The following is a 56,637-nucleotide window of genomic DNA, read 5'->3' on the forward strand; positions in this document are numbered from 1 at the left end:
TCCTCTCCCATATTGATCACCCTCGCGGCATCGGTTTTCGCCGGGGAGAGGATAGGAGAGGGCGCTCTGCTTGGCATTGCTCTGGTGTCGGGCGGTATTATTTCTCTGGCTTTCACAGGGCGCAGGCTTGCGGTTCCAAGCCTGCCGTTTGCCCTGGGGACCGGCTGTTTCATCGCCGCATATAGCGTGACAGACGGCATCGGCGTGCGCCTGTCCGGCGCCCCGACGGCATACACGGTATGGATGTGCGCCTTGTGGGGCGTCTTGATGCCGCCGGTATACATCGGCCTGCGCGGCGCGAGCAGTTTATTCACTGTTCGTCCCGGATTTATCACGGCCTTCATCGGCGGCCTGGTCTCTCTGCTGGCCTATGGCATCATCATCTACGCCATGTCCGGCGCACCCATGGGCGCGGTATCGGCATTGCGGGAAACCAGCGTGCTGTTTGCGGCGTTGATCGGTTATCTTTTCCTGGGCGAGACGCTGACGGTCCGAAAGATGCTGGCGTGCGCGGTGATAGCCATCGGCACGATCATCATCGGCTGACGGCCGCGTGGATCAGCGCCTTAACTCGGGCTGAGTAACCATCAAGTGATCTGCTATTGTGAAAAGCTATTGAGTGAAGAAGGCTGGCCGCAGCCCCACGGCTGTCAGGGCAGTAAATGACAATCAGGACAGGATAAAAAATGATGAAGATGTCTGAAAATCCAACCGTCGCCCTCATTGGTCCGGGGGCCATCGGCACCACCATTGCGGCGGCCCTTCATGAAGTGGGCCGCACGCCGACGATTTGCGGCCGCACGGCGCACGAGCGCCTGGTGCTGCGCGACGACAGCGGTAGCGTCGTCGTACCGGGACCGGTGCGTACTGATCCGGCCGAAATTAAGAACCCGTTCGACCTGGTTTTCCTCGCGGTCAAGTCGACACAGGTGGAGGCGGCGGCACCGTGGCTTTCCGCCTTGTGCAGCGCCGAGACGGTTGTCTGCGTGCTGCAAAACGGCGTTGAGCAAAAAGCGCTCGTCGCGCCGTACGTGTCCGGTGGCACGGTGCTGCCCTCGGTGGTGTGGTTTCCCGCTCAACGGGAACCGGACTCGGTATGGCTGCGCGCCAAAGCGCGTCTCACCTTGCCGGACACGCCGGCCACCGGCGTGGTGCTCGCGGCGTTACGCGACACCCGATGCTCGGTGGACGTCGCGGAGGATTTCACGTCCGTTGCGTGGCGCAAGCTGCTGCAGAACGCGGTGGCGGGTCTAATGGTGCTGACCGGTCGCCGTTCCGGCATGTTCACCCGAACCGACATCACCGAGCTGTCTCTGGCCTACCTGCGGGAATGTCTTGCGGTTGCCCGTGCGGAGGGCGCGACGCTGGGGGACGAAGTAGCCCAAGAGATCGTCGATAAATTTCATCAATCCCCGGCCGACCTGGGCACCTCCATCCTCGCCGACCGACAAGCCGGCCAGCCCCTGGAATGGGACTGCCGGAACGGGGTTGTGCAGCGATACGGCCGCGTTCATGGCATCCCTACGCCGTTAAGCGATCTGATCGTGCCGCTTTTGGCGGCCGCCAGCGACGGGCCTGGCTGAGATTTCTGCCGCGGAGTATGAACAGGGTTCAGGTTGCCGGCCTTTCGCGCCGCGGGGATCATTTAACGGGTCTATCAGAAGAGCGTTTTGACGGCACTCTTTAGCGGATTCTCAATCAACAGAATGGTCAGTCAGACGGGCAACCAGTTGGGTCAGGCGCAGAAACTCCTCAACCGCCAGCGATGGCAGGTCCTGGCACAGCGCCTCCTGAATAACATCGAGTTTTTGATTAATCTCCTGATATTGCTGCTGCCCGAAAGGCGTCAGGGACAGCAGGGAACGACGGGCATCCAGCGGATCGCGGGGATCACGCATCAAGCGGGTGCGTACAAGCCGCATCACGGTTCTGACCGCGTTGCTTTCTTCGATAGAGCCTTTCAACGCGCTGCTGCGAATATCGATTCCCGGCTGGCGGGCCACGATATCCATCAGCACAAACTGCGCGGCGCTCAGGCTGTCACCGCAGAAATCGCGCCAGATTTGTCGATACTGGCGGCAGGCCAGGCGCAGGAAAAACCAGGGATAGTGGGCGAGCGGGGGGATCGACGGGCTAAGGCTGTTTTCACGCACGCGGTGATAAGCAGGTTTAAGCGCCAGGCCCTGGCCGAGAGTTGCCCAGCTCAGCACCACCGCCGCCTGTTCGGAACGACTAAGCGGAGACATTAATTCCAGGCTGATTTGCTGCACCATCGGCACCATATCCTCGAGTATTTTCAGCGCGTCGGGATGTAAACTCAGGATGGCGCGCCGCGAGTCATTGCTGTCTTTGGTGCGCTCAACCAGACCCTGTTCCATCAGTCGTTTGAGGATCGGCCCGATGGTTGCCCGGTCAATACCGATGCGGTCGGCCAGATCGTAATGGCCCACGCCGGGACTGTGATAAAGCCCGGTTAACGTCAGAAATTGCGGTTGGGTAAAACTGTTGCCGATGGTACTACGCCACAGCGCAGAACTTTTTTGATCGGCGGCACCGAGTGCAAAGCCAGGTGTATCGAGCACATGCCCATTCATCTCAGGGCCTCAATAAAAAAATAATAAATGGCCATCACAGTGGCCACTATTCTTGGTTAAGAGTCATGGTTAATAGCGAAATTATTTCGTGCGCGCAGTAAAATTTCGCACCAAATTGGACAACAGTCGCGCCACATTATTATCGCCGTTATTGACCGGCAGCGCGCCGGCAAAAATGATTGAGCCGACCGAGAAGACCGCTCCTCCGCCGGGATGCTCGATTAATACCATATCCGAACGCACATTGCGATTATACAGCCCATTCAAACGGTTAGATACCGTGGTCACATCTTCCGGCACCGGCACATACCATTCGCTGTGCTGCTCCGAGGAGGCCAGGACCAGGGTATTGGCCGGCGTGCCCCAGCGTTTATCGGTGCGGTCGATTTCATCTCCGCTGGTACCGTTCATGATAAGGCCGAAGCCGCCGATCACGTCCTCGTCGATTCCGTCAAAAACCCACGCTAAATCAGCGTTATAGGATTGCGGACTCCGTCGATAGCCGGGCGCGTTGTTATCCCAGCCGTGCGCGCCCATGCCGACGCCAAACAGCTTGTTGGCGCTGCGACCGCGTGTACGCCAAATCCCGCCCAGCTCGCCGGTACCCGCGTGATAACGTTCACCGGGGCAAGCGTCCCAATGGCGTAATCCTTCTGATTTTCTGACCTCCACCACGTGCGGCATATCGGCAAACTGAGTGGTGACCCAGTAGAAACCGTCGCCGCCGAGATACATCAGCGCGCCACCCTCCCCGACGTGGTTTTCATAAGCATCCAGCATCTCACCGCTGTAATACTCGGGATGGGTGCCGGTTAACACCGTCTGATAGGGCTTTAACACGTCCCGCCATTCCTGATTAAGATCGTGCTCGGTCAAAATATCGAACGCCAGCCCCTGCTGATGCAGGAACCAGACGATATACAGGTCGGCCGAGAAACGACGCGGCGCGCCGAATCCCCAAAACCGGTAGGTAGGGCGAAAGTTCGGGATCGGCCGCAGAAAGCTGGAATAGGCCACGCCGGAGCCGTCGTTATGCAGGTCGTAATGACTTTTCCCCCATTCCTGATGGATAGCCACCAAATCTTCCCAACTGCCGGTTTGCACCGGAATTTCACTGCCTTGCTCGAAATCGCCTTCGGTAAGGTGCTCATTGGCGTAGGCCAGATAGGTATAGGTTGCCAGAATCAGCGCGATTTTTGCGGGTTCGGCATTAATGGCGGGCCTTAGCGCCAGCGGAATATAGTCGTCAGCCAGACCCCCGGCGCGCAGTCTAATGGCATAGACACCGCTGTTCAAGGTGGCGGGAAGGGTCACGTTCGCCGCCACCGGCCAGCAGGCATCGCTTAAGTCATCATCGTGAAAGTGGATGCTGTTGTATTGCTCCGGCGCCTGTTGCCAGGAGTGATACTGATTAGTCCAGCCGGGTCCGGTCATGGCACGGGTCGGCGCATTAATCAGCGCCAGCGGGATTCCACTGCCGCTGATATCGGGAACCGTCTGTAAACTCATCTGTTGCTCAAATGCCCACTGGGCTATCAACGCACCATCGCTGTATATTTTCGGCGCGGCGATTTTGCCGTTATAGGGCTGACGGGGAAAGAGCTGATTGTCAATTTTCTCGAGCCATCCGGTTGCCAGCAGCACCTGACTTTGACCACCAAGAGGGATGCCGTCGCCTTTTATCGAAGCCAGGGGGTGTAGCGCCGTTTTACCTTCAGTGTGAAAATCGACAGTCAATTCGCTGCCCCGCGGGTTGATACGCAGAGTGATGTTGAACCACTGATGTGACGGTAGCGGCTGTTCCATCGCCAGCACCGACGTTCCATGCTGCGACAGTGTAAGGCAGCCGGCGGTAGACAATCCAACACACACACCGGCTTCCGGCAGGCTGAAGATGCCCTGGAATTCATGACGACGCGGCAGGGTGGGCCAGAGGGAAAATGTGACTTCAATAGACTGTCCCAACGATAAGGCGCGCTGGCTTATCGCGTAGGAACCTATCGGCGTATCGTACTCTTTGACCTTTAACGCCAGCGGCGCGAACTCGCTGATTTCTTCATAGACAAATCCGGGACCGACCGGATTTTCATCGCCATGCAACAGGCGAACCAGACTCAGTTGCACGTCCTCGACGCTACTGCTTGCCATCACGTCAATGCTTTCTCCGGCGCGACAGCTCAGGGAGGAGAGATAACCGATAAGATACATATTCACTCCTTAACGAGATTTATGGATGTAGAAACGCACCGCTTCCAGCGCGGCGGCCATCACCAGTACGCCCCCAGTGATAATGCCGCTCAGCTCGGTGCCGATATCCAGCAGGATCAGCCCGTTACGCAGCACGCCAATCAGCCACACTCCCACCAGCACCCGCCAGATGCTGCCTTTACCGCCGGTGAAAGGGATACCGCCGAGCAGTACGGCGGTGAGGATGATCACCTCGAAGCCGTCTCCCAGCGTGCCGGACGGCGCACTGTCCAGTCGGGCGATTTGCAGCAGTCCGGCGATGCCCACGGCTGTGCCGGTCAGGGTATAAAGCGCGGTGACAATCTTTTTGACGCGGATTCCAATCAGGAACGCGGCACGGGGATTCACGCCAATCGCGATAATTTGCCGACCGATGGGAAAACGGGTCGTGGCTATCACGCTGAAGAGGCCGATGACGGCGGCGGCGATCACCAGATTAGGCAGGCCAAAGGTTGAACCGGACCCAAAATTGGCGAAGGCGTCGGGAAAGCCATAGATGGAGCCTTGACCGAGGTACTGAGCCAAACCGCGCGCGGCGGCCAGTCCGCCAAGGGTAACCACAATCGGCGAGAAATTAAGCATGCCGATCAAGAAACCGTTCAGCGCACCGGCGGCGGTGCCGACCGCCAGCCCGACTAAGATGCCGGGGAACAGGCCCCAGGCGTTGATTGTCAATCCTGCGGTAACGCCCACCAGCGCCAGCACCGACCCAACCGAAAGGTCAACATACCCAGCCATCATCAGCATGGCGAACACGGAAGCGACGATAAAGGTCGGGGCGTTTTGGGTGGCCACGGCCAGCAGGTTGCCCAGCGTGAAAAAGACGTCGCTTTGGGTAGAAAAAAAGATCATCAGGGCTACGGTTGCCACCGGCAGAATCCATTTGGTCGCCAGCAGCGCCAGTGATTTAAAATTCATCGGACTGCCGGAAGCCACAGAGGTCGCCAGAGGGCGGCGGGGCTGATTGGTGGTGGTCGACATAACGTTGTTCCTGTCTATTCAAAAGGGGTAAAAACGATACAAACCAGGGCCGGAAATGGGCCGATTGTTACCCTGGGACACAGGGCTTAGCCATGGGCAAGGGTGATCAATGCTTCTTCGCCCACGTCGGGTGACACGATTTCGCTGACCTGTCCGTCAACCAGCACGATGACCCTGTCCGCCAGCGCCACAATCTCTTCGGCGTCACTGGAAGCAAAGAACACGGCGCGATCCTTTAAAGCGGCATACGCGCGGATCAGTTGATACAGATCCTGTCGCGCGCCGACGTCAACGCCCTGAGTGGGTTCGTCCAGCAACAGCAGATGAGTGGCATCAATACCGGTCATCCAGCGGCCCACCATCAGTTTTTGCGCGTTACCGCCGGAGAACGTTTCAGCATCGCGGGTGGGTTCCGCAGGGACTAAGCCCACCATTTTTGCGGTCTTCTCAAAGGTTTCAGCTTCAATGGCGAGTGAGCGCCACGGATGGGACATGGCCGGGAAATGCGGCAGCAGCAGGTTTTCCTGTGCGCTCATCCCGCTGAACAGCGACTGTTCCTTGCGGTCTGAGGCCACCAGCGCCACGCCGCTGCGCCTCGCGAGCAGCGGATTTTTCAGATTGATCGGTTTGCCGTGCATCAGCAACTGACCTTTGCTGCGTCGCACTCCCGCCAAACCCTCAAGCAGATCGGTGCGTCCGGACCCAAGCAGGCCGAAAATACCGACGATTTCGCCGTCGTGCAGGCTGAGATCCACCGGTCCGGTCCAGCTTGACATATAGTTTTCGAGCCGGATAAAAGGCTGTCCATGGGTACGGGTTTGGCGTGCGCCCTGCGGTTCGCTTTCGGGAGAAATGGCATGAACCAGATCGCTCAAGGTGAGCTGATCGATGCTGCGTGTCCACAGCACGCTACCGTCGCGCAGCACCGTGGCCGAGTCGGCCACTTCAAGCACCTCACGCAGCAGGTGAGTGACATAAATCACCGTCAAACCGTGATCCTGGGCCAAGCGGCGCACCAGTTCCAGCAGGGCGGTGACTTCGTTTTCGCTCAGCGCCGCGGTGGGTTCATCGAGAATCAGCACCGAGGGCTCTTTAAGCAGGGCGCGGGCAATCTCGATAATCTGCTGCTCGCCCACGCTCAGGCTTTCCACCAGTCGCGAGGGGTCGAGATCCACTCCCAGCGATTCGAGGATTTCAATGCTGCGCTGTTTTTGCGCGCGGAACCGGATGGTTCCCAACGCGGAGCGCATTTCGTTACCCAGAAAAATGTTGTCGCTTATGGTGAGTGAACCAATCAGCTGAAAATGCTGATAAATGATGGCTGTTCCCGCCTCAAATGCCGATTTTGGCGTAAAGCTGTGCCAGACATGTTTACCGATAATCATTTCGCCGGAATCCGGCGTTATCGCTCCGCTGACACAGCCCAGCAGCGTGGATTTCCCCGCCCCGTTTGGCCCCAGCAGCGCATGGACCTCACCGGCTTTGAGATGAAGATCCACGCCTTTCAACACTTCGTGGGAAGCGAAGGATTTACGCAGATTTTTTATCTGCAAACCGCCGGCGGCGAGGTCGATGCTCATGGCTTAATCCTTATACTGGGCAATCAGCGCATCAAGCCGCTGCGGATTTTTCAACGTGCCCAGCTCAACGGAAGTTTCGTAATCTTTACGGCCTTTTCCGGTAATGGCGGCAATAGAGTTATCGATAATCGATTGCGCCAAATCGTCAAGCAGGATGGCGGCGGAAGCGCGGTATGCACCGCCTTTTTTCACCGCTTCCAGCCCTTCCACCGTGCCGTCCTGGCCGGCGATATAGACATCGGCCGGTTTGATGCCCGCATTGGTAAACGCGCGCAGCGCGCCCAGTGCCGCATCATCGTTAATACCGATAAACACGCGCAAATCCGGATGCTGACGCAGTGCATCTTCCGCAATCTGCAAACCGCAGGCCTGAGTGGCGCAATCCTGTTTGGACACCACTTTTAAACCGGCTTTATCAAATAGCGCCAAAGGTTGATCCCAGCGTCCGGCGAATCCGGTCAGGGGCGTTAAGGTGGTGACCGCCGCGGTGATCCCGCCATTCGGGTAGCGTTGCTTGACCCAGGCCAGCGCGTCTTCGCCTACCAATCTGCCGCTCTGAACGTTGTCAAAACCCACTGATCCATCGGCGTTGTCGCTGTGACCGGCATAAGTCAGCCATTTGGTACCTTGCTGTTGTGCCTGTTTACGCAGGCCGTTCAGTGCGGTGCCTTCCACCGGCAACACCACAATGGCATTTACGCGGCGGGTCACCCAACTTTCAATGGTGGCGCGCTGTGATTCGAGATTGCTTTGTTGCGTGTTATCCAACAGGACCTTAACGCAGCCATTTTTCTCGCCGGCTTTCACGACTTTCTTTTTCAGTGCGATGGCGAATTGCGACTCGCCGACCGGATGGCTAAAACCGATGGTATAGGTCTTTTCACAGGTTTTGGCCGCAGCCTCGGCGGCGGATGTCATGGCAAAAGTCGTCGTCACGACGGCGGTCGCTAACGTCAGCCCGCGATAAAAATGTGTTGATTGCATTGAAAACCTCTGATGTTGGTTCGTTATATAAGCAAGTGAACGAGGATGGGTGAAGCAGTGCAGGTGCGCTCTTTTGGCTCATTCCTTCGACGAATTTTTGTTCGACACTACCTTCTCAAATAAAAGTAACATAGAATGTGTAGCATGTAAATAGATCGAAATATGTTCAAATTAAACGCGCATCATTCAGGCTACTGACCAGTGGATCCTGTGGGATGGCGGGGAATAATGGCGCGTCAAATAGCGATAACGCCGGTATACGGAGCGTGGATGCAACGTGAAGCGTGGATTGATTTGTGTTGGCACCGCGGGAACGATGAATGTTAGACCGATAAAACATGCCATACATTCTATATTATAATTTGATAATCACGAGAAGGATGAACATTGCCTGGCGGTAAGTAAATTGATGCATGATTTATGCCATTTGACAGATCAGGCCAACATTAAAACCGCTCTCTTTAGACCCGATTGATGCGCCGCGCCGCAAAATGAGTGCCGACGAGTCATGGCCCTGCGGCAGAACATAATGTGCCGTATAGCCTGATCGGCAATGCACACTCAACGGCATCGATCCTGAGGCACTGCGACTTGAGGCGTTCTGCCAGCGCCTCGATGCGGAGGCGGGCTTGGCGCTGCCGCAAATGCATCCTTCACAATCTGGACATTTTCTTGTGCGCTTATCGAAATTTCTCCATTTCCCTTACATGTGATTGTGTCCAATCTAATCAGATACGTTGTGGACCCGCCGGTGATTCAGCCGATATCGACGTTCAAGGCGATATCCCAGGTGCCGGCGCCGTTTTTGGCCAGGCCAATCATCATCAGACCGAGCGCCTCGAGCGTCTGGGCCATATACAGGCCGCCGACATCGAACGGACGCAGCCCGAGACTCGCGATGAAGGTCGAGACGTGTGCCTTGGCTTCCGGATCGTCGGCTGCGATAAACGCGTCGAGGCGTCCACCCCGGGCAAGTACGTGGCCGAAGAGGGTATTGAACGCCTTCACGACATGCGCGCCGGCGGGGGCGCCCTTGGCGATCTCCTGCGCACCGGAACTGCCGTGGGGGGTGACGAGGCCCGAGAGGTCGGCGGCAACCGGGTTGGTGATGTCGATGATCACCTTGCCGACAAGCGCGTCCCCGTAATCCGCCACCACCGACGCCGCACTGCTGTACGGCACGGCAAGGATGACGATGTCGCCCGCCGGCGCGGCGCCGTACCTCCCTGGGGTCGCTCCGGCTGCAAGCCGGTCGGCCAACGCCCGCGCCTTGGCGGGGTCGCGGCTGACCACCTCGACGCGGTGTCCGGCCTTGACGGTACGACCCGCGATCGCCGCGGCCATGCCTCCTGAACCGATGATACTGATAGTGCTCATGTGCGGTTTCCTCGTGAGTTGGGGTATTGCCTGCGTCTGCCCATCAGCCGGCAGGGAAGTAATGGCCGTTGTCCAAATCGGCGAGCAGCCCGGGCTGAGCGGGTTCCCAGCCGAGGACCTGGCGCGTGATGGCGTTGGACGCCGGGACATCCAGCGTGACCAAATTCGCGAGGAAACCAAAGTATCCCGGCAGCATCAGTACGTCCGCGGGAATGCTCACGGCCGGCAGATTCAGGCGGTTGCCAATGGCCTCGGCGATCTCGCGGAACGAGACGCCCTCGTCGCCGACCGCGTGCCAATTTCTGCCGGCTGGGCCCTTCTCCAGCGCCAGGCGGAATAAGGAGGCGAGGTCGCGGCTGTGCACGGCGGACCATCGGTTCTCGCCGTCTCCGGGGTAGCCGACGACGCCCTTTTCCTTCGCGAGCCCGATCAGCAGCGGGATGAAGCCGGCATTATCGGTCGTGCTGTGCATGATGGTAGGGATCCGCACGATTGAAGACCGCACGCCCTGCTCGGCGAGGCCGATTACGGTGGTTTCTACGACGTTACGAACCCGCAGGGTACCCTTGTACGCATCGCCGCCGGGAAGAGGCGGGTCCTCCTCGGTGGCCGGCCGGCCCAGGTTTTCCCACCCGGGCGAGCCAATGCTCCCCGACACGACCAGCGCCTTTCCGGTTCCCGCCAGCGCCTCGCCGTACGCGAGCATGATCTGGAGCTCAGCGGCCGCCACGGCGTTAATCCCGCCGGAGGGAAGCAGGTCTTGCCTGTGCGCGACGTGGATGACGCCGTCGGACGCCGCCGCCGCCGCCTTGAGCCCGTCGAGATCCTCGAGGCTGCCGCGACGCACCTCCGCGCCGAGCGCGGACACCGCCGCCGCGGCCGTATCGGACCGGGCCAGGGCGGTGACCTCGTGGCCGGCGGCGGCGAGCTCGGAGATGATGTACGGACCGGAATGGCCTGTTCCACCAGTAACAAATACGTGCATGTGAGTGCTCCTTGTGAGCGATGTGGTGCGAAAAAGTGGTGCTACGGCTGTGCTCAACATCTAAGCCATGCTAACCAGATCACTTGCAATAAACAAGTGATATTACTTTTAATAAGCAAGTAAACAATGGAGTTTGCTTGCGTCATGCAAGCGATGTTAAGATTTAGCCATGAAAACGACGAGTAAAGAAGTTCGGTCCCACTGCGCAGTAAACTACGGCGTGGAGATCTTCGGCGACCGGTGGTCGCTCTTGATCATTCGCGACATCGTTTTTGCCGGCAAGAAGACGTATGGCGAGTTCCTGAAATCGGAAGAGGGAATCGCGACCAACATCCTGGCTTCCCGCCTTGCCTTTCTTGAGGAGCAAGGGATTCTCTCGAGGGCGCCCAGCCCCGACGACAGGCGCAGGGACTTCTACACTCTGACCGAGAAAGGCCTGGACCTCATTCCCATCGTGCTTAACATAGTCATTTGGAGCGCGAAGCACGATTCGGAGTCGTACGTGCGGCGCAGCAAGGAGTGGGTTGCTCGATTAAGCCAAAACCCCACGCAGGTGAGCGAAGAGGTGAAAGCGCTGGTCCGCAATGGCGGATGTATGTTTCCTGATAGCGAGGAATGAGCAAGACGGCAAGCATGCCCTGTCACGCGCACGAACGAACGGCGTGAAAATTACGGCCGCTACGCCGGGAATGCCGGCCACCAGACTGTCGAGCCGAAACGATAAGCTGGAAAATATTCCGCCTGTTCCCAAACAAAAAAACAAAAAGCCCGGCTCAGTTCCCTGAAGCGGGCTTTTCCAGAATTTTGGCTCCTCTAACTGGACCTGAATCCATACGCTAATAATTTGTTGAGAAAACATTATTTTATATATGACCAAATGGTATGGACATAATTTTGGACATATTCTAATGCGGAGGCAAGAGATTTTAATTTGCTTTAATAGTATTTGGGGGGCGTAGTATGACCGGATGGTGCCCGAAATCAAAGAGGGAAAAATACAAAGCCTGATGGCCTACCGTGGGCCCATTTCGTTACCCAGAAAAATGTTGTCGCTAATGGTGAGTGAGCCAATCAGCTGAAAATGCTGGTAAATGATGGCTGTTCCTGTCTCAAATGCCGATTTCGGCGTGAAGCTGTGCCAGAGATGTTTACCGATAATCATTTCGCCGGAATCCGGCGTTATCGCGCCGCTGACACAGCCCAGCAGCGTGGATTTTGCCGCCCCGTTCGGCCCCAGCAGCGCATGGACCTCACCGGCTTTGAGATGAAGATCAACACCTTTTAACACTTCCTGAGTATAGGTCTTATCACAGGTGTCGGCCGCGGCCTCTGCGGCAGGCGCCGTGGCAAAAGCGCCGGTCACGACGGCGGCTAACATCAGCCCGCGATTAAAAGATGTTGATGGCATAGAAACCCCTGATGTTGATTCGTTAAATACGCAGGTAAACGGCGATGGGTGAAGCAGTGCCAGAGTGCTCTTTTGGCGCATTCCTCTGGCGCATTTGAATAGGCTGAAATATGTCCAAATTTACCCTGTGATAGCCAGGAGTCATGCCAATGAATCCCATGGGTGACGGGCCCTTGATCACGGGCTAAAGAGCCAATATTGGGATATGAGAAGCGTTATAGCCGGGCGAAGCGCCATTTGCTCGTAGGGTTGCAATGAGACGAAGGGACGCGAGAGGGCAATGAAAACATGCTACATATTCTATAATTCATAAAGGCCCACGTTGAATGAAGGGTAAAGCGTGCCGTGGGGCAAGAGAATGTACGCAGGTTTTATGCCATTTAAAGCTCCTGCAGAAAATAGAGTCCTGCCGAGCGGAAGAAGAGGAAGCCGTGAGAGGGTCGCGGGTAGCTCTGATTCAGGTAAAAAAACCTTTGAACATTCCGTTTTGACGTCAGCTCAACAATGATGTATGCATGTGCCAGAGCGTATTTGTAAAGGCGAAGAGGAGAGCCTCCTAGCGCCAGCTTGCGTCCTGCGCGAGAATTTTTTGCAATATCATATGGAAGGCTTCATTGTTATTATCCCTTCGCCAAATAAAATACAAAATATTATCCAACGGATAACCGCAGTCCAATTCACGGTATACCACGTTGTCCAATTTGAACGTTGACGCGCTCTGTGGCACAAGGGCCACGCCGAAGTTGACATTCACCAATGAAAGAATATTCACTGTACTGCTTTCGTAAAGAACATAATTGGGTTTAACATCCGCGCGGTCAAAAGCCTGAGTTAATAAATCATAAAAAGGTTTCCAGGAAACGGAATACATGATGACAGATTGATTTTCTAGATCTTCCAGTCTTATTTTTGAATGAGACGTCAATGGATGATCTTTAGGTAGGGCTGCGATAAAGGGCTCATGAATACAAACATGGCTTTCAATAATAGAGCGCGTAGGAACAATACGTGAAATGCCCAAATCAGTCTGCTGTGAATAGACTGACTCTAACAAATCATAGGTTGAGAGCTGTAGCAGAGAGATTTTTATGTAGGGATGCTCATCTCTGAGCATAGCCAGAGTTCGGGGTAAATATTGATAAAATGCATTGGCGACAAACCCCAATGAAACCGAACCCTCCTCACCGTTGGCGATTCTTTTGGTAATTTGTTCTACTTGGTGGATGTGCTCTAATAATTTACTTGCCTCCCGATAAAAAATTTTCCCCGCCGCGGTTAATGAGACCGAGCGTGTACTGCGATCGATAAGTTTGACATTTAACTGATATTCCAGTAACTGAATCTGACGCGTTAACGGTGGTTGACTCATATTAAGAGTATGAGCTGCCCGACGGAAATTCAATTCCGTCGCTACCGTCACAAAACAGCGCAGTTGATTCATATTGAGCATACATGATCCCAATGAGTGTCTCGGTAAATGCTTTTCCAGTAAACCTATGTTAAAAAAAATTTTTTGGCAATCTCAGGTGACAATAGTGTGATACCGTTCAAAAAAAATAACGGTGTTTTATCTTTTATATCAACCGGCAATGGTGGTGATTTATCATGTAACATAATGATTATTATAAACAATATTTTTTTGACTTTTTGTCGTGGTGATCGATGTCACACTATAAATTATTTTTTATTCTAATTTTGGTATCAATTGTGACAACAAGTAGATTAGACAGAAGGGCATTGGGTAAGCATTCTAAGTGAAATAACGACATTCAATTAATGATGGGTAGATTTAATTGAATTACATTTTCGCCAAGGAGTTTTCAATGCCAATTATTAATCGAGTTGAAGTCATTGAGTTTAGCTATGATGTCAAAGATATGGGGGCGGCTTTTAAAAATGCGCATAATCACGTTGGCTACGTTAAAGGATCAACCCTGAGATTGTCTAAATACGCGCTGGTGGTGGACTGTGATGACGGCTCGCGAGGTGAATACGTGGCCCTGTGGGGCGGCACCAAACCGGCTTTGGCGCAAACATTGATGCTTGCCGGCGATTTACCTGGGCGAGACTCGGATCAACGGGAAGCATTCTATACGGAATGGAATCGCCGTCTTTGCCATATGGACCATATGGGACAAGGGCCGGTGGATATCGTGTTATGGGATCTTGCCGGTAAACAATGCGGGAAATCCATTTCACGTATGATTGGTCAGTATCGCGATAAACTTCCCGCCTACGCCAGCACATATCACGGCGACGAGGGAATGTTTGATAGCAATGCAGCGTTTACCGACTTTGCCGCGGCTTGTTATGACATGGGCTATCGCGCGTTTAAACATCATGGCTGGTTTGATGGCGATGCACAGCGCGAGGCGTCGTTGATCCGGGCGCTGGGTAATGCCGTAGGCGATAAGATGAAGTTGATGTATGACGCCGCCTCCGATTTAAAAACGTTTGCCGATGCTTTATATGTAGGGCACGCCTGCGATGACGCCAACTTTTTCTGGTATGAAGATCCTTATCGGGATAACTCATTGTCCGCATTTTCCCATAAAAAATTAAGAAGCTTAATTAAAACCCCGTTGTTGATTACCGAGCATGTGCGGGCATTGGAAGCAAAATGTGATTTTATCCTGGCCGGAGGAACGGACTTTGTCCGCGTCGATCCTGAATATGATATGGGCATCACCGGGGCGCTGAAAACCGCGCATATGGCGGAAGCCTTCGGGCTTGACGTCGAGATCCACGCGCCGGGGCCGGCTCATCGACAACTGATGGCTTCGATCCGCAATACCAACTTTTATGAACTGGCGGAAGTGGGGCCCAAATTGAAGAATATTTTACCCCCTTGCTATGCGTGCGGTTATCAAGATGAATTGGATTCAATAGACAGCCAAGGGCGAGTGACGGTACCTGATGGTCCGGGCCTGGGCGTGACATATGATTGGGAATGGCTTAATGCCCATGCCACTCAACGGCACGTGTTTGAAAAATAATATATTTAAGCCGACAGAAAATTCAACCCGTTGCAAAAGCATAATGATTGGCTGGGCTTGATGCTCAGCTTTTTAAGAGAGTATTTATGAATAACGCATATTTCGCAGGTGTTAATGCCGCAGCCCTGACAGCCTTGAACAAGGATTTATCGGTTAATTATGAAAAGTCGGTAGCCCATGCTCATTGGCTGTTGAATAATGGATGTAACGGATTGGCGGTGTTGGGCACCACCGCAGAAACACATTCCTTGAGTCTTAATGAGCGAGAAATGCTGCTGGAAAGAATGGTGGATGGCGATATCCCCGCTGAAAAAATGTTACCGGGGACCAGCACATGCGATATTCCCAGTACGGTGAGATTAACCCGGCATGCGGAGCGAATGGGGTGTAAAGGGGTTTTATTATTGCCGCCATTTTATTATAAATCACCTTCTGTTACCGGGTTGCTAAATTATTACAGTGAAGTCATTGAACGCGTGGGTGGGGATATAAAAATCTACCTCTATCATTTTCCGCAGCAATCGTCAATTCCTATTACAATAGATTTGATTGAACTTTTAATAAAAAAGTATCCGCATAAGATAAAAGGAGTGAAAGATAGCAGCGGTGATTTTGAAAATACCCGGGCTTATATTGACAATTTTTCTAAAGAGGGTTTCGAAGTCTATTCAGGCGCTGACGCAAGTTTCCAATCGGTACTAAAAATAGGAGGCGCTGGCTGTATAACAGCAACAACTAATATTGCATCGTCTTTGGCTGCTAAGATCTATGCTCATTACCAAAGCGAGCAAGGCAGCAAAGCGCAGGAGAAATTGGCGGCGGTTAGGAATATCGTGTCTTTGGGCGATACCATTCCTACAGTGAAAACGCTGCTGAGCTATATCTTAAACGATAGTACCTGGGAGACTGTTCGTCCTCCTCTTTGCCCCCTGGCAACGTCTCTAAAGACACAAATTCTTTCATCTTATAGAGAATTGATTTAATCATAATAATAAATTTGCGGGAGTGTCACGATGGACGCTTTAGTAAAGAAAACCAATATAAGATATACGATGCTGGTGTTTATTGGCGCCGCCATGCTGGTTAATTTTATCGACAGGGCAACGCTGTCGGTCGCCGCCCCGCTGATGAGCAAAGAGTTAGGGTTCGATGCGGCGGCGATGGGATGGGCATTTTCCGCCTTTGGCTGGGCCTATATGATATTCCAGATACCCGGCGGCGTCTTGCTGGACAAATACGGTTCACGATTGGTTTATGGTATCGCGGTCATCGTATGGTCGGTTTTCACCTTTTTACAAGGAGTCGTTTATATATTCCCTTCTGCTTTTCTAATGCTATTTATATTCCGCTTTTTCATGGGAATGGCCGAGGCTCCGGGAACACCGGCCAGTAGCCGTTTAACGGTTCAATGGTTTCCTAACAATGAACGCGGATTTGCAACTTCCATATATCAAACGATGCCTTATGTTGCACTGGGTGTCTTTACACCGGTGTTGACCTATTTTATCCATACGTTCAGCTGGCATTATGCATTTTATTCTTCCGGGCTCCTTGGGACAGTATTCGGCATTATATGGCTGGTATATGTCCGCGACCCGGTAAAACATAAAAAAGTGAACATGGCGGAAATCGAGTACATCAAAGAAGGGGGTGGGATACCGGCGTTAGGTTCAGAAGAGCGGGGAAGTAAGCCAAAAATAACCTGGCCTCAGGTCAAAGCAATGTGCTGCAACAGAATGATGATTGGGGTTTATATCGGTCAATTCAGCTTAACATCGATAACCTGGTTTTTCTTCACGTGGTTCCCGACTTATCTCTACGAAGCTAAAGGAATGTCAATCATTAAGGTTGGCTTGGTTGCCGCTATTCCGGCATTGGCAGGGTTTATTGGCGGAATTGTCGGGGGAGTGCTGTCCGATTATTTACTGCGTCGGGGATCCAGTCTAACGTTTGCACGAAAATTTCCTATCATATTGGGCATGTTATTGTCCTGTACCATCATCATTGCCAATTATACTCAGTCGGACGTCATTGTGGTCTTGGCGATGAGCGTGGCTTTTTTCTCCAAAGGATTCGGCAATCTGGGCTGGTGCGTTTTGAGCGACACCTCGCCAAAAGAAGCTATCGGTTTGGCGGGCGGGATATTCAATACCTTCGGAAATATCGCAGGGATTTTAACGCCCCTGGTGATTGGCTTTATATTGAAGGCAACCCATTCATTTGATCTGGCGATACTCTATGTCGGTTCTATGGGTATTATTGGTGCAGTATCCTATATCTTTATCGTAGGGCCGCTCACGCGACAGGAATTGAAGACAACAACGGCAAAATCGGTTACTACGAAACGTTTGGTTTAACGTAAATTATAAATAATAGTGATTTAAGGAAATAAAATGCCTAATGTGATAATCAGTTTTTTAGCCGGTAGAGATTTAAATCAAAAAAGAGACATGGTGGAGAAAGTTACCGAAGCATTAATGAGTTCTTTAGGATGCCAGCGTGATTCTGTGCATATTGTGATGCATGAAATCACCGAAGAGCAGACCGCCCATGGCGGCATATTGCGCTGCGATAAGAAATAAACAATCCGTTACTAAATTCGGCGGACGAAAAAATTATAAATTACACCTAAATCATCATGAAAAAGGATTCATGAAATTTTGTGGTATTCATGTACTTATCACTCTACTGCCCTGAGATACTGCTATGGAATATCAAGTGAATTTACAAAAAGAAAAAAGGACCAGAATAAGATTTGTTATTTTGATTTTCCTTTTCTCCGCCACGGTTTTTAATTATATCGATAGAGCAACATTATCTGTGGCCGCCCCTTTTATCAGTAAAGAGTTAGGATTCGACGCGGCGACCATGGGATGGGCGTTTTCTGCCTTTGGCTGGGCCTATGTCGCTTTTCAATTACCGGGTGGTTGGCTATTGGATAAATATGGTGCCAGATTAGTCTATGGTTATGGGCTGATTGTTTGGTCATTATTGACTTTTTTACAAGGTTACGTTCATTTGTTTTCCAATGCCTTTCTGATCCTGTTCGGACTGCGGTTCCTCATGGGTATGGTTGAGGCTCCGGCTTTTCCCGCTAATAGCCGGCTTAGCGTTCAATGGTTCCCTAATAACGAGCGCGCCTTTGTAACATCGGTCTATTCGGCCGCGCAATATATTGCCCTTGGCATATTTACGCCGATTATGACATTTATTCTTAAAAATTGGAGCTGGCATTCTATCTTCCACTGGGCCGGTGGCAGCGGCATGGTTTTAGGCGCATTGTGGTTATGGTATGTGCGCGATCCTCGGAAACATGAAGGCGTTAACAGTGCTGAATTAGAGTATATCAGAGACGGCGGTGGTATTCCTGATCTCAGCTCTGATGATAAAAAAACGTCGATTAGCCTAAAACAATTAAGAATGTTGGTTTGCAATCGAATGATGATAGGCGTTTATATTGGTCAGTTTTGCCTCACCGCTATCACTTGGTTTTTCCTGACCTGGTTCCCGACTTATCTCTACTTGGCAAGGAACATGTCCATCATAAAGGTAGGATTAGTGGCTTCAATCCCCGCAGTGGCTGGTTTTATCGGCGGATTGATGGGCGGGGTTTTTTCAGATTTTCTCTTGAGAAAAGGGTATAGCTTAACCGTAGCAAGAAAGATCCCGATTATGGCGGGTATGATTTTTTCATGCATCATTATTTTGGCTAATTATGTTCAGTCTGATGTGGCCGTCGTCATCGTCATGAGTATAGCCTTCTTCTCAAAGGGATTTGGCAATATCGGCTGGTGTATTCTTAGTGATACCTCACCTCAGGAGGTACTGGGTGTGGCTGGCGGCGTATTTAACTTTTTCGGAAATATCGCCAGTATTGTTACTCCTTTATGCATCGGTTTTATTCTTTCACGAACCGGATCATTTAATCTTGCCATATTGTATGTGGGGGCCATGGGCATGTTAGGCGCCATTTCTTATTTGTTTATCGTGGGTCCATTAAAGCGACTTGAATTACGCCCTGGCCATCAAAATGCATAGGGTAGAAAAAGGTCATACCCGGTTGTCCTTTTTAAAGTCCCAAATCAAAACCAGCACGCGTTTCACTCTGGTGCTCTTTGCGTTGGGGGTACGGCTGGGATTGGCGGAAGCCGTAAATGCGGGTATTACCACGGTCCATAACCGGGCACACAATATTCGCCAGCCTGCTTTTGCCGATGCAGACATTCGGCAGCTTAGTTCTTCATTGCAAATGGTGCAATCCGCCACGCCAGTGATACCGTTATCGCCGACGCAAGAATAATCAAAAAAGCGGGCAGTCTGGTGGAAATCGATATCACCGCGCTAGCGGCTGAGTCGGCGCAGAGGGTGGGGGAAGCGGCGTTGGAAGGAAGCAGGCAAGTTTAGGGCGTACTCTGGCTCGATAACGGCAAAAAGCCCACTCATGTTTCCCTCGGTGGGTTTTTCTCACTATGGCGCATCTGATTGAATTCAAGATTTGAATTATTCAAACGTTGGGCTTCAATCCTGATGCTCACTTGCGGGATGCCAGGTCCCGCAGCCGCAAGCGCCAGGGCGAGTGAGGACGAAACTGCTCTTGCATCATGCCCATAAAGGCCCGGATCCGTTCCGGTAGCCCCGCGCTTTGGTGAGTCAATGCCACCACATTCGCATCGGGCGGTTTCCAGTCCGGCAACAATTGCACCAGCATGCCCTGCGCCAACGCATCGGCGACATCCCATTCCGAACGCATAATGATGCCCAATCCTTCCGCCGCCCATTGGCGGATCACTTCGCCGTCATTGCTGATCAATACCGGCTGTGTGCGGATATTGACGGTGGTCCGCCGCTGGCGGAACTGCCACAGGGTGACATCCTCATTATTTTCATGCAGGGCGATGGTGGGCATTATCGCCAAATCACTGGGGTGTTCAGGCAAACCATGGCGCTCGACAAAACCGGGAGAGGCGCAGGCTATGCGCCGGTTAGGCGCAATGTAATGGCTAATCAAATTTGAAGAGCGCAGCTCGCCGATATGGATCACCAGATCAAAACGGTCGCTACTGGCCACCAGCGGCTGATCGGAGAGTGTCATCCTGATCTCCACCTCTGGATAACGCTGGCGAAACGCGGCAACCACCGAGGCGACATAACGCCGGCCGAAACCAAACGGGGCATTATTGGTCAGCTTGCCCACCATGCCATGACGCCGGGCGTGAAGCTCCTCCAGCAGAACGTTGAACTGGTCGATGATGCCGATACCGCGTCGGCAAAGCAGCTCGCCTTCATCGGTGAATTGCAATTGGCGCGCCGAACGATCCAATAGCTGGATTCCCAGCCGCGTTGAGTGGCTGGAAGACGCATGAAGTCCGCGGTTGGGTCCCTAAATGGGAGCAACCTCCTCATTATGAGATCAAGACCACCAGTAATTCTCGCTCGGTGCTAAAAATTCTGGAATCTCAGGAGGGATGGGTAGAACTCAGGATTGCACGGACGGGCGAGTTGTTCACGCTGCTACACCGTCCCGAGGGTATCAGGGAGTGACGGATCATCGATCAGGTGATCCGCCCCGATCTGCCCGAGCGGCTTAATGTTGGTGTTACCGCCTATTCTGACTACAGTTCACTGCGTACTTTTCCCGACTACAATATCAAGGGGGCGCCGGAACAAAAAGCGGATCTGGTGGCACAAATTGAGCGTATCGATTTTCGTCGGCCAAAAATGAGTGAGCGATTCCCCATCGCTAATCTTGATGCACCGCTCGAGGGCCCAATCGGGCCGATGGTCCAGGCTCGGCGCGACGATTTTATGTCCGATTGAAGATTTTGCCGCTAACATTGTCAGCCTGTTTATATATCTGCTCCGGGATCGCGGGAGGCGGAGCGGACGAAATTATCCTGCCGGGTTTCAATGTCACGCGGATATGGTGCCTTTTTTTGCCGCGAGGGTGACGGAACCGGCGTAATATATGTGGTCTCCATTTTACGTCCCGGCAACTGCGCCTAGAAATATTTCATAATATTTTAAATTGACAGCACTATATGGTAACGAAGTAGGGAAAAATGAATACATTTTTTTAAAATTAATTTAGCAGACAGAAAACTTTACCGTCATTTCGCTACTCAAGCATTTTTTGCCTACAGATTGGTAATTCGATGAATTATTATTTTCCAGTGCACAAAAATATTTCGAATCTAGATGGCTTGGCTTTTTCTAAAAGTCAGCGATATGTATTTCATATGTTTGATCATAAAAAAGTATTAAAACAGAGGATAGAACATGAGTATTAATCTCAAAACATTGGTTGAGCCTTTGATACTAAGGAATGGTGCCGTTATTCAAAGCAGAATAGCCATGGCTCCAATGGTAGTGGAAGGATCTACCAGAGATGGGGTTGTTTCCCAGCAAGACATAGACTATTTTCAAACGCGCTCTAATGTTGCCGGGCTGATAATTACCGGTGCGGCAGTTGTTAATGAAAATGGTCGCGGATTTAACCATCAGCTCTCAGTCTCTGATGATAAACATATAAAAGGATTAGCCAATTTAGCTAAAGCTATTAAAGGGAACGGCAGTAAAGCTATTCTACAAATTTATCATTGCGGACGAGAGGCGGCGGTTGCTTATGCGGCACTCGGGGAAGTGATTGCCCCCAGTGCCATTGATTTTCCATTTCTTTCCTATGTTCCCCGCGAAATGACGTCAGGTGAAATAGATGAAATTATAAAGGATTTCGGCCATGCGACAAAAAGGGCCATTATGGCTGGATTCGATGGCATTGAAATCCATGGTGCAAATCATTATCTGATTCAGCAGTTTTTTTCCGCATATTCTAACCATCGAATCGACAAATGGGGTGGAAGTTTAAAAAATCGGATGAACTTTCCCTTAGCTGTGGTTGAGGAAGTCAAAAGCGTCGTTGAAGAGTTTGCCAAAAAGGACTTCATCATCGGCTATCGATTTTCACCGCAAGAAATCCATGGAGAAAATATAGGCTATTCTTTTGAGGACGTTCTTCAATTAGTTGAAGAAGTCATCAAACGTAAAGTAGATTATGTCCATCTTTCTATTTTCAGCAACTATGATGCGCAGCCTTCAGGAACATCAGAATCGTTTGGCCAGCTCGTTAAAAAACAAGCAAATGGCCGGTGTGCGGTCCTTATAATCTCAAATGTGTTTTCTGCAGCAGATGCTGCAAAGGCACTGGCGCATGGTGATATTGTGGCAATTGGCCGAGAAGCCTTAATTGAGCCGGAGTTTGCACTGAAAATTAAAGAAAACCGAATAAATGAAATTGCATGTGAAATATCGAAGGAGTCTTTTCCTGGATTAGCATTGCCCGAAAAATTAACTGAATGGTATTTATCGAAAAATTGTGTGCTGCCCCCCTTACCAGGGTTGGATTCCTTAAGATAAGCCAAGGGTAGCGAGAATGTGAAGTGCTGCATGACTTCGGCCAATGCAGGCTCCTCGCGTTGTTATGCAGGTGACTGCGCTGGCTGCCGGGGGATCGGAAGTATTCGCCGGCGCCGCATTGGCCCTCAAGATTGCCTATCCTGATATCTGAAACGGCAAAGGCTGAATCCGTAGCATTCTTCCGATTGGTCATCGCCGAAGCTTCACATTTTCCGGATTTGGGTCAGGTTATGCGTCTTCACGCCCAGCAACCTTATTTCATACAGATTGCTCAATATCTTGAACAGGCTTGTGCACAAGGCCTGTTGGATATTGCGGATCGCGACCTGGCCATTAGACAGCTTTTTGCAATGATCAATGACATTGTTTTCTGGCCAAAGCTCTGGGACTGCAACATAGTACTCGATCAAGAAGAGACTGACCGCGTGGTCGTCGAAGCTGTTGAGACTTTTGTCACTCGTTACGCCAAAAGATAGCGCTTTGTTCGCAACAACACGACAGGGACACCGACAAATGCTGGCCTGGATGGCATCTTTTGGAACGGTGGTGCGTATCGGTGTCGAATGTACGGGCTCATACGGCGCAGGATTGCTGCGTTAGCTTTAAAAAGCCGGAACTGAAGTCCTGGAGGTCATGTCACCGGTTAAAATGGAACGTCGTAAGCGAGGTAAAAGCGACACGATCGATGCAGATAGTTCCGTACACGCTGCTTCCTCACGTATACGTACCGTCACACCTAAAACACGTAGCGGAATTATTGAAGCGCTGCCTGTGCTGAAGGCATGCCGTAAAACGGCTATAGCTGCACGACGTAATGCACTACAGATGATCCAGATGAATATCGTTGCATGTTTCGCCCCTTTCCGATCGCCGAAATCAGTGATCGCAATCAGCGAAATAAGCAATATCGTTTTTGCACCGGATGAGTTGCGTGATCAAATTCGACATGCCCCAGGCTCACAGCAAAGCCATAAGAGTGAGGGAGCATAATGGTAGGGTGGGTCTCAATGGTTCGTTAAGGGTTGCCCATGTTCTCAAATCCATGTTGCCGGAAATGTTGGAAGCACTGATCCGTCGATATCGAGCTGCAACGTTACCGGAAAACGCCCTGATTAACCGCTAATCTGTATGTGCGGCTATTTTATCCAGGCAACGCGAGATCGCCATCCGCTTACAGAATTTGTGACTAGCATATCAATTTTTATGCGATTTTATTGCTTATCTCTGCGTATATTGTCAATCCGGTAAGTCAATTGCGTTGGCAATAGAAACGATTAAAGGTAAAACCACAGGTAAAAAGATAACAAACATATGTGTTATCAAATGCAAAAAAAATACCTACCGTCTCCGATAGGTCAATAGAAAAACACCACTTCTGTGGATAGATACGAAAGCTTTAAGCACTATAAATCTTACTCGCTTTATAAGCAGGTGGTATGCAAAAAATGCTCAATACTTTGGGGTGGATACAATAAAATTTATAACCTCCTTTTTATGGTAAGCATAGGCACCCATTATATCACTCAAAATTAATTATTCATTAAAAATAAAGCGGCGAGAGTATTCACTCAACAATGAGGCATTTCATTTCTCCAGTAAAATATCAATCAAATGATTTTTCTTATTAATGTGATATTGTTCACAATTGGTTATTTTTATTTTAGTGATGCATTGGTAGTGCATCACTTTAAATAGGCGAAAACAACGAAATTCATAATATTCTTGCTCAAACAGGGAGTGATGATTCATCAGATATACTTATGTTTTAAACGTTGTCATGTCGAATAATAATATAGTGCACAGAATGCCAATAACACCATTGTAAAATGGTATACAACGTAAAAAGTTATCTGACAATTGATATATTATTTCCACAGGGGGAGGGGGTGGGCAAAAAAATAGGATTGGGGAAAAACGTCTATGAAGCTGCCCTCGAAAGGATTACGTGGATTTTTGATACTTTTCAGCGTGTAAGCGTATCCTTCTCTGGCGGCAAGGATTCTACCGCATTGTTGCACCTGGTGGCTGAAATTGCCCGACGAAAAAAGCGGACTTTCACTGTGCTCTTCATTGATTGGGAAGTGCAGTTTTCCTTTACAATTAACCATATCCAGAGAATGAAAGGACTCTACGCGGATTGTATCGAACACTTCTTTTGGGTAGCGTTGCCGCTGACAACGGTCAATGGCGTCTCCCAGTACCAATCCGAATGGATAGCCTGGCAACCAGGCACCGATTGGGTTCGTCAACCACCTGCTGATGCTATAACCGATCCCCTTTTTTTTCCGTTTTACCGACATGCCATGACTTTTGAGGCATTTGTTCCCGCGTTTGCGAGTTGGTTTGCACAAAAAAAAAGTGCGGCGATTTTAATCGGCATACGTACCGATGAATCACTCAATCGCTTTGCTGCGATCAGTTCTTATTCCAAACTTCGCTACGCAGATGATAAACCCTGGACAACGGCGTCACAAGAAGGTTTTGTTTATAATGCCTATCCTATTTACGACTGGAAAGTGAACGATATTTGGCATTTTTTTGCGAAATTCAAATGCATCTATAATCCGCTTTATGATCTCATGTTCCAAGCCGGCGTGCCATTTCGCGCGATGCGCATTTGCGAACCTTTCGGACCAGAACAACGCAAGGGGTTGTGGCTTTATCATGTACTTGAGCCTGACTTATGGGAAAAAGCATGCCTGCGCGTGGCTGGCGCTAATTCAGGCGCGCTCTATGCTAATCAAACCGGAAACTTTTATGGTAACCGCAAATTAACCAAACCGGCCCATCATAGCTGGAAAAGCTACGCTTTATTCTTGCTGAACAGCATGCCGCAGAAAACGTCGGAACATTACCGCAATAAGATTGCCATTTATTTGAAGTGGTACCAAAGCCGCGGTTTCCCGGTGGATATTCCCGATGAGCAGGAAAAGGATTTAAGCGCCAAAGATATCCCTTCCTGGCGCCGCATCTGTAAGACGCTTATTCGTAATGACTTTTGGTGCCATACGTTGTCATTCAGCCCTAACAAAGCGCAACACTATGACCGCTACCTGCAGCGTATGCAGGAAAAACGTAAGGAATGGGGGATTCTATGAAAATTGAGGATTTTTTCCAACCACTAGCCGACATGCTTACCACTATGACGGCGGATGAACGCATTGTGGCAATCAATACCCTGAAGCAATTTTTGCACGAGCAAAGCCCCTTCAATGAAGAGCCTGTCGACTGTATTCTTTGGGTTAAAGCTGACATGGTGGCGGCTAACGATTACAACCCTAATTCCATGGCACCGTCGGAAAAAAGATTGTTATTCACTTCTCTTGACACGGACGGTTATACTCAGCCGGTGGTGGTTTGTAAAGAAAAGGGCCAATATATTGTCGTGGACGGTTTTCACCGCAGTCTATTAGGAAAAGAAAAAAAAATTCTTCGTACCCGGTTGAAAGGTTACCTTCCCGTCACCTGTATCAGGGACAGCCAATCGGGCAAAACCGACCGCATCGCCGCCACCATTCGCCATAATCGTGCTCGAGGAAAGCACCAGATAATGGCTATGTCAGAGATTGTCAGGGATTTGTCACGATTAGGATGGAAAGATGACAAAATTTCTAAGGAATTAGGTATGGATGCTGATGAAGTGCTGAGGCTTAAGCAACTTACGGGATTAACAGAACTATTTGAAAACGGCGCGTTTTCCGAAGCGTGGACAGTTAAGTAACGCTTATTATTTCAAGAGTTTTATATATTTTTTAACAGCGAGTGAAATAGGTGATTGAAATTACAGAACCTAGAAAATAATCCATCTTCACCTGCTGTTAAACGACCAGCAAATGCAAGTCCTGGTCTGTACCATCACCAATAACCTCAGCTATAAAGCAGATAATATCCTGCTCTCAATATAAGTTTGTGGTAAATATTTATGATAGCTAGAATTTCAAAACGACGATCGCTGGTCTTAGGGATCCGCGTGGTTGCTGATAACATTACCTTCAGCAAGGAGTGCTACGATAAGGGATCCCAATAAAAATTAGCGGAACGTGCGATTTTCGTCGATAAAGTCTTTTTTGCTAAGTCACGATTTTTGTCATTGCATATGATAAAATTATGCAATGTAGCGTCAACAGCGAATGGGAATAAGATATTCACAGTGTATTAAACAAGTAGCAGAGCATTGGAATTCTGGTTGTGGATAGAAACGCTCAACATCATGGCCCTGACGGCGCGTCAATTCCAGAATTGGCATAGACGTATCATAGACCCACAAAATAAAATTTTGCAGTCCCTCGGCAAGTCCTTCATAGGTAAATTGCGCATATGTTCCCCCATTGAGCACAACTGTTTGTCCTTCCGAAATATACGCTGGCAGCAATTGGTTTGCCCATGCGGTAGTGTAATGAAGGATCATATCTTGGCGGCGCCCATTTGTTCCGCCAGGGACCAGGCAATTCAGTCCGTAAAGCCTAGGTGGCAAGGTTGTTGCTTTTTGCAGATACTGGTGCCAGAGCGGTGTCCTGATGTCTCGACGAAAAAAATCATCAATTTCCTCCAGGGAGCTGGAATAACTTTTGGTTATGCCGAACAGACGTGTTTCGGGCAAGATAACGAAATCGGGCTTAGGTAGACTGCCTGCTTTCGGTCGTAAAGGCGGACACAGCCCCGCCAAAGGCCAGTCTGCGGCGCAGCGGTAGGATCCCGGTGTTTGGGCAAATTGTCGCTTAAAAGCACGAGTGAAGATTTGCTGTGAGTCGAAATGATAATGATACCCGATATCCAGAATGGAGCGGCGTGTGAAGCGTAGTGCCAGTGCGGCCCGGGATAACCGTCGTGCCCGGGTATAGGCTCCGAGGGTATGGCCGGTGACCGACTTGAACATGCGTTGCAGATACCATTTGGAAAAGCCCGCCTTTGCGGCAACGTCATCCACAGAGAGAGGCTGATCCAAATTATCTTCTAACCAGTCCAGTAAGACGCTTATTATATTTAATTGGGCGGTGGACATGGTTTCTCTTGCCTTAAATTTTCAGCGCCAGTTGTCTGAATACAGTGCGCTTTAGCTCACGGCGGAACGCTTCATCCTGAGCTGCAGTCGGCGAAAAACGAACGATGAAAGGGCGGGTTGCTACTGTCATCGCGATCGAGCCAGTGAACACAAAGAAAAACAGCTCAGGATCGGTGTCACCGATGTCCCCGGCATCACGCGCTTTTTTGATCAATGGCAAAAGAAGATCATGGGGCGGTTTTATCAGCCGCTCGTAGACATATTCAGATCGCTCATCTTGCTGTGCGATTTCCTTCACCATAAATTTGGCCATAAGCGGGGTGTCACAAACCAGATCGATAAGTTGCTCCATCACATGACGAAAATACTCACCCTCCGATAGGGCACCATTATTTTCATGATCCATGGCAAGTATTATTGCAACAACTTGATCAGCTATTTGGTCAATGACCGCTTTCCACAAACCGAGCTTCGACCCGAAAAAATGAGAAAGTAGCGCGACATCGACATCGGCCACTGACGCAATCTGGCGTAAGCTCGAGCCTTCGAAACCATAGCTGGAAAAAATATTAAGTGCGGTCTCCAAGATCAGCGCGGATCTGGGCGTTTGCGATTTGCGCGGTCTGCCCCTTTGTCTACGAGGGTTGTCGACTGCCATCATTATCTCTATTCCTGGTGTTTTTTCAGTTCGACCGAGTCCGTTGACTTTACCACTTGTTAATCTTATTATTCAACGAGTGTTGAATAATATTTGGATTGATGCAAAATTGTCATGGTGACTATGACACCTTGCCGCGTATCAAGCCTGACCCTCGTTAATATTAGGATGACCCGGTGGGTTTGTCTTGAAATCCAGTCTCAATGGGGTCACCGCGATGGTACGTGTTTGTGCGCGACGTTCAAAGATGCGACAGCGCGGCATCGCATGATAGCTGTCGTTGAATGATCCGCTGAAGCAGATACACTGCAAAGAATATACTGAACGCCGTATCTATTGATATGCGGTGCCGATGAAAATGCAAGAGGAGTGATGCAGTGTGCTCTCATCAGCATGAAAACCACATATTATGTCCCTAGTGTGATTTGCTGGTGGCGCTACCCATGCTACGTGACGGCACTAAAGCGGTTTGCCCTCGTTGTAAAACCACACTGAGGACTCGCTGGCCCGAGCCTCATCGACGTCCCACTGCCTATGCATTCTTTGCCCTGTTGATGTGATTGCTTGCTAACCTTTTTCCTTTTGTGAATATGCGCGTAGCGGGCATTACCAGTGAAATTAGCCTGGTTGAAATTCCCCGTGTGTTGGTGGCTAAATCTCAGAGGTGGCGAACTACTCGAATACGGCTGCCATATGGTGGCCGAGGGGGGGCGGCGATGGTTCATGACCTCACCCGGCCGGGACTGGTGGTGGTGGGAGACGCGGCCGGATTGACGCTGAATACCGGCCTGACGGTGCGGGGCATGGATCTGGTTGCCGGGTCGGGCATCGCAGCCGCGAAGGCCATTGACACCGCGTTGCAGAAGAGCGATTTCTCTCAGGCCTCTTTGGACGCGTACAGCGCCGAACTCAACCGGACTTTTGTCGGCCAGGACATGCATACCTATGCCATGGCTCTAACGGTCAGCTAATACGCTGCGTCAGCGGGTTTAGGAAGTGCCGCTGGATATATATTAATCCATCAGGTGTAATTCAGGTCAGTGAAATACCAGGCCGCAGTATTAACATCAATATAAAATAAGGTATAGATATATATGAATACTACACCATTAAATATAAAAGTTTTTATCAGCAGCGATCAGCAAGCGGGCTTTGGTGTCAGCTAAACGATTATTTATGGTGCAAAAGAGGCGCTGTTGGTGGATTCACAATTTACGTTATTGAATGCTCACCGCCTGACTGGAAATTTTGGGATTGTTGCGCGGCGATTGCCGCAATATCGCGCCGATATGGATCCCTTCAATAAAAACCCTGATTGCATCGGATTTGGTCTTTTCCGATGCGCACGTCTGAGTGGCTGATGCCCGGGATATGAATATGTTCAATGATTGGTTTGAAACGCTGGACTATCTCGACACACTGGGCGCGGAGGTGGTTGTTCCCGGCCATGGACCACAGAATGATAAATTGCATCCTTCAACCATTGGTTTTACCCGGCAGTATATTCAAACCTTTCTGAGGACCTACGCCTTGACAAAAGACGCCGGTGAATTGATACGGGAAATGGACCGGATCTATCTTAATTTACCGGTCAGGATCTGCCTGGAGTACAGTGCTAAAATCCTTAAAGACAACATGGTATGGGAAGGCGATTGGCCCCTTTCATTACGCCATACCCCGGCTACTTTATGAATAATAATTTCGGTGACATCAGATTCAGGTGACGCGCCTTAGGTTTCAGTTTCGGCTGCCTGGATAAGCAATGAAAAGAACCCAGCGGGAGTGCTACGAGGTCTGAAACCCATAATCTCTACAGCCGGGCAGCCACTAAAACCAGGCGGTGAAGAGGAAACCGCACCGTTGCCGGTTGGTTTGCCAACCAGCCGCGGAATATCTTTGCTGGGCTATAGCAATTGGACTTGTCCAGCCCGGCATCTGCACGAATATTTTTTACCTGTTGACCTTCCTCACAATGGGGATCAATACTGCCGTCGGCATTATTAAGATATTCTGTTTTAGCAATCACCCAACCTCAATAAACAGTGAGGCTGTTTATTCTATTTTTACCATTTCTTTTACCTCTTTTGTGCTAATTTGCTGCTCAGTGCCGCCAGCGTTGGTATAGCTAATCATTCCGGTTTCATTATCAACCTTCGGCTTGCCATCACTGACAATAATTCGTCCGTCGTTGGTACTCATTGCATAATTACTGGAGCAGCCAACGAGGAATGCTGAAAACATTACGACGGATAAAACACAAAGAACAGTCTTCATACCAAACTCCTTTTATTAAGTTGTTTAAAGCCTAGTATAAATAAACGGGGATGTGATTATTTAAGGGTGATTATTGGCACAAAGGGCACTAATAGTATAACTATCAGTTAAAATGATTGAATCTGCGCGGACCCCGTCGAAAAATAGGTTTTGCCTGTTTCCGGGTCACTGAATAAAATAGCCGAATACAGAAAGCAGTGTGTTAAAACAGACCCCCCCTCGCTGCCATAATTGCGCGACGGCGATGTTTAAGCCAGGCGTGAAGGGGTTTTCTGGACTCAATCAGTACCGCTTCCCAGCTGCGCGTTCAAAAACGCCATGACGTCGTTACCATAAGGCGCACGCATCGGCAGATTGGAATGTCCGGCCTGGCTTTGGACGAATATCGGGCGGGCGTGGCTAAATCGTTTGAAACCTTCTATTCCGTGATAGGCGCCGGTTCCCGACGCGCCCACGCCGCCAAACGGCAGATCGTGGATCAGGACATGGGACATAACATCGTTTATCACCAACGCCCCGGAAAGCGTGTGTTCGCACAGTTGTCCGATTTCAGCCGGGTCGTGGCCAAAATAATAGGCGGCAAGCGGGTGGGGCAGCCCATTGATGGTGTCAATGCATTCGCTTAAGTCGGCGTAGCCCTGCACCGGCAGAACCGGACCAAAGATCTCCTCCTGCATCGCCCGAGCCGCCGCCGGAACGTTCACTAACAGCGTTGGGGCCATTTTATGCTGTGCTTCGCCGTCCAGGTCTTCATTTGCCGGGTTAAGCACGGATACCTCGGCGCCAAGCTGGGCCGCTTCATGGATGAGACCCTTAAGCCGGTTGAATTCATCAGGATTAATGATCGCAGTATAATCCGGATTATCTTTGAGCGCAGGGTACGATGAAGCAACAAATTCACGGGCGAGCGTGACGAACTCCGCTATTTTACGCCCCGGCAGCATGACGTAATCGGGTGAAATACAGATCTGCCCGGCGTTAAAGGTTTTCACGGTCATAATGCGTTCGACCGCCTGACGTAAATCAGCGCTTTCCGAGATAATGACCGGGGATTTGCCTCCAAGCTCCAGCGTAACCGGCGTCAGATTTTCCGCCGCGGCGCGCATGATCTGTCTGCCCGTGGCCGTACTGCCGGTAAACACCAAATGGTCAAAAGGCTGAGAGGAAAAAAATGCCCCGGCCCCACTGCCCTGAACCGTAGAGATCTCTTCGGCGGCAAAGGACTCCGCGATAAGCTGGCAAAGCAGCGCGGAGCCGCGGGAGGTCATGCTTGAGGGTTTGAGTACCGCGATATTGCCCGCGGCAATGACACCGGCCAGGGGGCCGAAGGTCAGGACTAACGGAAAATTCCACGGGCTGATGATGCCGATGACGCCCAGCGGGCGGTAGTCAATAGACGCGTGGGTATCCGGGAAAGGAGATGTGCGCACCTCACTTTTCATCCAGGCGGATAAATGGTCGTGGGCGTGTTGCAGAGCAGCCACCGACCCCAGGATATCGGAAATCAGGGTATTTACCGGACTGCGGAAACCAAAATCTTGGCTATAGGCGGCGACTAAAGCGTCCCTGTTCTCTTTGAGCAAGCGGATCGCCCGCGTCAGGCGATCCCGACGCTCCGGCGCGGCGGGTATTGAACCGCGATGACAGCGTTTGAGCGAAGCCAGTAGCCGGGTAAAGTCTTCATGCGTTGCCGGTTGATTATTAACGATCAGCTCAGCGGGTAAGGTTTTATTGGTCATGATGATCACCTCTTATTATCATTAAGTTACAAAGTGTAGGGTGGATGGTGCAATTAGCCCATGGTGATAACAATGCGGAAACGGGCTTCATTACGCATCATTTTTGCGTACCCCTCGGCGGCGCGTTCTAGCGGCATCGTCTCTGTTTTTGGACGAATATTTTGCAGCAGGCTGAAATTGAGCATGTCCTCGGATTCGCCCGGCGTCCCGGTAATGAATCCCTGTATCGAATGTTCACCGGCCAGGAGGTCGCCGACATTGATACTCATGGGTTCGCCGCCGGCACCCACGATCACCAGGCATCCCCGGCTATTAAGGCCGCGCAGCAGTTGCCCGAAGGTCGCGGGGCTTGAGGCGGTCGCGACAATCACGTCCGCCCCGCCTAATGCCATGAGCGCGGCCGCCGGATCTTCGGCCCGGCTGTCAATGTAATGATGCGCGCCAAGTTCAACGGCGAGTTGTTGCTTGTCGGCTCCGCGCGCAATGGCGACGGTGCGCAGGCCCATGCGGCGCGCATATTGAATACCCAGATGGCCCAGACCGCCGACCCCCTGGATGGCCGCAAGTTGACCGGCTTTCACCCCCGATTTACGCAGTGCATTGAAGGTGGTGATTCCGGCACACAGCAGGGGCGCCGCATTAATGGAGTCCAGGTCGTCGGGAATGGCGATAAGACCATGCTGACTGGCGGTCATGGCTTCGGCGTAGCCCCCGTCGCGGTGCACCCCGGTGACCGTTTGCTGAGTACAATTAATGAAATCACCGCGACGGCATGACTCACATTGACCACAACGCCCGCCGAGGTAGCCTACGCCGACCCTCTGGCCCACATGCCAGCGGGGATCAACGCCTTCGCCGCGTTGCGTGATGCGGCCAATAACCTCATGGCCCGGAACGCGGGGATAGGTTAGGCCCTCAAAGCCATAGTCCACCGTAAACGCATCGGTATGGCAGATCCCGCAGGCCTCTACAGCGAGTAATACGTCGCCGGCTGCGGGGGACGGAAGAGGGCGTTCGACCAATTCAAGCGCACCGTTGCCGGTGGCCTGTAGTGCACGATATCTATCAGTCATGGTGGATAATCCTTCTGTTTTAATGACGCTGTTTCTGGAAAATATCCAGGGCCAGTGTTGAACCGCGTCGCACTGCCAGTGCCGGCGAGGCTTATGTCACCGGATCGTCCACGGCGCCAGTGGCCCTGCTAAACCGGCGCCGTGAACGACGCTCACGTCATCGACGCTCGCCGAGTAACCGCTGACATAGCATCAGATCGATTGTTTCCATCGCGTCTGTGGTAGCCGCCAGCACGCCGCCCAATTCGATAAACCCATGGATCATCCCCGGAAAGTTACGGCGTACCACTTCCACATTATTTTGCTCCAGCCGGTCGGCATACATTGCGCCTTCGTCCCGCAATATCGGAATGCTCGACGACCCATATCAATGCGGCGATGGCATCGACCGCCGCCGCAGGGGCTGGATATTCAGGCGCCAGACGGTAACCCACCGATACGACCTGGCAACCGCTGTAGCCCGCGATATGGCGGCAGACTTTGTCATGGGAATCCAGGTCGCCTATCACCCAACCACCGCCATGAAAATAAAGCAGGGTAGGGGCTTGGGCGACGTCCAGGCCAATGGGTCGATAGCGGCGCAAAGGGATATCCCCCGCCGGCCCCTGGGCGGTCAGCATATCAACCGAGGCCATCTCCAGACTCGGTCCGCCAAACTGGACGCTGAGCTGGCAATAGGCGGCGCGCGCATCTTCTATCGATAAAGTATTCAGCGCCGGCGCGCCGCCGGTATGGAGTTGTTCCAGCCATTGCTGAACTTGTGGGGCAGGTTGCATGATTTACTCCCGCTAACGAAAAAAAAGGAGATAATGAAGCCCTCATTTTTGCGAATGGACCACCGCCTTTTTCGCGGTGTATTTAAGGGGGGCAGTCGATGACGCCAATTCCGCAAACTACCCTTGAGCAATGGTCGGTATTGCGCACCGTGGTTGAATCCGGCAGTTTTGCCCGGGCGGCGGAACAGCTCAATCGCAGCCAATCTTCGGTGAGTTATGCGATTAATCGTTTGCAGGAGCGGCTGGGAGTGGCGCTGCTGCAGATCGACGGGCGCAAAGCACAGTTGACCGAAGCAGGCCGGACCCTGCTGGCCGAGGCGACGCCGTTGATTGAAGACATGATCCTGCTGGAAGCTCGGGGCCGTGCATTGTCGGCTGGCCATGAAGCGCAGGTCCGTTTGCTTATCGACAGCATTTTCCCCCGCCAGCGCTTGTTCAAGGTATTGACCCTCTTTCAACAACAGTACCCGACGGTGGAGATAGAGCTCCGGGAACTGGTCCGCCAGCCGGCGCCGGATCCAGCAACGGTGCCCTATGACTTGGCCGTCAGCATCTGGGATATAACCAGCCAGCATGCCATCAGAATGTTCGATATTGAACTGGTCGCCGTCGCCCATCCCAGCCATGCGCTGCATCAGCGGGGTATAAGCCTGACTCAACCCACGCTGTCGCGTTATCCGGTCGTTTCCATTCAACGTTATGATGGCAACCCGGTGGTGCCGTATACTCAGCCTTTGACCAGTCGGCAATGGCGGGTGAGTACGGTGGAAGCGGCCATTGGGGCGGTCAGCAGCGGTCTGTGTTACGGCTGGTTGCCCCGCCATTTGATTAAAGCCGACCTGACGGCGGGACGCCTGGTGCCGTTGCCTCTGGGGAGCGAGGGCTCGCGCCAGATCCCGCTTTACCTGAGTTATGCCAGCCGGGATCGTGCGGGTATCGCCACTCGGGCCATGGCCGACTTGCTGCTGGCCGATTGAACGTGAAAAATCAACTGCGCCGGTTAACATAATCCGCCGGCAGTTTATCGGGCGCGCAATCGGCCTTCAGATACATCTCGGACTGCCGGCCAATATCATAAGTGTAGATAAAGTGTTTGCCGATAAAGTGGCTCAGCGTTTCAGGTTTAGTGGGTTCGAATAAATCTGTCATTTTAAAAACCCGGTCAATTCCAGAAATTAAGAATGATGAATATGTTATTCCTCCAATAATGGGATTAAAAACGGGAATTTTAGGTGTTAAAATATCTGAAAAATAGATTGATTTGGGAGATATCATTTCGGAGAGGAAATGGCGAAAATCAATAAAGTCTTTTCTTCATTCATTGGCTGGAAGGTGCCAATGCTTAGGATTGCTTTATAGCCTATCTGATCGTGAAAATGGCCTCTATCTGTTTTGCTAAATGTCCGTACCCGCGTTGGCGCGGGTGTAGTAGGAGGAATACCGATGTCCTATCAGGTTGAATGCGTATTGCCGGTCCGCACGGCTGGGGGAGTGCCCGCTGTGGTCGGTGCGGGAACAGGCGCTCTATTTTATCGATATCCTGGCGCCGGCGATTCATCGTTATGAACCTGGCAGTGGAATACACCGTATCATGCCGGTGGACCAACTGATAGGCTGCATCGGCCTGCGGGCCGGTGCCGGGTTGTTCTTTGGCCTGGTGATGAGGCTTAGCCTAGGCATCGCCAATGGATTATTTAAATTTGCCGAAGAGATGTTTGATTCTTCCATGCGGACTGTCCGTATCATTCCGTTTATCGCCGTCATCCCGCTGTTTGTCGTTTGGTTTGGCATCGGCAAGGAAATGAAAATTATCCTTATTGCCCTGGCCTGTTCGTTTCCGGTCTATATCAATACCTATGCGGCGGTTAATCTGGTGGATCATAAATTGATTGAGGTGGGCAAAGTTTACCGACTGAGCGGATTGCAGATGAGCGGATTGCAGATGATTCGGCGACTGATCTTGCCGGCGGTGTTGCCGGAGTACATCATTGGGCTACGCAGCGGGCTGGGGCTGGCATGGATGTTTGTGGTGGCGGCGGAGATGATGGGGGCTAGCCGCGGACTGGGTTTTTTGATGATCGACGGGCAGATGACCGGACGCGCGTCGGTGATTCTCTCCAGCGTGATTTTGTTCGCCATCCTGGGTAAACTTTCGGATTTCCTGCTGGAAATGGCCGGGCGCAGATTGCTGAGTTACAAGGCCCGGTGATGCGTTTCGGCGGGGAGAATAGCATGAGCAACGTAAGCGACGGTGCGCTTGATATCCAGAGCCTGCCCCTGGATATCCGGGGGGTAACCAAGGCGTTCGGGGCGTTCGGCTCGGACGAGAGCGGATTGCTGGCATTGGATGACATCAACCTGCACATTACGCCGGGAGAGTTCACCTGCGTGGTGGGGGGCAGCGGATGCGGCAAGACCACCTTGTTGCGCATTATTGCCGGATTGGAGCGCGGATACCGCGGTAACGTGATGCTGGGGGAGAACCCCATCAACGGACCGGGGCGGGACCGCGGACTGGTGTTCCAGGAACATCGGCTACTGCCCTGGCTGACGGTGGCGAAGAATATCGAGTTCGGCATTCGCGATTTGCCCGCCGATGAACGCAGCGCGCTGGTTTCACATTACATTGGCCTGGTGGGACTGCCGGGCTTTGAGCAAAGCTATCCCCATCAGCTCTCGGGGGGCATGGCGCAGCGGGTGGCCATCGCCCGCGCGCTGGTGAGTCGTCCGCAGCTGCTGTTGCTGGACGAGCCGTTCGGCGCGCTGGACGCGCTGACCAGGATCCGCATGCAGCAGGAGCTGTTGGGTATCTGGCAGACGCAGCGCACCGCCATGATCCTGGTGACCCATGATCTCGACGAAGCCCTCTTTCTGGCCGACCGCATTGTCATCATGTCGCCGCGGCCAGGGACCATCAAGCGGATCGTCACGGTTGACTCGCCATGGCCCAGAGACCGCGCCGGCGCATATCTCACGGCGCTGCGCCAGAGCATCTACCGCGTGTTCTTCAGCCAGGAAAGCGCGCCGGAGAATTTATAAGGGAGAAATGAGCGGCCACTATTGCCCATCTGCCTGGCGTCGATCTGGTGGCGGCATTTAGCCAGCGGAACAACCGGGGGCATTTTCTGGATATCACTACTGTGGCCGGGGAGGCGCTGGCGGCACTGATGCGAGACCGCTAAGCCGGGGCCATTTCTGAAGCCTAAAGTAATTTTAGCGCACGGGTAGTCGCCAATGCCGCTGTGCGATTCCGGACATTCAGTTTTACATAGATATTGGAAAGATGCCATTTCACGGTGGTTATAGAAACATTAATGCAATCAGCAATTTGCTGGTTTGATAAGCCTCCATCAACCAGATGCATAAGTTCTAGCTCCCGGGCGGTCAGATTGGTGGCCACTATTCCTTGGGTGCTATTGTGGCCGGAAGCGAAAATATCCGGTCCCAAGGCGACGGAGTCCGCATCGCACAGTCGTTGAAATAGAATTTTCTCTTCCCGATCGATAAATCCCCCTTTTTTGGTAGAAAGAGCAAGAATGGTATGGATCATGTCAATTCTCACCAGGAATGGATGAACAATGTGCTGCTTGGCCGCGAAGCGGATGGCACGATAAATATGGTGCAGCGCTTGGTTCTGGTCGCCCGAATGGAAGGCGATAATGGCGATCATGATTTCAAGTTCGACGATACGCCCCCGCCGTTTGTTAATGGTGGCCTTTTCCAAAAGATCCCCGGCAAGCGAGAGCGCCTGCCGGTGCATTCCCAGGCTAAAAAAATACTCAAGCCGGGTCATGGCGATAAGTTCCTGGACAAACAGAGACGGCGCTTTGATGTGGCTTGCGAGATGATCGAATTCCATACCGATCTGTTTTGCCTGGTAAAGCGCCTCCTCAATATGGCCCATGCGTAGCAAACGCCGAATCAGCAGACAGTGAAAAACCACACCCATCGGCGGCGGGTAGGATTCAACCAATCGGCCCAGGGCGGCGGGGGCCAACGCGCTTGACTGCGAACCATCCCACATATCCAGCGCCGCCGCGATGCCGCAAAAGGTGATTTCGCTTACGCCATGCAATGATATAAAGCGCAGGCCCGGCATTAAATGAACCCATGCTTCGTCATACCTGCCTGTTTTCAACAAACAGCTGGCCATCAGTAATTGCATGGTGGATATGATATTGGTCACGCTGCCAAGGGCATCAGTCGCCCGCGCCAGCCCGGTTGTCAACATCTCAATGGCATGACGGTAATCACCCTCGAAGTAATCGATTTGCGCGGATAGCACGGCTACCCAAGCGGCACCATATTCGCTATTGGACAGGGCTATGCCTGACTGAGCAGTACTCATGGCTTGTCGCGCAGTGTTAAAATCGAAATTAATGCTGGCATTGATAGCCACGCAGCAAGCCACGGTCGCCATGCTGAGCTGGTTTTGGGCGATGTCGTTATCCAGCCACTTCAACGCTTCCTTGCCGGCCAGTTCATTTTCGTCCTGAAAGAAGGAAATCAGGATACGAAGCTCTTCGAATCGTCTGCGAAAGGCACTTTCCCGCTCGGCGGGCATATCCAGAGATCGTTCTTTCGCAAACAACTGCCATAGCTGCGTCGATTGTTCAAATGCCTTTTGATGCTTACGGGAATAGAGCAAGGCCCAAAGATACCAATACTCCGATTCCAGCGACAGTACGGCCCCGGTTTGCTTGGCCCGTTCCACCCAGGTGATATAGGACAACAGACCACCGTTCTGGCCGACCCATGCGGGGGCAATATCATGTAAGAGCGAGGTTATCTGACTGACCGATCGTGCCGCCAGCGCACATTCGACGGCGTTGGCAGTGTCTTTATTTCTCCAAAACCACAGGCAGGCGCGTTCAAGGATGCTGCGTTGCACTAGGGGATCAAGATTTTTTTCCGCCTCAATGATAAATGTTTCGCGTGCTAACGGATGGAACACCAGCTGTTGACCGTTGCGATCTAAAATAATCAGGAAGCAATTTTCGGCGAGTAGCCGCTCAAGATATTTTGCCGCCCTGGCATCGCCGGTTGCGTAGCGGCACAGGTCGTAATTCAGTTGGGGAAGAGGGGCGATCTTGTATAAAAATTCCAATAGCGGGTCGTCAAGACAGGCCAGCAATTGTGTTCTCAGGAACGATGAGATACTGATATCTCTGCCCGAAAATTGTTTCAATAGTGCTCGGTCCGTTTCGGGTGTTTGCAGGATACTTGCCAATAGCGATACCGCCAGGGGCCATCCCAAGGTGCGGTCGTAAATGTGCTGCAGGTCAGCCGCGGCTTGAGGAAGTTCACACCTCAGGGCCATGAAACGGCGGATATCCTCAAGTGTGAAACACAGATCAGCCATCTGTAAATAACACAGGGTACTTTCCGTTTCATAGCGGACAATGTCAATTTCTACATGGCGGGAGCTTGCCAGCCAAAGCCGCCAGTCGTCAGGCCATGAGGAGAGCAGCCGATCGATCATCTTGCCCAGCCCGGGATCGCGGTAATATTCCAGGTTATCGACAAATACATCCAGAGGGCTGTCATATAGGGCAGCCAAGGAGTCGACGTCCCGACCTGGACGCGCGTTATGCTTCCAGGCCTTGAGCAATAGCGCGCTGAAGCCAGCCAAATCGTTATCGGTTTCGCTAAGCGATACCCAAACGGCGGCCGTGCCGCTTTGCACCCTATTGTGATAAAGCGCGCTGAGGACAAAACTTTTCCCGAAACCCGGCGGCGCCTCCAGCAAGGTGACGCGACAAGATAAACAGTCATGCTTTAATTGCTGGATAAGCGTCGTTTCCAACAATACCGCTCCCGGCGAGCGCGGAGAAAATTGACGACAATGCACAGAGCGTTCATGACTATCCGCTTGGTCTTGCGCTAAGAGGCAAAGGAGTTTCATGATGGATCCTCTTTCAGTCATGTCCCTGTCTACCTGCGTTCGAACATCGGACACCGGTTCCACGTGAGTTAACGCTGGTATTTTTTGATAATCCGATTCGCGGCATATACCCCGGACAAGGCTGTCGGCTCCAGGCCAAGGCCGTTATGATCGCCGGCGATATAAAGGCCGTCCTCAAAATCCTGCTCCATGTAGGCGTCGCCATAAACATACATGGCCTTGTCCCAGCCTACCTTGCCTAATATTTTGTAGTGCGAGCATACCTTATCTAATAATTTTTCATTTTGATCGCGGGCATAAATTAAATAACTACCGTCATCCATGATAGCGGTAAATACGATCTCCGATTCGAATGAGAATACATTCATTTGCCTGTCGGCATATTTTTCCTTAAGTACTGCCTCGACATGATAAACGTAAAGTTGACAGGTTTGGCGTAGGGGGATATCAAGGTTGAGCAATTTTTTAGTGACAAAAGCGGGAGTCGCCAACACCACATTATCCGCCGAATACTGTGCCCCAGACGCGGTTTCCAGCAGGTAGCCGTTATTGAACCGTTGGATCTTTTCCACCGACTCTTGGCGCGCCCGATATCCAAGTTTCGACTCGATGGCCTGGCGATCAAAACTAAACCGATGGATAGGGACGCCAAGCCCCATACAGCAATTCATCATGTCGAGCGCGGTGATATTGTTCATATCGACACCGGTGCAGGCATAGGAAAATTTCGATACATAGTCATGGGCCGCTTTTTCAAACCCCTTTTCACGGATAAAGTCGGCGGCGCGCTGATGAAAGAGCTTATCGATATAAGGATCAGCTGCCATAGCCTGTCGTTGCGGCATGGTCTGGCAGCGTATTTTGTAACGAGAATAATGCCTGATGAAGAAATAGAGTGCGATATAAAATTTCACCAGCTGGGGTAGCCTCATAACTGAGTGCAGGCTAATGGTATTGAACCATTCTTTATCGTTATTATGGAATGTTACGCTAAAGGGATTTATCCATGTGCGCCGGGTCACCAGTTTTTTTGCGAAATGGTAATTGCTCATGACGAAATAAGCGCCGAAATTCACTTTTTCTTCTTCTGAATAACGGATCCTGCCGCCAAGAATATCAGTCAACATCAAAAATTCTTGCCCTGATTCTTTTAAATGCAGTGCACAAGACATGCCCGCACTGCCGCCGCCGACGATGATTGTTCGAGAATGCATGTTGGTTGTTTATCCTCATTTATTATATAAAACGGTTTTGAAAGCAACGAAGCCGGAGTTAAAGATCAAGTTTCAATCCGGTAAAATAATCCTCTACTTTCTCTTTGAGCGGTTCCCGCATTACCAGGTTAATGGCGTCGGTCGGACAGACGCTGTTGCATAAACCACAACCGAAGCATTCGGTTGAAACCAGCGCGCGTTGCTTATCGTAGGTGATGGCGTGCTGAGGACATATCGGGGCGCATTTCTCGCAGAGGATGCATTCATCATTGACTTCAGCTTGCCAGCCGCTGGATTTGAACCGCCGCCGTATGTCGAGCGTGCTGTTTCTGGTGATATTGATTGCAGTACAACAGCAAGAGCAACAAAAGCAAAACTCCAGAAAATTTTCCATGGTCTCGTCTTCGAAACCCCAGACATATTGCTCGACTTCAATCCACAATGCTTGTCCGACCAGCCCTTGCTCGGCCGCACGGTCTACCAGCAGACACGCTTCCTCTGCCGTCACGATCCGCCCCAGACCGTGTTTTTCGGTGATACGGGCGGCTTTGCCCAAAAAAATGCAGGCGATCTCGTGCGAATAATTCTGGCAATGATGGGAATCCCTGCACAGGCAGCGATTGAGGGCGAGTATATAGCTCGATTTACGAATAGCATCCTTCATCAGATCGATGGGAACCGGGGTTTTTTGTGTCGCCCCGGTCAGGTCAATATTCAGTGGTAGTGTAATGCCCTGGGTGTATCTTTTATCGTAAGGGCTGAACATTAACGCCCATTTGATCATTGGTCCGATCAATGGATATTTGGTCAATTTGGCGGCGCTGGGCAATACGCGAAATAAAAAGGTGATCACTTTCCATGTTTTAGGCGTGACGCCAATTTTATCCTTAAACCAATCATGTATCCCAAGCCCCTTGGGTTTCGGTTGATAACCAATCATCTATCACCCCTATATCACGTAAAGCCGTTTTTCATGGCGGCGGTCAGTCCAATGACGGGTGGCGGAACGGGCCATCCATACCAATGAGACACTACGCCAGTATCGCTTTTTATGCGGGAGGCATGACCCTACTTTGGTAGGGTATTTTAACAAGGCCGCCAATGTCCCCTGGCCCACCGGGGACAGCCTTAAGGGTGGTTTTCTTCCGCCAGACCTTTCACCCGTTTTAGCATTTCGATATCCATGACATCCGAGGGCAAGGCAAACGCATGCTTGAAGAAAAATATCGAGAGGGCATTTCCCTTGGCGCTCGCCAGGCAACGTACGACTATGCGCGTCTTGCCATCCGGCAGCGGGAAAAGATTGAAATCCCAGTTCCATGCGACATAATCACCCTTTTCCCGCGGGAAAAGCGGTGTCAACAGCATTTCCCATTTGCCTTGGGGTAGGGGATGGTTTGGCTCCAGCCCGTTGGTGATCATCGTGATATTGCGATTGGGTATAACCTGGTGAACGCGCATCCCCATTCCGGATTTGTGAAATGTCACAAAATCCCCTGCCTTCAGGTGTTGCCACTGGGGTTGGATAGTATAGGTATTGTAAATGCCGAAGCCGAAAAATCTTTCCAGCCAGTCGAAACTATAAAACCCGCCGCGATCTTGCCCAACCTGAACAAAATAGGGGAAAATTTTCTCTGGCGTGGCGTCGATGGTTATCGCAACATTCATTTTCCAGACAGGGTTGCCAGGGATCAAGGCATCACCCGGTAGCGGCATGGCGATCTCTCCCGGCGTGGCGCCCCAAACGTCAAGCCGCGGCAGGATAACGAAATCGTACAGTGAAAAGACCAGCACGATGGCCGCGCAAAGCATCACGGCACCTTTTATAGAGAATACGGACCTAATAAAACGTTTGAAGAAAGAACCTCTGTATTTATCCGAGTTGTTTTTTTCCATGGTTGCGGTCATATTTTTTCTCTTTGAGAATATTGTAAAATTTCACTTTTTTATTTTTTCTGGTCGGTCTGCTCATCTAATGGCGAATCGGGTGATTTGCCGAAATGATATTCGAGATTATCTCAGCCTTGATGTGTACCCGGCCCCCTACTTTAGTTGGGCGATAAAGAAAATAACGCCACTTTTTGTCTTATTTTGAGTCCATTGGCACTTATATATATATTCCGAAACTTTCATGAATTAGCCGACGGAATTTTTGCAAAAAATTTTTCTAGCGACCGAATGCTCTGTAGCGAAATATAGATATACAGATGCGATCCTGATCTTGTTTCTGACATTCTCAAGCGCAACGCCCAACTTTAGTAGGGTGATAGTTATGCTTCAAAAAATTATAGATATGCCAACTTAAACCAAGCAGGTTTATGCAACTTAAAATTGAAAACTTTTTACCAGACAAGGGAAGTTAGCTATGGATCATATATCCTCATTATTTTATGTTAGGCAAGGGAACAAGACCGGGCGGTCATGCATCAGAAAAAAAAGCCTTTGGCTGACAGCGCTATTTTCTATCATTTTTCTTGCGTTCGATATTACTCCAGCTCATGCTGCCGGCGAAAAATCAAGTTCGATAGCGGAAGGCTGGTATGTGGAAGCCGGCCCCGCACGCGTGAATTTTAACACCAGTGCTAACATTGAGGTTGCCGGTAACCACATACGCCAGGCAGGCGCAGACGCCACCGGATATACCACTGCGGCCCTTGGCATTGGTTATTTTTTCACGCCGGAAATCTCGGCTATTTTGATGACGGGTGTACCGCCCAAAACCAAGCTGAACGGTACGGGTGTATTCGGTGGCACGCATATGGGTAAAGTCACCTACGGGCCGGCCGTCCTTGCCGTCGATTATCATTATCGCGGGTTTGGCGACTTCCAGCCATTTATCGGCGCTGGGTTCAGTTATATCCGCGTATTTAAATCCGAAGATAATGCAATAACCAATCTCAATGTCGATGATGCCATGGGCCCGACAATTCGTGCTGGATTTGAATATATGTTGACGGAACATATCGGTATGTTTGCTTCAGTCACTAAGATATTTTGTTCAACCGATGTACATGGTGAATTTAATGGCGTTCCGGTAAAAGCCAGAGTTCAGTTGGACCCTTTAATTACGCATATGGGCGTGACGTATCATTTTTAAGCAAATTTGATGTTGGGTCGGGCTAAGGAAATAAATAACGTGATTAAGGCAAATTCGACGCATGTCCATTCTGGGATCGATCGTCGCGCTTTTTTAAAACTCTGCGCCGCCCTGGCCGCGACCATGGGCCTGAGCGACCGTGCGGCGGGCGAAATGGCCCGCTCCCTGGCGCAACCGACGCGGCCGCCGGTTATCTGGATTGGCGCGCAAGAATGCACCGGCTGCACTGAATCGTTGCTGCGCGCGACGCATCCGACGCTGGAACATCTGCTGCTTAACGATATTTCCCTGGAATATCATGAGGTGCTTTCCGCCGCCTTCGGCGCCCAGGCCGAGGAAAATAAGCGCCGCGCCGTGGAACAATACCGCGGCAAATACGTGCTGGTGGTGGACGGGTCCATTCCGCTCAGGGATGGCGGCGTATACTGTATGGTGGCCGGCAGGCCGATTGTCGAGCATATCCGTGAGTGCGCCAAAGGCGCCGCCGCCATTATCGCCATCGGCTCCTGCGCCGCCTGGGGCGGGGTGCCGGCTTCCGGCAGCAATCCCACCGGGGCGGTCAGCCTGCAGGAGGCATTGCCGGGCAAAACCATTATCAATATCCCGGGCTGCCCGCCCAATCCGCATAATTTCCTGGCGACGGTGGCCCATATCATTACTTGGGGCCGCCCGCCGGCGCTTGACGACGCCGGGCGGCCCACCTTCGCTTATGGGCGCCTGATTCATGAAAACTGCGAACGGCGGCCGCATTTCGACGCGGGGCGTTTTGCCCGGGAGTTTGGCGACGAAGGGCATCGCCAGGGCTGGTGTCTGTACCATCTGGGCTGTAAGGGACCGGAGACCTACGGCAACTGCCCGACCCTGGAGTTTTGCGATGTGGGGGGCGGCATCTGGCCGGTGGGCATCGGCCACCCCTGCTATGGCTGCAATGAGCAGGGTATCGGTTTTACCAAGGGGATTTTCCAATTGGCGAATGTGGAAAACCCCACCCCCAGGGTGGAGAAGCCGCCGGTGCATCAGCCGGAAGGCGCCCCCGTATCGGCCACCGCCACCGGACTGATTGGCGGCGTGCTGGGCGTGGTGGCGGGCGTCAGCCTGATGACGGTGCGCGAGCTGGGCCGGGCGCAGAACAAGCCGCGGCGGGATCAGGCCGATGATCCGTCCCGGGAGGATTGAGCCGTGAACCGACGTCATTTTTTTAAACTGACCTGCGCCGGGGCGCTGTTGACGGGGGCACCCGCCGCCGCGCTGGCGCAGACACAGAATAAACCGCCCATTACGGGCGCTCTGGGCATGCTGTACGATTCCACTTTATGCGTGGGCTGCCAGGCCTGCGTGGCGAAATGCCAGCAGGTCAATCATTCGCCCAAACCCAGCGGCGGGACGACCTATGCCGGCGGCGCGGCCACCTGGTCCGACAACGACAAGCTCAGCCCCTATACCAACACGATTATTCAGGTCTGGTCCGCCGGCGGAGGCAAACACAAGGACCAGGTCCAGGACGGCTACGCCTATATCAAAAAACAGTGCATGCATTGCGTTGACCCTAACTGCGTGTCGGTCTGTCCGGTGTCGGCGTTAAAAAAACATCCCAGGACCGGCGTGGTGCACTACAACGCCGCTGTCTGCACCGGCTGTCGCTATTGCATGGTGGCTTGTCCGTTTAACGTGCCGAAGTACGATTATGACAATCCGCTGGGCCAGATCCATAAATGCGAGCTATGCAATCAGCCGGGCGTGGCCCGGCTGGATCACGGCGGATTGCCCGGCTGCGTCGAGGCGTGTCCCACCGGCGCGGTGATTTTCGGCACGCGGGAGGACCTGCTGGCCGAGGCCCGCCGGCGTCTGGCGCTGAGCCCCGGCGTGGAATATCTGTATCCCCGCCAGCGGGTGGCGGACCCGGATCGCTATGCGCGCGCCGTGTCGCACTATGAGCAGCATATCTATGGCGAGAAGGAGGGCGGCGGCACCCAAGTGCTGGTGCTGGCCGGGGTGCCCTACCCAAACCTCGATCTGCCGCCGCTGGCAGAGTTGTCCACCGGCGCGCGCTCGGAGCATATCCAGCATTCGCTGTATAAAGGCATGGTATTGCCGCTGGCGGTCTTTGCCGGACTGGCGCTGCTGGTGCGCCGCAATACCCGCGACGAGCCAGGGGGCGGCGATACGTCCGCTAAGCCCGACGCATCCGGCACACCAGGCGGTAACGATGCCAGGGGCGAGGCGGGTAACCAGGACGCCCGGCCTGACGATACCGGCCGGGATGCCCTTAGCGCAAAAGCGACGCGCGTAACGCCATCACGGGAGCACGATAATGACGATGCATAAGACCGAGCCGCTGGGCGGGCGCCTGTTCGCCCGGCCCATTACGTACCTGGCACCGCTGGTGATCCTGTGCGCCGGGCTGATCCTCAAGCGGCTGTTGCTGGGCATCGGTGCGGTGGCCAACCTGAACGGCGGTTATCCCTGGGGTCTGTGGATTGCCTTCGACCTGCTGGTGGGCACCGGCCTGGCCTGCGGCGGCTGGGCGCTGGCCTGGGTGGTATACGTGTTCAACCGCGGCGAGTTCCATCCGCTGATGCGTCCGGCGCTGCTGGCCAGTCTGTTCGGTTATTCGCTGGGCGGGCTGTCGATTACCATCGACGTCGGGCGCTATTGGAACCTGCCGTATTTTTACCTTCCCGGCCATTTCAACACCTCGTCGGTGCTGTTTGAAACCGCGGTGTGCATGACCATCTATATCGGCATCATGGCGCTGGAGTTCGCCCCGGTGTTGTGTGAAAAGTGGGGATGGCATACGCCGCGCAAATGGCTGGATAAAGCCATGTTTCTCATCCTGTCGCTGGGCGTCCTGCTGCCCACCATGCATCAATCCTCCATGGGATCGCTGATGATTGCCGCGGGCATCAAGGTGCATCCGCTGTGGCAAAGCTATGAAATGCTGCCGCTGTTTTCGCTGCTGACCGCCTTTATCATGGGATTTTCCATGGTGGTGTTTGAAGGGTCGCTGGTGCGGGCCGGGCTGGCGGGCAGGGGGGCGGACGAGACGCCGCTGTTCGCGCGCCTGACGCGGATCATCGCGGTTTTCCTGACGCTGTTTATCCTGCTGCGCTTTGCCGAGCTTATCTGGCGCGGCAAAACCGGCTATCTGTGGAAGGACGATCGGTATGCCGCGCTGTTTTGGGCGGAAATCGGCCTGATGCTGGCGCCGTTGCTGATGTTGTGCTGGCAACGCTGCCGCCGGGACGCCCGCGCGTTGTTTATCGGCGGGCTATGCATGCTGTCGGGGGCGGCGCTGTGGCGGCTGGATTATTCCCTGATCGCCTTCAATCCCGGCGGCGGTTATCGCTATTTCCCCGCAGTGGGTGAAATCCTGATTTCGGTGGGGTTTGTCGCCATTGAAGTCTGCGCTTATATCTTGTTGATTCGCCTGTTGCCGGTGCTGTCCGGGCCGGCGCCCCGTCATCACGATCGTCCGATTGAGGTAGAGCATGAGCCAACGCATCACCATTGATCCGGTGACCCGCATCGAGGGCCACCTGCGCATTGATTGCGAAATTGAACAGGGGAAAGTGATCAAGGCCTGGTCGTCGGGCACCATGTGGCGCGGTATGGAAGAGATCCTCCAAGGCCGCGATCCGCGCGACGCCTGGATGATCGTCCAGCGCATCTGCGGCGTATGCACCACGGTGCACGCCATTGCCTCGGTGCGGGCGGTGGAACACGCCCTGGGCATGAGCGTGCCGGTGAACGCGCAGTATATCCGCAACCTGATCCTGGCGGCCCACAGCATCCATGACCATATCGTGCATTTTTACCAGTTGTCGGCGCTGGACTGGGTAGATATCACCTCTGCGCTCAAGGCGGATCCGGCCAAGGCCGAAACGCTGCTCAAAGGCCTGTCCACCTGGCCGCTGAACAGCGCGGCGGAATTCGCCAAGGTACAGCAGAAAATCAAAGACCTGGTGACCAGCGGCCAGCTGGGGATCTTTGCCAACGGCTACTGGGGGCACCCGGCGATGGCGCTGACGCCGGAGGTCAACCTGATTGCGGTGGCCCATTACCTGCAGGCGCTGGAGTGCCAGCGCGACGCCAACCGCATCGTCGCCATGCTCGGCGGCAAGACGCCGCATATCCAGAATCTGGCGGTCGGCGGCGTGGCCAATGCCATCAACCCGGAGATGCCCAGCGTGCTCAACCTGGAGCGGCTGATGTACGTGAAGACCTTTATCGACCGGCTGGGGGATTTTATCGAGCAGGTGTATCAAGTCGACTGCGTGGTGATCGCCGCGCACTATCCGCAATGGCTGACGCTGGGGCGCGGCGCGCGGCATTACCTGAGCGTGCCGGAGCTGCCGCTGGACGGCAAGGGCGAGACCTTTTGGCTGGCGGGCGGTTATCTGGAGGACGGCGACGCCGCCCGTTTCCGCCCCATCTCCAGCCATACCGATCCGTTCCTGATGGACGGTATCCAGGAAAGCGCCAAACACGCCTGGTACCAGGACGATGAGCCGCTTGCCCCCTGGGAGGGCCGCACCCGGCCCAACTACACCGGTTGGCAGGCGGACGGTAAATATTCCTGGGTGAAATCCCCGATATTTTACGGCCAGACGGTGGAGGTCGGTCCCCTGGCCTGGCTGCTGTGCGGACTGGCGGCGGGCCACGCGGGGGCGAAAACGCACTTTTCGCAGCTTGGCGACAGCTACCGCCAACTCACCGGCAAGGTTTTGCGCGAGGCCGATTTGCATTCCACTCTGGGGCGGGTCATCGGCCGCACCGTGCACTGCTGCGTGCTGAAGGATTCGTTGAGCGTGATGTGGCAACGGCTGGTGGACAATATCGGCCGCGGCGATCATGAGACCTTCATCAAGCCGGTGATCCCGCTGGACAAGGAACTGCGCGGCGTGGGCTTCGGCGAAATGCCGCGCGGCATGCTGTCGCATTGGGTGGTGATCAAGGACGGCAAGATTGCCAACTACCAGGCGGTGGTGCCCTCCACCTGGAACGCCGGGCCGCGCAACGGGCAGGATGTGCCCGGGCCTTACGAACAATCGCTGGTGGGCACGCCGGTGGCCGATGCGGCGCGGCCGCTGGAAGTGGTGCGGACCATTCACTCCTTCGACCCCTGCATGTCCTGCGCCGTGCATCTGGTGGACGCCACCGGCCGGGAAGTGAACCGGGTCAAGGTGCTGTGATGCGCATTCTGGTGCTGGGGATCGGTAACCTGCTGCTAAGCGATGAAGCGGTGGGGGTGCGCATTGTGGAGGCGCTGGAGCGTCGTTTTACGTTTACGCCCGCCATCGACATCCTGGACGGCGGCACCTCGGGCATGGAACTGCTGGAAGCCATGTCCGGACGCGATCACCTGATCGTGGCCGACGCGGTGCTGGCCGGCCAAACGCCCGGTGAAGTGGTGGTGCTGCGCGACGACGACGTGCCCGCGTTCCTGACGCAAAAGCTGTCGCCGCATCAGCTGGGGCTGGCCGACGCGCTGATGGCGCTGCGCCTGCTGGACGAGTTTCCCCGTCGCTTGACCCTGGTGGGGGTGGAACCGCAATCGCTCACCATGCGCATCGGCCTGACCGATGGTGTGGAGCGAGCGATGGAACCGGCGTTGGGGCAGGTGATAAGCGCCCTGGAGCAAAGCGGAATAACCGTCACGGCGCGGGAGGTGAACAATGCCGGACTATAGTCATTCCCCCAACAACAACGATCATGGCGTTAGCCTACTGCTAAGACATTGAGTTGTATAACGAATCCATAGGAGGTTTTTATGTGTAGTACATGTGGCTGCGGTGAAGGCGAAGTTCATATTGAGAATAGCCAGCGGTTACCGACGGAAGATGATGATCTACAACGAGGCTCTCATCATCATGGGCACAATGACCACCGGCATGATGAGCCGGGATATCACACCCATTCCCACTCATCCGGCTCACCTCAAGGGGCAGTCATCGTCCATCATCATTACCACAACTACGGTGATGTCCATCATCACTACGCGGGATTTCAGACGACAGATGTACGTGAAACCGCGTCATCGCATGGTGAAATGCGGACATTCACCCCGGGGGCCGGCCCGCAAGATCCGCAGTATGGGCAGGGCGCGTTCAAAAGCAATGCTTCAGGATTAAGCCGGCAGCGGCTGGTGCAAATTGAGCAGGATGTCCTCAGTAAAAATAATAAATTAGCCAATGATAATCGGGCATATTTTGCTGAGCGACATATCCTGGCCATAAATCTTTTGTCCAGTCCCGGTTCCGGTAAAACCACTCTGCTGGTTGAGACACTTCGTCGATTGAGTGAGCGTATCGCATGCATGGTGATAGAAGGAGATCAGCAGACGTCGAATGATGCCGTGCGAATTCGTGCCACCGGTGTAAGAGCGATACAAGTGAATACCGGTAAAGGCTGTCATTTAGACGCGCAGATGGTGCGGGATGCGGCGGTTCTTCAGCAACCAGCGAATGGCAGCGTGGTTTTTATCGAGAATGTGGGCAACTTGGTGTGTCCCGCCGGTTTTGATTTGGGTGAGAAGCACAAAGTAGTGATCCTGTCGGTAACAGAAGGAGAGGATAAACCGTTAAAATATCCCTTTATGTTTTCCGCTGCCTCACTGGTCATTATCAACAAAATTGATTTGTTGCCTTATGTCAATGTCGATCTTGCTGCATATATAACCTCAATCCGGGCCATTAATCCTGACGTGCAGATCATCGAGCTGTCGGCCGATAGCGGCATAGGCATGGATAAGTGGCTCTCATGGCTGGAGGCGGAACTATGTGTATAGGTATCCCCGGTAAAATCCTTTCTGTAGGCTCGGATATCCATCAACCGGCCTGGGTTGAGATAAGCGGTGTGCAGCGCAAGGTGAATATAGCGCTGGTGTGTGAAGATTCCCCGGCCGCTTTGTTAGGCCGATGGGTGCTGGTACATGTGGGTTTTGCCATGAGTCTCATGGATGAACATGAAGCGCAGGATACCTTGATGACACTGCAATCCATGCAGGTGGTTGGCTATCCAGGCAACGAAGAGAAATAATCACTCAAGCTGTTCAATAAAGGGGCCGGGAAATGCATGAACTTACCCTATGCCAAAATGCGTTGGAGCTGGCGGAGCAGCACGCGCGCCGACATGGTGCCCGGCGCGTTACTGCTGTATGGATGGAAATCGGGACGCTCTCCTGTGTTGAAGAGAATGCATTACGTTTTTGTTTTGATATCGTCTGTAACGAGACTTTGGCAAAAGGCTGCCAATTGCATCTGACGTGGTTGAAGGCGCAAGCAAAGTGCCTGGACTGTGACAAGAGGGTAGCCATCGCCGGATATCATGAAGGCTGCCCGGAGTGTGGCGGCTTTAGGTTATGGATAGAAAGCGGGGACAGCCTGCGGATCACGCAAATTGAAGTCGAATGACACTTTTTCAATCAACTGGAGTTCCGGAATGTCAACCGCGAACATGCACGATCTCCGCGTCACAGCATGCCGCCACTCGTTTTATGCGTTTTAGTAATGCCGGCGTCAGTTCAACGTGTGAAAAAACATCCGGGATCAAATGTCCCACCTCTCGGCATTTTCCATTGATAATGATTTGGGTTCTTTCAAATATCATGGGCAGAGCACGATAACAGGTCTTGCAGTCGGTGCATTTCTCCTGGTCTCCTGGTGCTATAAACACGGGTAATTCATTATAGGCCATTGGCGCAGGCGGTATTACAGATGCCGATGCTTCGATGTGCACTGGTGGTATAGCGCCTTGTACCCTGTTTTCTGATGAATGACAGCAGTATGCGCCCAGCCCTGACGTGGCATTGAACATGTTGTCCGATGATGCGGGCAACTCTGGCATGTGTTGCCGAAGGTTCTGCGGTCTCTCATGGTCGGTATTACGATATTTCATCATCATTTTTCCTTCTTGTTCACTGTTGAGATATTGCTGTATCTAAACAAAAATGAGTTATTCCCCGATGGGTTTAAAAAAGGCTATATAGTGCATAATCAGATACCGGCCAGCTTAATTGGATAAATAAAAATACATCTTGGACGTTCCGCTGATGGCAATCTGAAGTTAGCGTCAGCCGGAATTGCATACGTTTCTTTTGCGGTATTCATTGAGCTGCAAAAGTTATATGGGGTGGCTATCGTGACATTAAGAAAGGCCATCCCGGCATTGGCATGGTCTGCTATCCCATAATAATTGTCACCGTCCTAAAGGAGGGGAAATCCTATCTTTTACTGAGTGGTCTGCTCCCAAAACCGTGGACATTTCCTGTCCTCACGATGGGGTCCGTTCAAAGGCCGCGGGGCTGACCCCGTCCGGATGGCCGTGCCGGCGGGTGCGGTTGCAGAATACGTTAAAATCGCGGGTGAGGCCGAGTCATCGCTGGTTGTCTATCGCCCGGGGAGAAAGCAGCCTGCGCAGCCGCTCTCGTTTGGCGTGCTCCGGTCTTAAAGGCGAAAAGAAAGACCGCCATCTTCGGCCACTTTGCGTCGAAAGGCTGCCGGCGTAAGACCGAAGTACATCTTGAACTGGCGATGGAAATGACTGAGATTGGAAAATCCACTCTCAAGAGCCGCCTGCGTCACAGAGCCAAACTCAGTGACCAGGAGCGTCGCTGCTTTCTGTACTCGCCGAACATTGCAGTAATCCACGAAACTCCTGCCGGTGTGGAGCCGGAACTCCCTGGTCAGCAAACTGCGGGACAAACCGAACAGGGATGCGGCCTGTTCGATGGTAAGATCCTCCTTCAGGTTATTTTCAATCCACGTTACGATATCCTGAATTTTTCCCCTGTGACGGTACACGGAATGATCTTGTGCCAGGTGCCGGGCCTGAGCATGCAATGCCAGCAGCAGGTTTGCCGCGCTCCACTTAAGCTGTTCGGTTCGTACATCATCATTGCCAAATCCATCGGTGATCATGTCGCTCAACTGGCTCAGACATAATTCCTTGTCCGGGTGGTCAGCCATAGTCACACCAGCCGCGCCCAGGCCGTTCACCAAGGCAACTTGAGTGGGCGAGAGGTAGCGAGGCAAGTCCTCGGGAGGGGCGCAAACGATCTTCAGCCGACCAATCTCACCCTCTCCGAAGGAGAAGCGATGAGGTATGTTCGGCGGAACGAGAATGGTTCTGGACGAACGAAACTCAATCTCGCCATCGTCGGTGAAGAGCCTCCCGCCAGAGCCCCGGCACAGAACGAATTCGAAAATTTCATGCTGATGTCGTGGCGAAGATTCAGCAATTTCGGCATTCAAACTCCAGAGCATATCGTGCCCCCACGTCGCTTTTGGCCAATCGTACATATAAAATGGCCAATCGGATAAGATACTTCTGAACGAGAAGTCTAATCTTTATTTAGCGCTTAGAAAAGCACACCCGATTGTATATAAGGCTTAGATATTACCGAATACACCGCGGAGAAGGAGAAGCTGTTCAGCCAAGAAACGGTCCCCGATCAACAGTGGTTACCGTTGACGCCAAGCGGCTTGTCGTCGTCGACTCCTGGAGCAGCAAAAGATACCGACTCTCATTCGCACGTAAACAGAGGAGCCTTTGTTCATGATTAGCATTCCAAAGGAAGTACAAGAATTTTTGCCAGGCAAGCTTGCCTGGGTGGCAACCTCTTCGCCAAGCGGCGAGCCGAACGTAACGCCCAAAGGCACGTTGAAACTGCTCGATGAGCAGCACATCACTTTCGCTGATTTGTTTGCTGGTAAGACCCGGCAGAATCTTCGCGACAATGCAAAAATTGCTGTTACGGTGGCCGATCTCACTACAAATAAGGCCTATCAACTTAAGGGCGTTGCCGAACTCGTTGAATCCGGTGATCTGTTCAGCAATGTAGCCAAAGCACTCAAACAGTCCCATCAAGGACTGCCGGAGCCCCGCTATGTCGTCAAGATTGCCGTGGAGGCGGTTTTTGATCAGTCCGGCGGCTCTGAGCCGGGAAAACAGATTGCCTGAAAGGGTTGTCGGTTACGCTTAATAGCCGGCAACGTTCTGTCAGCCGATCGCCGCCGAAACTGCCCCGTCATTGTGAGGAAAGTTATGTTTCGGCCATTATTGCTATTGCCTGGTCAAAAACGGAGTATTCAATGTCTGATAAATTAGCGGGGAAAGTTGCATTTATTACCGGTGCGGGTTCTGGCATGGGTAAAGCGGTCGCACTGGAATTTGCCCGGAACGGTGCGAAGATCGTCGCGGTCGATATCAATAAAGAAAGCGTTAATAACACCTGTTTTGAAATCGGTGCCGAAAATGCTTTCCCCATCGATGGTGATATTTCCACTGCTGACTCGGTTAAACGGATGTGTGATGAGGCCATAGCTCATTTTGGCCGGGTAGATATTTTGGTCAATAACGCCGGTATTCTGGATAACTATCTTCCCGTTACTGAAACAGATGAAGCCCTGTGGGATAAGGTGCTCAATGTAAATTTGAAGTCGATGTTTCTCACTACGCGGGCACTTATCCCGCAAATGGTAGATGGCGGGGGCGGAGTGATCATTAATGTGGCTTCGATCGCGGCCTTAGTCGCCGGTGGCGGAGGTGCGGCCTACACCGCGTCGAAGCATGGAGTCGTCGGCTTGACCCGGCAAATTGCGTTCGATTATGGACTAAAAGGTGTTAGGGCTAATGCTATTTGTCCAGGAGCGGTGGAAACAGGGATGACAAAAGACATTTTTGCGTCTGATGATGTCGCGGTTATGGCTGCGGTTCGGTCGGTTCCTGCCGGTCGCTACGGTAAGCCGGAGGAGATCGCTAAACTGGCTTTGTATCTGGCCAGTGAAGACGCTTCGTTCGTCCATGGAGCGGCTTTTGTCATCGACGGCGGTTGGACAGTGAAATAGTGAAATAATGATGAATGAAAAAACATCCCGCGTTGGAATGCGCATCCGTTGATCCCCGTATTATTCAATAGCAGGGCATGTTATTCCGTCGTTATGGTTATGGGGTGATGAGCATGCGGCAAACTTTTTTTTAATAAGGAGCATTGATGCTAATCGTACACCATCTGGGAATTTCCCAATCGGACCGGATCGTTTGGTTATGTGAAGAACTGGCTATTCAATACAAATTAATCAGATACTCGCGCGATCCTGAAACGAATTTTGCGCCGAAAGAATATAAAGCGCTGCATCCTTTTGGTACCGCGCCGGTTATTACGGATGGCGATGTGGTGCTGGGTGAATCCGGGGCGATTATTGAATACATTATCGGCAAGTATGGCAACGGACGTTTTACCGTCAGCGTCGATAAGCCAAATTTCGCCGACTATCTCTACTGGTTCCATTTTGCCAACGCGACTCTAATGGCCAGTAGCATGGTGGATCTGGCCGTGAACGGATTAGGCGGCGCGGGGGACAACCCGCATATACGAACGCTGTGTGCCCGCAGCGATCTCGCTTTTGATTTGATCGATAAACGATTAAGCGACGTCAAGTATTTTGCCGGCGATGAGTTTACCGCGGCGGACATTATCATGCTATTCCCATTGACCACGATGCGCGTTTTTCTCAAGCGGGATATCGCGGGCTATCCCCATCTTCTTGCGTTTCTGCAGCGTATCGGTGAGCGACCGGCGTATCAGCGTGCGATGAAGTTGGCCGATCCTGATCTGGATTTGGCGCCGTTGTTGCATTAGTCCCTGCATTATTGTGTCGCCAGCCGGGACTATGCGGCTTTAACGCGCAAAGCTCAAACATGCGATCGCGTTACATCGTCCGGGCAATCGCTGATTTCACAATGCCCATAGAGATATAAGCTATGGTGAGTCAGCTTGACATGATTTTTGTCAGCAATATCGCGCTGACGCGCTTCAATAATGTCATCACGGAATTCAATGACTTTCCCACAATCCAGACAAATGAGATGGTCGTGATGCTGCTGCTGCGTCAGTTCAAAAATTGACTTGTCTGCCTCAAAATGATGTCGGGTAACGATGCCTGTGTCATCGAACTGGTTCAGCACCCGGTAAACCGTTGCTAACCCGATCTCCTCATCCATGCCGATAAGTTCTTTATAAATATCTTCTGCCGTAGCATGGTGGAATGCAGGCTGTTGCAGAATTTCCAGAATTTTTAATCTTGGAGAGGTGACCTTGAGTCCGGCCTCCTTTAGTGCACCATTGTTGTTGGTCATACAGTTCTCGTCCTGTAGTTAAGTCCCCTGGACAGCTAACTCTGTGTCAGAGCGACTCAGTAAACGTCGTAAATAGATTGTGTGCAATGTTATTTTGTGAAATTATATCGCACAAGTTATCATCCGACAAAGGAAAATATATGAGCGCGCTTTATAGCACAAAGGTGACCGCCATCGGCGGTCGTAACGGCACCAT

General features: G+C 52.3%; 55 protein-coding genes and 3 pseudogenes (1 of these 58 only partly in view). 34 read left to right on the plus strand and 24 right to left on the minus strand.

The window, feature by feature from the left end:
- Together HB631_RS15605 and HB631_RS15610 are read left to right on the plus strand one after the other, a co-directional pair.
- On the plus strand, positions 1 to 546 hold a 546-nt coding region (locus HB631_RS15605), incomplete at its 5' end, for a DMT family transporter (RefSeq protein WP_213992099.1).
- 149 nt (positions 547 to 695) lie between these two features.
- Complete coding sequence (locus HB631_RS15610; RefSeq protein WP_213992267.1) at positions 696 to 1,583, plus strand: oxidoreductase; 888 nt, start codon at positions 696 to 698, stop codon at positions 1,581 to 1,583.
- 111 nt (positions 1,584 to 1,694) lie between these two features.
- Here HB631_RS15610 and HB631_RS15615 read toward each other — a convergent pair whose 3' ends face one another.
- The 7 genes from HB631_RS15615 to HB631_RS15645 all read right to left on the minus strand — a co-directional run bounded on the left by HB631_RS15615 (position 1,695) and on the right by HB631_RS15645 (position 10,748).
- Positions 1,695 to 2,582, minus strand: coding sequence for a MarR family transcriptional regulator (locus tag HB631_RS15615; RefSeq protein WP_213992100.1), 888 nt, complete (start codon positions 2,580 to 2,582; stop codon positions 1,695 to 1,697).
- A 93-nt stretch (positions 2,583 to 2,675) separates the two neighbouring features.
- Entirely contained in the window at positions 2,676 to 4,802 is a 2,127-nt protein-coding gene (locus HB631_RS15620; RefSeq protein ID WP_213992101.1) for a N,N-dimethylformamidase beta subunit family domain-containing protein, read from the minus strand.
- Positions 4,803 to 4,811: 9 nt separating this feature from the next.
- Positions 4,812 to 5,822, minus strand: a complete 1,011-nt coding sequence (locus HB631_RS15625; RefSeq protein ID WP_213992102.1) for an ABC transporter permease — start codon at positions 5,820 to 5,822, stop codon at positions 4,812 to 4,814.
- A gap of 86 nt (positions 5,823 to 5,908) precedes the next feature.
- A complete protein-coding gene (locus HB631_RS15630; RefSeq protein ID WP_213992103.1) occupies positions 5,909 to 7,402 on the minus strand; it encodes a sugar ABC transporter ATP-binding protein in 1,494 nt (497 codons plus the stop codon).
- Between the two features lie 3 nt (positions 7,403 to 7,405).
- A complete protein-coding gene (locus tag HB631_RS15635; RefSeq protein ID WP_213992104.1) occupies positions 7,406 to 8,386 on the minus strand; it encodes a sugar ABC transporter substrate-binding protein in 981 nt (326 codons plus the stop codon).
- A 756-nt stretch (positions 8,387 to 9,142) separates the two neighbouring features.
- A complete protein-coding gene (locus HB631_RS15640; protein ID WP_213992105.1) occupies positions 9,143 to 9,763 on the minus strand; it encodes an NAD(P)-binding domain-containing protein in 621 nt (206 codons plus the stop codon).
- A 43-nt stretch (positions 9,764 to 9,806) separates the two neighbouring features.
- Positions 9,807 to 10,748, minus strand: a complete 942-nt coding sequence (locus tag HB631_RS15645; RefSeq protein WP_213992106.1) for an SDR family oxidoreductase — start codon at positions 10,746 to 10,748, stop codon at positions 9,807 to 9,809.
- Positions 10,749 to 10,917: 169 nt separating this feature from the next.
- Between HB631_RS15645 and HB631_RS15650 the strand changes: the two genes are divergently transcribed.
- Positions 10,918 to 11,367, plus strand: a complete 450-nt coding sequence (locus tag HB631_RS15650) for a helix-turn-helix domain-containing protein (protein ID WP_213992107.1) — start codon at positions 10,918 to 10,920, stop codon at positions 11,365 to 11,367.
- A gap of 393 nt (positions 11,368 to 11,760) precedes the next feature.
- Here HB631_RS15650 and HB631_RS15655 read toward each other — a convergent pair whose 3' ends face one another.
- On the minus strand, positions 11,761 to 12,156 hold the full coding sequence (locus HB631_RS15655; protein ID WP_213992108.1) for an ATP-binding cassette domain-containing protein: 396 nt from the start codon (positions 12,154 to 12,156) through the stop codon (positions 11,761 to 11,763).
- A gap of 556 nt (positions 12,157 to 12,712) precedes the next feature.
- A complete protein-coding gene (locus HB631_RS15660; RefSeq protein WP_213992109.1) occupies positions 12,713 to 13,606 on the minus strand; it encodes a LysR family transcriptional regulator in 894 nt (297 codons plus the stop codon).
- A 373-nt stretch (positions 13,607 to 13,979) separates the two neighbouring features.
- Here HB631_RS15660 and HB631_RS15665 point away from each other — a divergent pair, with 373 nt between their 5' ends.
- The 6 genes from HB631_RS15665 (at position 13,980) to HB631_RS15690 (ending at position 19,452) form a co-directional block, all read left to right on the plus strand.
- Positions 13,980 to 15,152, plus strand: a complete 1,173-nt coding sequence (locus tag HB631_RS15665) for an enolase C-terminal domain-like protein (RefSeq protein ID WP_213992110.1) — start codon at positions 13,980 to 13,982, stop codon at positions 15,150 to 15,152.
- An 86-nt stretch (positions 15,153 to 15,238) separates the two neighbouring features.
- Entirely contained in the window at positions 15,239 to 16,135 is an 897-nt protein-coding gene (locus tag HB631_RS15670; protein WP_213992111.1) for a dihydrodipicolinate synthase family protein, read from the plus strand.
- Positions 16,136 to 16,165: 30 nt separating this feature from the next.
- The gene (locus tag HB631_RS15675) at positions 16,166 to 17,509 is read left to right on the plus strand and encodes an MFS transporter (protein WP_213992112.1); all 1,344 of its coding nucleotides are present in this window, start codon (positions 16,166 to 16,168) and stop codon (positions 17,507 to 17,509) included.
- A 36-nt stretch (positions 17,510 to 17,545) separates the two neighbouring features.
- A complete protein-coding gene (locus HB631_RS15680) occupies positions 17,546 to 17,734 on the plus strand; it encodes a tautomerase family protein (RefSeq protein WP_213992113.1) in 189 nt (62 codons plus the stop codon).
- Positions 17,735 to 17,858: 124 nt separating this feature from the next.
- On the plus strand, positions 17,859 to 19,190 hold the full coding sequence (locus tag HB631_RS15685; RefSeq protein ID WP_213992114.1) for an MFS transporter: 1,332 nt from the start codon (positions 17,859 to 17,861) through the stop codon (positions 19,188 to 19,190).
- Complete coding sequence (locus tag HB631_RS15690) at positions 19,183 to 19,452, plus strand: hypothetical protein (protein ID WP_213992115.1); 270 nt, start codon at positions 19,183 to 19,185, stop codon at positions 19,450 to 19,452. The genes HB631_RS15685 and HB631_RS15690 overlap by 8 nt, the downstream gene beginning before the upstream one ends.
- 231 nt (positions 19,453 to 19,683) lie before the next feature.
- Here the strand turns inward: HB631_RS15690 and HB631_RS15695 are convergent, their stop codons facing one another.
- Positions 19,684 to 20,472, minus strand: coding sequence for a LysR substrate-binding domain-containing protein (locus tag HB631_RS15695; protein ID WP_255557041.1), 789 nt, complete (start codon positions 20,470 to 20,472; stop codon positions 19,684 to 19,686).
- A gap of 236 nt (positions 20,473 to 20,708) precedes the next feature.
- Between HB631_RS15695 and HB631_RS15700 the strand changes: the two genes are divergently transcribed.
- The 6 genes and pseudogenes from HB631_RS15700 to HB631_RS15725 all read left to right on the plus strand — a co-directional run bounded on the left by HB631_RS15700 (position 20,709) and on the right by HB631_RS15725 (position 26,286).
- Complete coding sequence (locus HB631_RS15700; RefSeq protein WP_213992116.1) at positions 20,709 to 20,969, plus strand: hypothetical protein; 261 nt, start codon at positions 20,709 to 20,711, stop codon at positions 20,967 to 20,969.
- A 459-nt stretch (positions 20,970 to 21,428) separates the two neighbouring features.
- On the plus strand, positions 21,429 to 22,565 hold the full coding sequence (locus HB631_RS15705; protein WP_213992117.1) for a hypothetical protein: 1,137 nt from the start codon (positions 21,429 to 21,431) through the stop codon (positions 22,563 to 22,565).
- 131 nt (positions 22,566 to 22,696) lie between these two features.
- Positions 22,697 to 23,041, plus strand: a complete 345-nt coding sequence (locus HB631_RS15710) for a TetR/AcrR family transcriptional regulator C-terminal domain-containing protein (RefSeq protein ID WP_213992118.1) — start codon at positions 22,697 to 22,699, stop codon at positions 23,039 to 23,041.
- 7 nt (positions 23,042 to 23,048) lie between these two features.
- Positions 23,049 to 23,513: pseudogene (locus tag HB631_RS15715) on the plus strand (transposase); the annotation flags it as partial.
- 878 nt (positions 23,514 to 24,391) lie between these two features.
- The gene (locus tag HB631_RS15720) at positions 24,392 to 25,663 is read left to right on the plus strand and encodes a DUF3440 domain-containing protein (protein ID WP_213992119.1); all 1,272 of its coding nucleotides are present in this window, start codon (positions 24,392 to 24,394) and stop codon (positions 25,661 to 25,663) included.
- Positions 25,648 to 26,286: a ParB/RepB/Spo0J family partition protein gene (locus tag HB631_RS15725; protein ID WP_213992120.1), complete on the plus strand. Its 639-nt coding sequence runs from the start codon at positions 25,648 to 25,650 to the stop codon at positions 26,284 to 26,286. The genes HB631_RS15720 and HB631_RS15725 overlap by 16 nt, the downstream gene beginning before the upstream one ends.
- Positions 26,287 to 26,685: 399 nt before the next feature.
- On the opposite strand, the gene HB631_RS15730 is transcribed toward HB631_RS15725, so the two are convergent.
- The gene (locus HB631_RS15730) at positions 26,686 to 27,567 is read right to left on the minus strand and encodes a helix-turn-helix domain-containing protein (RefSeq protein ID WP_213992121.1); all 882 of its coding nucleotides are present in this window, start codon (positions 27,565 to 27,567) and stop codon (positions 26,686 to 26,688) included.
- Between the two features lie 13 nt (positions 27,568 to 27,580).
- Positions 27,581 to 28,228 (minus strand): TetR family transcriptional regulator, encoded by a 648-nt coding sequence (locus HB631_RS15735; RefSeq protein ID WP_213992122.1) that lies wholly within the window; start codon positions 28,226 to 28,228, stop codon positions 27,581 to 27,583.
- Positions 28,229 to 28,668: 440 nt separating this feature from the next.
- Here HB631_RS15735 and HB631_RS27070 point away from each other — a divergent pair.
- The 3 genes and pseudogenes from HB631_RS27070 to HB631_RS27075 all read left to right on the plus strand — a co-directional run.
- Positions 28,669 to 28,884, plus strand: a pseudogene (locus HB631_RS27070) (paraquat-inducible protein A); the annotation flags it as partial.
- A 57-nt stretch (positions 28,885 to 28,941) separates the two neighbouring features.
- On the plus strand, positions 28,942 to 29,196 hold the full coding sequence (locus HB631_RS15740; RefSeq protein ID WP_213992123.1) for a hypothetical protein: 255 nt from the start codon (positions 28,942 to 28,944) through the stop codon (positions 29,194 to 29,196).
- A 406-nt stretch (positions 29,197 to 29,602) separates the two neighbouring features.
- The gene (locus HB631_RS27075; protein ID WP_255557042.1) at positions 29,603 to 29,917 is read left to right on the plus strand and encodes a hypothetical protein; all 315 of its coding nucleotides are present in this window, start codon (positions 29,603 to 29,605) and stop codon (positions 29,915 to 29,917) included.
- 360 nt (positions 29,918 to 30,277) lie between these two features.
- On the opposite strand, the gene HB631_RS15750 is transcribed toward HB631_RS27075, so the two are convergent.
- The 4 genes from HB631_RS15750 to HB631_RS15770 form a co-directional block, all read right to left on the minus strand.
- Positions 30,278 to 30,499 (minus strand): YgdI/YgdR family lipoprotein, encoded by a 222-nt coding sequence (locus HB631_RS15750; protein ID WP_213992124.1) that lies wholly within the window; start codon positions 30,497 to 30,499, stop codon positions 30,278 to 30,280.
- A 278-nt stretch (positions 30,500 to 30,777) separates the two neighbouring features.
- A complete protein-coding gene (locus tag HB631_RS15755; protein WP_213992125.1) occupies positions 30,778 to 32,238 on the minus strand; it encodes a coniferyl aldehyde dehydrogenase in 1,461 nt (486 codons plus the stop codon).
- Positions 32,239 to 32,291: 53 nt separating this feature from the next.
- The gene (locus HB631_RS15760) at positions 32,292 to 33,311 is read right to left on the minus strand and encodes a zinc-binding dehydrogenase (RefSeq protein WP_213992126.1); all 1,020 of its coding nucleotides are present in this window, start codon (positions 33,309 to 33,311) and stop codon (positions 32,292 to 32,294) included.
- A 296-nt stretch (positions 33,312 to 33,607) separates the two neighbouring features.
- Positions 33,608 to 34,087 (minus strand): alpha/beta hydrolase, encoded by a 480-nt coding sequence (locus HB631_RS15770; protein ID WP_213992128.1) that lies wholly within the window; start codon positions 34,085 to 34,087, stop codon positions 33,608 to 33,610.
- Between the two features lie 98 nt (positions 34,088 to 34,185).
- Here HB631_RS15770 and HB631_RS15775 point away from each other — a divergent pair, with 98 nt between their 5' ends.
- A complete protein-coding gene (locus tag HB631_RS15775; RefSeq protein ID WP_213992129.1) occupies positions 34,186 to 35,064 on the plus strand; it encodes a LysR family transcriptional regulator in 879 nt (292 codons plus the stop codon).
- 10 nt (positions 35,065 to 35,074) lie between these two features.
- Here the strand turns inward: HB631_RS15775 and HB631_RS15780 are convergent, their stop codons facing one another.
- Positions 35,075 to 35,236, minus strand: a complete 162-nt coding sequence (locus tag HB631_RS15780; RefSeq protein ID WP_213992130.1) for a phenolic acid decarboxylase — start codon at positions 35,234 to 35,236, stop codon at positions 35,075 to 35,077.
- 307 nt (positions 35,237 to 35,543) lie between these two features.
- Here HB631_RS15780 and HB631_RS15785 point away from each other — a divergent pair, with 307 nt between their 5' ends.
- Complete coding sequence (locus HB631_RS15785; protein WP_213992131.1) at positions 35,544 to 36,296, plus strand: ABC transporter permease; 753 nt, start codon at positions 35,544 to 35,546, stop codon at positions 36,294 to 36,296.
- Positions 36,297 to 36,319: 23 nt separating this feature from the next.
- Positions 36,320 to 37,126, plus strand: a complete 807-nt coding sequence (locus HB631_RS15790; RefSeq protein WP_213992132.1) for an ABC transporter ATP-binding protein — start codon at positions 36,320 to 36,322, stop codon at positions 37,124 to 37,126.
- Between the two features lie 163 nt (positions 37,127 to 37,289).
- Here HB631_RS15790 and HB631_RS15795 read toward each other — a convergent pair whose 3' ends face one another.
- The 4 genes from HB631_RS15795 to HB631_RS15810 form a co-directional block, all read right to left on the minus strand.
- Entirely contained in the window at positions 37,290 to 39,992 is a 2,703-nt protein-coding gene (locus HB631_RS15795; RefSeq protein ID WP_213992133.1) for a LuxR C-terminal-related transcriptional regulator, read from the minus strand.
- Positions 39,993 to 40,060: 68 nt separating this feature from the next.
- Positions 40,061 to 41,119: an FAD-dependent oxidoreductase gene (locus HB631_RS15800; protein WP_213992134.1), complete on the minus strand. Its 1,059-nt coding sequence runs from the start codon at positions 41,117 to 41,119 to the stop codon at positions 40,061 to 40,063.
- Between the two features lie 145 nt (positions 41,120 to 41,264).
- Positions 41,265 to 42,146: a 4Fe-4S binding protein gene (locus HB631_RS15805; RefSeq protein ID WP_213992135.1), complete on the minus strand. Its 882-nt coding sequence runs from the start codon at positions 42,144 to 42,146 to the stop codon at positions 41,265 to 41,267.
- A gap of 188 nt (positions 42,147 to 42,334) precedes the next feature.
- Positions 42,335 to 43,114 carry a hypothetical protein gene (locus HB631_RS15810; RefSeq protein ID WP_213992136.1) on the minus strand — a complete coding sequence of 260 codons (780 nt, stop codon included), beginning with the start codon at positions 43,112 to 43,114 and terminating at the stop codon, positions 42,335 to 42,337.
- A gap of 457 nt (positions 43,115 to 43,571) precedes the next feature.
- Here HB631_RS15810 and HB631_RS15815 point away from each other — a divergent pair, with 457 nt between their 5' ends.
- The 9 genes and pseudogenes from HB631_RS15815 to hypA all read left to right on the plus strand — a co-directional run bounded on the left by HB631_RS15815 (position 43,572) and on the right by hypA (position 51,715).
- Positions 43,572 to 44,303 (plus strand): OmpW family outer membrane protein, encoded by a 732-nt coding sequence (locus tag HB631_RS15815; RefSeq protein WP_213992137.1) that lies wholly within the window; start codon positions 43,572 to 43,574, stop codon positions 44,301 to 44,303.
- A gap of 42 nt (positions 44,304 to 44,345) precedes the next feature.
- Positions 44,346 to 45,479 carry a hydrogenase 2 small subunit gene (gene hybO / locus HB631_RS15820; protein WP_213992269.1) on the plus strand — a complete coding sequence of 378 codons (1,134 nt, stop codon included), beginning with the start codon at positions 44,346 to 44,348 and terminating at the stop codon, positions 45,477 to 45,479.
- Between the two features lie 3 nt (positions 45,480 to 45,482).
- Positions 45,483 to 46,451 (plus strand): annotated as a pseudogene (gene hybA, locus HB631_RS15825) (hydrogenase 2 operon protein HybA); the annotation flags it as partial.
- Between the two features lie 163 nt (positions 46,452 to 46,614).
- On the plus strand, positions 46,615 to 47,814 hold the full coding sequence (gene hybB, locus HB631_RS15830; RefSeq protein WP_213992139.1) for a Ni/Fe-hydrogenase cytochrome b subunit: 1,200 nt from the start codon (positions 46,615 to 46,617) through the stop codon (positions 47,812 to 47,814).
- Positions 47,792 to 49,495, plus strand: coding sequence for a hydrogenase 2 large subunit (gene hybC, locus HB631_RS15835; protein ID WP_213992140.1), 1,704 nt, complete (start codon positions 47,792 to 47,794; stop codon positions 49,493 to 49,495). The genes hybB and hybC overlap by 23 nt, the downstream gene beginning before the upstream one ends.
- Entirely contained in the window at positions 49,495 to 49,992 is a 498-nt protein-coding gene (locus HB631_RS15840; protein ID WP_213992141.1) for a HyaD/HybD family hydrogenase maturation endopeptidase, read from the plus strand. Before hybC ends, HB631_RS15840 begins: the two co-directional genes overlap by 1 nt.
- An 81-nt stretch (positions 49,993 to 50,073) precedes the next feature.
- Positions 50,074 to 51,090: a hydrogenase nickel incorporation protein HypB gene (gene hypB / locus HB631_RS15845; protein ID WP_213992142.1), complete on the plus strand. Its 1,017-nt coding sequence runs from the start codon at positions 50,074 to 50,076 to the stop codon at positions 51,088 to 51,090.
- A complete protein-coding gene (gene hybG, locus HB631_RS15850; RefSeq protein ID WP_213992143.1) occupies positions 51,081 to 51,341 on the plus strand; it encodes a hydrogenase maturation factor HybG in 261 nt (86 codons plus the stop codon). The genes hypB and hybG overlap by 10 nt, the downstream gene beginning before the upstream one ends.
- 32 nt (positions 51,342 to 51,373) lie before the next feature.
- Positions 51,374 to 51,715 (plus strand): hydrogenase maturation nickel metallochaperone HypA, encoded by a 342-nt coding sequence (gene hypA / locus HB631_RS15855; protein ID WP_213992144.1) that lies wholly within the window; start codon positions 51,374 to 51,376, stop codon positions 51,713 to 51,715.
- 31 nt (positions 51,716 to 51,746) lie between these two features.
- Here the strand turns inward: hypA and HB631_RS15860 are convergent, their stop codons facing one another.
- Positions 51,747 to 52,205 (minus strand): hypothetical protein, encoded by a 459-nt coding sequence (locus HB631_RS15860; protein ID WP_213992145.1) that lies wholly within the window; start codon positions 52,203 to 52,205, stop codon positions 51,747 to 51,749.
- A 542-nt stretch (positions 52,206 to 52,747) separates the two neighbouring features.
- Entirely contained in the window at positions 52,748 to 53,566 is an 819-nt protein-coding gene (locus HB631_RS15865) for an AraC family transcriptional regulator (RefSeq protein ID WP_213992146.1), read from the minus strand.
- Between the two features lie 292 nt (positions 53,567 to 53,858).
- Between HB631_RS15865 and HB631_RS15870 the strand changes: the two genes are divergently transcribed.
- The 3 genes from HB631_RS15870 (at position 53,859) to HB631_RS15880 (ending at position 55,944) form a co-directional block, all read left to right on the plus strand.
- Entirely contained in the window at positions 53,859 to 54,263 is a 405-nt protein-coding gene (locus tag HB631_RS15870) for a pyridoxamine 5'-phosphate oxidase family protein (RefSeq protein WP_213992147.1), read from the plus strand.
- A 131-nt stretch (positions 54,264 to 54,394) separates the two neighbouring features.
- Positions 54,395 to 55,150 carry a glucose 1-dehydrogenase gene (locus HB631_RS15875; protein ID WP_213992148.1) on the plus strand — a complete coding sequence of 252 codons (756 nt, stop codon included), beginning with the start codon at positions 54,395 to 54,397 and terminating at the stop codon, positions 55,148 to 55,150.
- A 146-nt stretch (positions 55,151 to 55,296) separates the two neighbouring features.
- Positions 55,297 to 55,944, plus strand: coding sequence for a glutathione S-transferase family protein (locus HB631_RS15880; protein ID WP_213992149.1), 648 nt, complete (start codon positions 55,297 to 55,299; stop codon positions 55,942 to 55,944).
- Between the two features lie 53 nt (positions 55,945 to 55,997).
- Here the strand turns inward: HB631_RS15880 and fur are convergent, their stop codons facing one another.
- Entirely contained in the window at positions 55,998 to 56,441 is a 444-nt protein-coding gene (fur, locus tag HB631_RS15885) for a ferric iron uptake transcriptional regulator (protein WP_213992150.1), read from the minus strand.
- A 140-nt stretch (positions 56,442 to 56,581) separates the two neighbouring features.
- Between fur and HB631_RS15890 the strand changes: the two genes are divergently transcribed.
- A protein-coding gene (locus tag HB631_RS15890) for an organic hydroperoxide resistance protein (protein ID WP_213992151.1) crosses the window boundary here: on the plus strand, positions 56,582 to 56,637 show its 5' portion. It continues 370 nt past the right edge of the window; 56 of the gene's 426 nt are visible here — the first part of the coding sequence; it begins with the start codon at positions 56,582 to 56,584; its stop codon lies off the right edge, out of view.

This window comes from Sodalis sp. dw_96, assembly GCF_018449575.1.
Taxonomy (GTDB): domain Bacteria; phylum Pseudomonadota; class Gammaproteobacteria; order Enterobacterales; family Enterobacteriaceae; genus Acerihabitans.

What these genes read in the sequence shown, in the direction of transcription:
- hypA (WP_213992144.1), top strand. Translation starts at nt 51,374, where the DNA reads ATGCATGAACTTACCCTATGCCAAAATGCGTTGGAGCTGGCGGAGCAG.
- HB631_RS15805 (WP_213992135.1), bottom strand. Translation starts at nt 42,146, where the DNA reads ATGATTGGTTATCAACCGAAACCCAAGGGGCTTGGGATACATGATTGG.
- HB631_RS15795 (WP_213992133.1), bottom strand. Translation starts at nt 39,992, where the DNA reads ATGAAACTCCTTTGCCTCTTAGCGCAAGACCAAGCGGATAGTCATGAA.
- HB631_RS15685 (WP_213992114.1), top strand. Translation starts at nt 17,859, where the DNA reads ATGGAATATCAAGTGAATTTACAAAAAGAAAAAAGGACCAGAATAAGA.
- HB631_RS15725 (WP_213992120.1), top strand. Translation starts at nt 25,648, where the DNA reads ATGGGGGATTCTATGAAAATTGAGGATTTTTTCCAACCACTAGCCGAC.
- HB631_RS15670 (WP_213992111.1), top strand. Translation starts at nt 15,239, where the DNA reads ATGAATAACGCATATTTCGCAGGTGTTAATGCCGCAGCCCTGACAGCC.
- HB631_RS15860 (WP_213992145.1), bottom strand. Translation starts at nt 52,205, where the DNA reads ATGATGATGAAATATCGTAATACCGACCATGAGAGACCGCAGAACCTT.
- HB631_RS15760 (WP_213992126.1), bottom strand. Translation starts at nt 33,311, where the DNA reads ATGACTGATAGATATCGTGCACTACAGGCCACCGGCAACGGTGCGCTT.
- HB631_RS15620 (WP_213992101.1), bottom strand. Translation starts at nt 4,802, where the DNA reads ATGTATCTTATCGGTTATCTCTCCTCCCTGAGCTGTCGCGCCGGAGAA.
- HB631_RS27075 (WP_255557042.1), top strand. Translation starts at nt 29,603, where the DNA reads ATGTTCAATGATTGGTTTGAAACGCTGGACTATCTCGACACACTGGGC.
- HB631_RS15770 (WP_213992128.1), bottom strand. Translation starts at nt 34,087, where the DNA reads ATGCAACCTGCCCCACAAGTTCAGCAATGGCTGGAACAACTCCATACC.
- hypB (WP_213992142.1), top strand. Translation starts at nt 50,074, where the DNA reads ATGTGTAGTACATGTGGCTGCGGTGAAGGCGAAGTTCATATTGAGAAT.
- HB631_RS15610 (WP_213992267.1), top strand. Translation starts at nt 696, where the DNA reads ATGTCTGAAAATCCAACCGTCGCCCTCATTGGTCCGGGGGCCATCGGC.
- HB631_RS15880 (WP_213992149.1), top strand. Translation starts at nt 55,297, where the DNA reads ATGCTAATCGTACACCATCTGGGAATTTCCCAATCGGACCGGATCGTT.
- HB631_RS15755 (WP_213992125.1), bottom strand. Translation starts at nt 32,238, where the DNA reads ATGACCAATAAAACCTTACCCGCTGAGCTGATCGTTAATAATCAACCG.
- HB631_RS15775 (WP_213992129.1), top strand. Translation starts at nt 34,186, where the DNA reads ATGACGCCAATTCCGCAAACTACCCTTGAGCAATGGTCGGTATTGCGC.
- HB631_RS15815 (WP_213992137.1), top strand. Translation starts at nt 43,572, where the DNA reads ATGGATCATATATCCTCATTATTTTATGTTAGGCAAGGGAACAAGACC.
- HB631_RS15840 (WP_213992141.1), top strand. Translation starts at nt 49,495, where the DNA reads ATGCGCATTCTGGTGCTGGGGATCGGTAACCTGCTGCTAAGCGATGAA.
- HB631_RS15810 (WP_213992136.1), bottom strand. Translation starts at nt 43,114, where the DNA reads ATGACCGCAACCATGGAAAAAAACAACTCGGATAAATACAGAGGTTCT.
- HB631_RS15870 (WP_213992147.1), top strand. Translation starts at nt 53,859, where the DNA reads ATGATTAGCATTCCAAAGGAAGTACAAGAATTTTTGCCAGGCAAGCTT.
- HB631_RS15730 (WP_213992121.1), bottom strand. Translation starts at nt 27,567, where the DNA reads ATGTCCACCGCCCAATTAAATATAATAAGCGTCTTACTGGACTGGTTA.
- HB631_RS15790 (WP_213992132.1), top strand. Translation starts at nt 36,320, where the DNA reads ATGAGCAACGTAAGCGACGGTGCGCTTGATATCCAGAGCCTGCCCCTG.
- hybB (WP_213992139.1), top strand. Translation starts at nt 46,615, where the DNA reads ATGACGATGCATAAGACCGAGCCGCTGGGCGGGCGCCTGTTCGCCCGG.
- HB631_RS15660 (WP_213992109.1), bottom strand. Translation starts at nt 13,606, where the DNA reads ATGCTCAATATGAATCAACTGCGCTGTTTTGTGACGGTAGCGACGGAA.
- hybG (WP_213992143.1), top strand. Translation starts at nt 51,081, where the DNA reads ATGTGTATAGGTATCCCCGGTAAAATCCTTTCTGTAGGCTCGGATATC.
- HB631_RS15635 (WP_213992104.1), bottom strand. Translation starts at nt 8,386, where the DNA reads ATGCAATCAACACATTTTTATCGCGGGCTGACGTTAGCGACCGCCGTC.
- HB631_RS15640 (WP_213992105.1), bottom strand. Translation starts at nt 9,763, where the DNA reads ATGAGCACTATCAGTATCATCGGTTCAGGAGGCATGGCCGCGGCGATC.
- hybC (WP_213992140.1), top strand. Translation starts at nt 47,792, where the DNA reads ATGAGCCAACGCATCACCATTGATCCGGTGACCCGCATCGAGGGCCAC.
- HB631_RS15625 (WP_213992102.1), bottom strand. Translation starts at nt 5,822, where the DNA reads ATGTCGACCACCACCAATCAGCCCCGCCGCCCTCTGGCGACCTCTGTG.
- HB631_RS15665 (WP_213992110.1), top strand. Translation starts at nt 13,980, where the DNA reads ATGCCAATTATTAATCGAGTTGAAGTCATTGAGTTTAGCTATGATGTC.
- HB631_RS15740 (WP_213992123.1), top strand. Translation starts at nt 28,942, where the DNA reads ATGGTTCATGACCTCACCCGGCCGGGACTGGTGGTGGTGGGAGACGCG.
- HB631_RS15735 (WP_213992122.1), bottom strand. Translation starts at nt 28,228, where the DNA reads ATGATGGCAGTCGACAACCCTCGTAGACAAAGGGGCAGACCGCGCAAA.
- HB631_RS15680 (WP_213992113.1), top strand. Translation starts at nt 17,546, where the DNA reads ATGCCTAATGTGATAATCAGTTTTTTAGCCGGTAGAGATTTAAATCAA.
- HB631_RS15630 (WP_213992103.1), bottom strand. Translation starts at nt 7,402, where the DNA reads ATGAGCATCGACCTCGCCGCCGGCGGTTTGCAGATAAAAAATCTGCGT.
- HB631_RS15720 (WP_213992119.1), top strand. Translation starts at nt 24,392, where the DNA reads ATGGTATACAACGTAAAAAGTTATCTGACAATTGATATATTATTTCCA.
- HB631_RS15705 (WP_213992117.1), top strand. Translation starts at nt 21,429, where the DNA reads ATGAGTATTAATCTCAAAACATTGGTTGAGCCTTTGATACTAAGGAAT.
- HB631_RS15800 (WP_213992134.1), bottom strand. Translation starts at nt 41,119, where the DNA reads ATGTTGACTGATATTCTTGGCGGCAGGATCCGTTATTCAGAAGAAGAA.
- fur (WP_213992150.1), bottom strand. Translation starts at nt 56,441, where the DNA reads ATGACCAACAACAATGGTGCACTAAAGGAGGCCGGACTCAAGGTCACC.
- HB631_RS15675 (WP_213992112.1), top strand. Translation starts at nt 16,166, where the DNA reads ATGGACGCTTTAGTAAAGAAAACCAATATAAGATATACGATGCTGGTG.
- HB631_RS15650 (WP_213992107.1), top strand. Translation starts at nt 10,918, where the DNA reads ATGAAAACGACGAGTAAAGAAGTTCGGTCCCACTGCGCAGTAAACTAC.
- HB631_RS15750 (WP_213992124.1), bottom strand. Translation starts at nt 30,499, where the DNA reads ATGAAGACTGTTCTTTGTGTTTTATCCGTCGTAATGTTTTCAGCATTC.
- HB631_RS15690 (WP_213992115.1), top strand. Translation starts at nt 19,183, where the DNA reads ATGCATAGGGTAGAAAAAGGTCATACCCGGTTGTCCTTTTTAAAGTCC.
- HB631_RS15645 (WP_213992106.1), bottom strand. Translation starts at nt 10,748, where the DNA reads ATGCACGTATTTGTTACTGGTGGAACAGGCCATTCCGGTCCGTACATC.
- HB631_RS15780 (WP_213992130.1), bottom strand. Translation starts at nt 35,236, where the DNA reads ATGACAGATTTATTCGAACCCACTAAACCTGAAACGCTGAGCCACTTT.
- HB631_RS15655 (WP_213992108.1), bottom strand. Translation starts at nt 12,156, where the DNA reads ATGCCATCAACATCTTTTAATCGCGGGCTGATGTTAGCCGCCGTCGTG.
- HB631_RS15875 (WP_213992148.1), top strand. Translation starts at nt 54,395, where the DNA reads ATGTCTGATAAATTAGCGGGGAAAGTTGCATTTATTACCGGTGCGGGT.
- HB631_RS15865 (WP_213992146.1), bottom strand. Translation starts at nt 53,566, where the DNA reads ATGCTCTGGAGTTTGAATGCCGAAATTGCTGAATCTTCGCCACGACAT.